42 protein-coding genes and 4 tRNA genes are annotated in these 43,879 nt (G+C 67.2%); 40 read left to right on the forward strand and 6 right to left on the reverse strand.

Features of this window, described 5'->3' with window-relative positions; all coding sequences use genetic code 11:
• The first annotated feature begins 158 nt into the window (after window positions 1-158).
• The 4 genes from AB0B57_RS33720 to AB0B57_RS33735 all read left to right on the forward strand — a co-directional run bounded on the left by AB0B57_RS33720 (window position 159) and on the right by AB0B57_RS33735 (window position 5,615).
• Window positions 159-1,667, forward strand: coding sequence for an NADH-quinone oxidoreductase subunit M (locus AB0B57_RS33720; protein WP_357079368.1), 1,509 nt, complete (start codon window positions 159-161; stop codon window positions 1,665-1,667).
• A gap of 55 nt (window positions 1,668-1,722) precedes the next feature.
• Window positions 1,723-3,225: a proton-conducting transporter membrane subunit gene (locus tag AB0B57_RS33725; RefSeq protein ID WP_357079371.1), complete on the forward strand. Its 1,503-nt coding sequence runs from the start codon at window positions 1,723-1,725 to the stop codon at window positions 3,223-3,225.
• A gap of 111 nt (window positions 3,226-3,336) precedes the next feature.
• Window positions 3,337-4,212, forward strand: coding sequence for a zinc metalloprotease HtpX (gene htpX, locus AB0B57_RS33730; protein ID WP_357079374.1), 876 nt, complete (start codon window positions 3,337-3,339; stop codon window positions 4,210-4,212).
• Between the two features lie 143 nt (window positions 4,213-4,355).
• On the forward strand, window positions 4,356-5,615 hold the full coding sequence (locus AB0B57_RS33735) for an MFS transporter (protein WP_357079377.1): 1,260 nt from the start codon (window positions 4,356-4,358) through the stop codon (window positions 5,613-5,615).
• 180 nt (window positions 5,616-5,795) lie between these two features.
• Here the strand turns inward: AB0B57_RS33735 and AB0B57_RS33740 are convergent, their stop codons facing one another.
• Window positions 5,796-6,290, reverse strand: a complete 495-nt coding sequence (locus tag AB0B57_RS33740; protein ID WP_357079380.1) for a YajQ family cyclic di-GMP-binding protein — start codon at window positions 6,288-6,290, stop codon at window positions 5,796-5,798.
• Window positions 6,291-6,437: 147 nt separating this feature from the next.
• On the opposite strand from AB0B57_RS33740, the gene AB0B57_RS33745 reads away from it, so the two are divergent.
• The 3 genes from AB0B57_RS33745 to AB0B57_RS33755 all read left to right on the forward strand — a co-directional run bounded on the left by AB0B57_RS33745 (window position 6,438) and on the right by AB0B57_RS33755 (window position 8,990).
• A tRNA-Tyr gene (locus AB0B57_RS33745) sits at window positions 6,438-6,521 on the forward strand.
• A 620-nt stretch (window positions 6,522-7,141) separates the two neighbouring features.
• Window positions 7,142-8,323, forward strand: coding sequence for a DUF262 domain-containing protein (locus AB0B57_RS33750; protein ID WP_357079383.1), 1,182 nt, complete (start codon window positions 7,142-7,144; stop codon window positions 8,321-8,323).
• Window position 8,324: 1 nt separating this feature from the next.
• Window positions 8,325-8,990 carry a HEPN domain-containing protein gene (locus AB0B57_RS33755; RefSeq protein ID WP_357079386.1) on the forward strand — a complete coding sequence of 222 codons (666 nt, stop codon included), beginning with the start codon at window positions 8,325-8,327 and terminating at the stop codon, window positions 8,988-8,990.
• 142 nt (window positions 8,991-9,132) lie between these two features.
• On the opposite strand, the gene AB0B57_RS33760 is transcribed toward AB0B57_RS33755, so the two are convergent.
• Both AB0B57_RS33760 and AB0B57_RS33765 read right to left on the reverse strand, forming a co-directional pair.
• Window positions 9,133-9,996 carry a hypothetical protein gene (locus AB0B57_RS33760; RefSeq protein WP_357079389.1) on the reverse strand — a complete coding sequence of 288 codons (864 nt, stop codon included), beginning with the start codon at window positions 9,994-9,996 and terminating at the stop codon, window positions 9,133-9,135.
• A 92-nt stretch (window positions 9,997-10,088) separates the two neighbouring features.
• Window positions 10,089-10,505: a GntR family transcriptional regulator gene (locus AB0B57_RS33765; RefSeq protein WP_357079392.1), complete on the reverse strand. Its 417-nt coding sequence runs from the start codon at window positions 10,503-10,505 to the stop codon at window positions 10,089-10,091.
• Window positions 10,506-11,048: 543 nt separating this feature from the next.
• On the opposite strand from AB0B57_RS33765, the gene AB0B57_RS33770 reads away from it, so the two are divergent.
• The 4 genes from AB0B57_RS33770 (at window position 11,049) to AB0B57_RS33785 (ending at window position 13,465) form a co-directional block, all read left to right on the forward strand.
• Complete coding sequence (locus AB0B57_RS33770) at window positions 11,049-11,393, forward strand: hypothetical protein (RefSeq protein ID WP_357079395.1); 345 nt, start codon at window positions 11,049-11,051, stop codon at window positions 11,391-11,393.
• 91 nt (window positions 11,394-11,484) lie between these two features.
• Window positions 11,485-11,730 carry a precorrin-4 C11-methyltransferase gene (locus AB0B57_RS33775; protein WP_357079397.1) on the forward strand — a complete coding sequence of 82 codons (246 nt, stop codon included), beginning with the start codon at window positions 11,485-11,487 and terminating at the stop codon, window positions 11,728-11,730.
• 149 nt (window positions 11,731-11,879) lie between these two features.
• Window positions 11,880-12,701: a GntR family transcriptional regulator gene (locus tag AB0B57_RS33780; RefSeq protein ID WP_357079399.1), complete on the forward strand. Its 822-nt coding sequence runs from the start codon at window positions 11,880-11,882 to the stop codon at window positions 12,699-12,701.
• Window positions 12,689-13,465 (forward strand): glycosyltransferase, encoded by a 777-nt coding sequence (locus AB0B57_RS33785; RefSeq protein WP_357079402.1) that lies wholly within the window; start codon window positions 12,689-12,691, stop codon window positions 13,463-13,465. The genes AB0B57_RS33780 and AB0B57_RS33785 overlap by 13 nt, the downstream gene beginning before the upstream one ends.
• On the opposite strand, the gene AB0B57_RS33790 is transcribed toward AB0B57_RS33785, so the two are convergent.
• Complete coding sequence (locus tag AB0B57_RS33790; protein WP_357079405.1) at window positions 13,455-13,898, reverse strand: hypothetical protein; 444 nt, start codon at window positions 13,896-13,898, stop codon at window positions 13,455-13,457. The genes AB0B57_RS33785 and AB0B57_RS33790 overlap by 11 nt on opposite strands.
• A gap of 113 nt (window positions 13,899-14,011) precedes the next feature.
• On the reverse strand, window positions 14,012-15,085 hold the full coding sequence (locus AB0B57_RS33795) for a hypothetical protein (RefSeq protein ID WP_357079408.1): 1,074 nt from the start codon (window positions 15,083-15,085) through the stop codon (window positions 14,012-14,014).
• Window positions 15,086-15,487: 402 nt separating this feature from the next.
• Between AB0B57_RS33795 and AB0B57_RS33800 the strand changes: the two genes are divergently transcribed.
• From AB0B57_RS33800 to AB0B57_RS33855, 12 genes are all read left to right on the forward strand, one after another.
• Window positions 15,488-15,883, forward strand: coding sequence for a transcriptional regulator (locus AB0B57_RS33800; RefSeq protein WP_091402451.1), 396 nt, complete (start codon window positions 15,488-15,490; stop codon window positions 15,881-15,883).
• A 175-nt stretch (window positions 15,884-16,058) separates the two neighbouring features.
• The gene (locus AB0B57_RS33805) at window positions 16,059-17,654 is read left to right on the forward strand and encodes an FtsK/SpoIIIE domain-containing protein (protein WP_357079412.1); all 1,596 of its coding nucleotides are present in this window, start codon (window positions 16,059-16,061) and stop codon (window positions 17,652-17,654) included.
• Window positions 17,651-17,917, forward strand: coding sequence for a hypothetical protein (locus tag AB0B57_RS33810; protein WP_357079415.1), 267 nt, complete (start codon window positions 17,651-17,653; stop codon window positions 17,915-17,917). The genes AB0B57_RS33805 and AB0B57_RS33810 overlap by 4 nt, the downstream gene beginning before the upstream one ends.
• A gap of 3 nt (window positions 17,918-17,920) precedes the next feature.
• Window positions 17,921-18,109 carry a hypothetical protein gene (locus tag AB0B57_RS33815; protein WP_357079419.1) on the forward strand — a complete coding sequence of 63 codons (189 nt, stop codon included), beginning with the start codon at window positions 17,921-17,923 and terminating at the stop codon, window positions 18,107-18,109.
• Complete coding sequence (locus tag AB0B57_RS33820; protein WP_357079422.1) at window positions 18,106-18,648, forward strand: DUF2637 domain-containing protein; 543 nt, start codon at window positions 18,106-18,108, stop codon at window positions 18,646-18,648. The genes AB0B57_RS33815 and AB0B57_RS33820 overlap by 4 nt, the downstream gene beginning before the upstream one ends.
• Window positions 18,645-20,399 carry a replication initiator gene (locus AB0B57_RS33825; protein ID WP_357079425.1) on the forward strand — a complete coding sequence of 585 codons (1,755 nt, stop codon included), beginning with the start codon at window positions 18,645-18,647 and terminating at the stop codon, window positions 20,397-20,399. Before AB0B57_RS33820 ends, AB0B57_RS33825 begins: the two co-directional genes overlap by 4 nt.
• Window positions 20,396-20,581, forward strand: a complete 186-nt coding sequence (locus AB0B57_RS33830; RefSeq protein WP_030329852.1) for a helix-turn-helix domain-containing protein — start codon at window positions 20,396-20,398, stop codon at window positions 20,579-20,581. The genes AB0B57_RS33825 and AB0B57_RS33830 overlap by 4 nt, the downstream gene beginning before the upstream one ends.
• On the forward strand, window positions 20,578-22,014 hold the full coding sequence (locus AB0B57_RS33835; RefSeq protein ID WP_357079429.1) for a tyrosine-type recombinase/integrase: 1,437 nt from the start codon (window positions 20,578-20,580) through the stop codon (window positions 22,012-22,014). The genes AB0B57_RS33830 and AB0B57_RS33835 overlap by 4 nt, the downstream gene beginning before the upstream one ends.
• 129 nt (window positions 22,015-22,143) lie before the next feature.
• A complete protein-coding gene (locus tag AB0B57_RS33840; protein WP_357079432.1) occupies window positions 22,144-23,661 on the forward strand; it encodes a PIN-like domain-containing protein in 1,518 nt (505 codons plus the stop codon).
• A 1,032-nt stretch (window positions 23,662-24,693) separates the two neighbouring features.
• Window positions 24,694-25,143, forward strand: a complete 450-nt coding sequence (locus AB0B57_RS33845) for a hypothetical protein (protein ID WP_357079435.1) — start codon at window positions 24,694-24,696, stop codon at window positions 25,141-25,143.
• Between the two features lie 65 nt (window positions 25,144-25,208).
• Window positions 25,209-25,505: a hypothetical protein gene (locus AB0B57_RS33850; protein ID WP_357079438.1), complete on the forward strand. Its 297-nt coding sequence runs from the start codon at window positions 25,209-25,211 to the stop codon at window positions 25,503-25,505.
• Window positions 25,506-25,661: 156 nt separating this feature from the next.
• Window positions 25,662-27,095 carry a pentapeptide repeat-containing protein gene (locus tag AB0B57_RS33855; protein ID WP_357079441.1) on the forward strand — a complete coding sequence of 478 codons (1,434 nt, stop codon included), beginning with the start codon at window positions 25,662-25,664 and terminating at the stop codon, window positions 27,093-27,095.
• Here the strand turns inward: AB0B57_RS33855 and AB0B57_RS33860 are convergent.
• Window positions 27,079-27,639 (reverse strand): hypothetical protein, encoded by a 561-nt coding sequence (locus AB0B57_RS33860; protein ID WP_357079444.1) that lies wholly within the window; start codon window positions 27,637-27,639, stop codon window positions 27,079-27,081. The two genes, AB0B57_RS33855 and AB0B57_RS33860, sit on opposite strands and share 17 nt — an antisense overlap.
• A 261-nt stretch (window positions 27,640-27,900) precedes the next feature.
• On the opposite strand from AB0B57_RS33860, the gene AB0B57_RS33865 reads away from it, so the two are divergent.
• From AB0B57_RS33865 to AB0B57_RS33945, 17 genes are all read left to right on the forward strand, one after another.
• Window positions 27,901-29,091, forward strand: a complete 1,191-nt coding sequence (locus AB0B57_RS33865; protein ID WP_357079448.1) for an epoxide hydrolase — start codon at window positions 27,901-27,903, stop codon at window positions 29,089-29,091.
• Between the two features lie 639 nt (window positions 29,092-29,730).
• Window positions 29,731-32,256: a bifunctional diguanylate cyclase/phosphodiesterase gene (locus tag AB0B57_RS33870; RefSeq protein WP_357079451.1), complete on the forward strand. Its 2,526-nt coding sequence runs from the start codon at window positions 29,731-29,733 to the stop codon at window positions 32,254-32,256.
• 93 nt (window positions 32,257-32,349) lie between these two features.
• Window positions 32,350-32,422, forward strand: a tRNA-Thr gene (locus tag AB0B57_RS33875).
• 24 nt (window positions 32,423-32,446) lie between these two features.
• A tRNA-Met gene (locus AB0B57_RS33880) sits at window positions 32,447-32,519 on the forward strand.
• Window positions 32,520-32,653: 134 nt separating this feature from the next.
• Window positions 32,654-32,821 carry a 50S ribosomal protein L33 gene (gene rpmG, locus AB0B57_RS33885; protein WP_007073056.1) on the forward strand — a complete coding sequence of 56 codons (168 nt, stop codon included), beginning with the start codon at window positions 32,654-32,656 and terminating at the stop codon, window positions 32,819-32,821.
• Window positions 32,822-32,946: 125 nt separating this feature from the next.
• Window positions 32,947-33,393: a MaoC family dehydratase N-terminal domain-containing protein gene (locus AB0B57_RS33890; protein WP_357079454.1), complete on the forward strand. Its 447-nt coding sequence runs from the start codon at window positions 32,947-32,949 to the stop codon at window positions 33,391-33,393.
• Between the two features lies 1 nt (window position 33,394).
• Complete coding sequence (locus AB0B57_RS33895) at window positions 33,395-33,787, forward strand: MaoC family dehydratase (RefSeq protein WP_357079457.1); 393 nt, start codon at window positions 33,395-33,397, stop codon at window positions 33,785-33,787.
• Between the two features lie 129 nt (window positions 33,788-33,916).
• A tRNA-Trp gene (locus AB0B57_RS33900) sits at window positions 33,917-33,989 on the forward strand.
• Between the two features lie 214 nt (window positions 33,990-34,203).
• Window positions 34,204-34,596 (forward strand): preprotein translocase subunit SecE, encoded by a 393-nt coding sequence (gene secE / locus AB0B57_RS33905; RefSeq protein WP_357079460.1) that lies wholly within the window; start codon window positions 34,204-34,206, stop codon window positions 34,594-34,596.
• A gap of 39 nt (window positions 34,597-34,635) precedes the next feature.
• Entirely contained in the window at window positions 34,636-35,358 is a 723-nt protein-coding gene (gene nusG, locus AB0B57_RS33910; RefSeq protein WP_184178745.1) for a transcription termination/antitermination protein NusG, read from the forward strand.
• 187 nt (window positions 35,359-35,545) lie between these two features.
• Window positions 35,546-35,977 (forward strand): 50S ribosomal protein L11, encoded by a 432-nt coding sequence (gene rplK / locus AB0B57_RS33915; RefSeq protein WP_357079466.1) that lies wholly within the window; start codon window positions 35,546-35,548, stop codon window positions 35,975-35,977.
• Window positions 35,978-36,055: 78 nt separating this feature from the next.
• Complete coding sequence (gene rplA / locus AB0B57_RS33920) at window positions 36,056-36,772, forward strand: 50S ribosomal protein L1 (protein ID WP_357079469.1); 717 nt, start codon at window positions 36,056-36,058, stop codon at window positions 36,770-36,772.
• An 82-nt stretch (window positions 36,773-36,854) separates the two neighbouring features.
• Window positions 36,855-37,763 (forward strand): ATP-binding cassette domain-containing protein, encoded by a 909-nt coding sequence (locus AB0B57_RS33925; RefSeq protein WP_357079472.1) that lies wholly within the window; start codon window positions 36,855-36,857, stop codon window positions 37,761-37,763.
• Entirely contained in the window at window positions 37,760-38,449 is a 690-nt protein-coding gene (locus AB0B57_RS33930) for a hypothetical protein (RefSeq protein ID WP_357079475.1), read from the forward strand. Before AB0B57_RS33925 ends, AB0B57_RS33930 begins: the two co-directional genes overlap by 4 nt.
• A 341-nt stretch (window positions 38,450-38,790) precedes the next feature.
• Entirely contained in the window at window positions 38,791-39,336 is a 546-nt protein-coding gene (gene rplJ / locus AB0B57_RS33935; RefSeq protein ID WP_357079478.1) for a 50S ribosomal protein L10, read from the forward strand.
• Window positions 39,337-39,390: 54 nt separating this feature from the next.
• Complete coding sequence (gene rplL / locus AB0B57_RS33940; protein WP_357079481.1) at window positions 39,391-39,777, forward strand: 50S ribosomal protein L7/L12; 387 nt, start codon at window positions 39,391-39,393, stop codon at window positions 39,775-39,777.
• A 570-nt stretch (window positions 39,778-40,347) separates the two neighbouring features.
• Window positions 40,348-43,779 carry a DNA-directed RNA polymerase subunit beta gene (locus AB0B57_RS33945; RefSeq protein ID WP_357079484.1) on the forward strand — a complete coding sequence of 1,144 codons (3,432 nt, stop codon included), beginning with the start codon at window positions 40,348-40,350 and terminating at the stop codon, window positions 43,777-43,779.
• Window positions 43,780-43,879: the final 100 nt, after the last annotated feature.

Raw genomic sequence — 43,879 nt, forward strand, 5'->3', positions numbered from 1 at the left:
CGGGTTTGCGAGCCCCGCAGTCGCGATCGAAGGTGGCTCTGTGAGCGCGAGGAGTGAGCCGGGTTTGCGAGCCCCGCAGTCGCGATCGAAGGTGGCTCTGTGAGCGCGAGGAGTGAGCCGGGTTTGCGAGCCCCGCAGTCGCGATCGAAGGTGGCCCGGTGAGCGTTGGGCAGGTGTTGCTGGTTGCCGTGCTGGCGGTGCCGGCGCTGGGTGCGGTCGCGGTGGCGGCGACACCGCGGGACCGGGCGGCCCGGCTGGTCGGCACCGTGGCGGCGGCACTGACCCTGCTGGCCGCGGTGCCGTTGGTGTTCGATCGGCGGGGCTGGTTCGCCTGGTCGGCGGACGCCCCGGCGGTGCGTCCGTGGCACCAGCTGGACCTGCCCTGGGTGCCCGGTCTGGAGTTGCGCTTCCATCTCGGCGTCGATGGCATCTCCTGGCCGCTCGTGGTGTTGACCGCGCTGCTCACGTTGCTCTGTTGCGGGTACACGATGTGGCGGGTGCCCGACGGCGGCAGCGGCCGGGCGTTGGTGGCGCTGCTGTTGGTGGTCGAGGTGGGCATCCTGGGCACCTTCCTCGCCCTGGACCTGGTGCTGTTCTTCCTCTTCTTCGAGGTCGTCCTGCTGCCGATGTACGCGATCATCGCCGGCTGGGGCGGTGCGGACCGGCGTCGGGCGGCCCGCAAGTTCGCGCTCTACACCCTGTTCGGCTCGGTGTTGCTGCTGGTCGGCGTGTATGTGGTGGTCGCGGCCACCGGCACCGCCGACGTGGTGGCGTTGACCGGCGGCGCGGGGATGTCCCGGGGCACCCAGTTGACCGCGTTCACCCTGCTCGCGTTGGCCTTCGCGGTGAAGAGCCCGCTGTGGCCGTTGCACTCCTGGCTGCCCGACGCGCACACCCAGGCCCCCACGGTGGGCAGTGTGGTGCTGGCCGGGGTGCTGCTGAAGATGGGCACGTACGGGCTGATCCGGGTGGCGGTGGGGGTGGCACCGGACGGCGCCCGGTGGGCGGCGCCGGTGCTCGGCGTGCTGGCCGTCGCCGCGATCCTGGTCGGTGCGCTCGTCTGTCTGGCGCAGGGCGACGTGAAGAGGCTGATCGCGTACTCCAGCGTGGGGCACATGGGCTTCGTGCTGCTGGGCGTCGCCACGCTGACCACCGTGGGCATCCAGGCGGCGTTGATCGGCAACATCGCGCACGGGGTGATCACCGCTCTGCTGTTCTTCCTGGCCGGTGCGGTGAAGGACCGTACCGGCACCGGCACCCTCGCCGAGTTGTCCGGCCTGCGGGAGACCGCGCCCCGGTTGGCGGGTCTGCTGGCGTTCGCGGCGGTCGCGTCGCTCGGTCTGCCCGGGCTGGCCGGCTTCTGGGGTGAGGCGTTCGCGGTGATCGCCGCCGTGCAGGTGGGCGGCCCGCTCTGGACCACCCTCGGGGTGCTGGCGGCGGTCGGCGGCGCGCTCACCGCCGCGTACTTCCTGCGCCTGCTGCGCCAGGTCACCCACCATCGGCCGAGTGCCGCCGTCAGTCGGGTCGGCCCTGGCCTGGCCGGTGCGGAGCTGACCGCGTGGGTGCCGCTGGTGCTGCTCGCGTTGGCCATCGGGCTGGCACCGGCGCTGGTCCTCGGCGTCGCCGAGGCCCCCGTCGACGCCCTGATCGGGGTGGTTTCCCGGTGAGCGCGAGGAGTGCAGCGAAGCGGAGCCCCGCAGTCGCGAACGAAGGCGGGCTCAGATGAACGTCGTGCAGAGCGTGGACAGCGTCGCGCTGCTGCCGGCCTACCTGGCCGCCGGCACCGCCGTACTCGTGCTCATCACCGATCTGCTGGTGGCCCGGCCTCGGGCCACCATCGCGGTGGCCGCGCTGGGCGCGTTCGGCACCGCCGTCGGTGCCGTCCTGGTCGGCGCGGCCGGGGAGCGGCGGACGTTCTGTGTCGGCGCCGACTGCTCCTGGATCTTCGGCGGCCGGGCCGCGCTCGTCGGCGCGGTGGTGGCGCTGCTCACCCTGGGTGTGCTCGGGCTGTCCGGGCCGGCGCTGCGGGCGGGGCGGTCGCCGGTGGGGGAGTACTGCTTCCTGTTGGCCTGCTCGATGACCGGTGGCGTGGTGCTCGGCGCGGCCGGCGACCTGATCACGCTGATCGTCGCCCTGGAGACGCTGACCCTGCCGCTGTACGTGCTCGTCGGCCTGCGTCGTGGCAGCCTCGCCAGCGCCGAGGCGGCACTCACCTTCTTCGTGGTCAGCGTGGTCGCGACCACCGTCACGCTGCTCGGCGCGGCGCTGCTGTACGCGGCGACCGGCGGGTTGCACCTGGATCGGCTCGGCGCACTGCTCGCCGAACGGTCGGAGTTGCGGGACCTGCCGCTGACCACCGCCGCGGTCGCGCTGCTGCTTGTCGGGTTGGCCTTCAAGGTGGCGGCGGTGCCGTTCCACGCCTGGGCGCCGGCCACCTACGACGGGGCGCCGCTGCCGGTGGCCGCGTACCTGTCCACGGCGTCGAAACTGGGTGGCCTGATCGCGCTGCTCGCCGTGGTGCAGCGGGCGCTGCCGGCCGAGCAGACCGGCCCGGTGCTCGCCCTGCTCGCGGTGCTCACCATGACCGTCGGCAACCTGGTCGCGCTGCGCCAGCGGCGGACCGTCCGGCTGCTGGCCTGGTCGTCCGTCGCGCAGGCCGGCTACATCCTCGCCCCGCTGGGCGCGTTGGCGCTGGCCGCCGGCCGCACCGACGAGGCACGCGCCGCCGCGTACGCCGCCGCCGTGGCGTACGCCGTCTTCTTCGTGGTGTTGGAGTTGGCCGCGTTCGCCGGGGTGACCGCGCTACGCCCGGCCGGTGCGGACGGCGGCACGCTCGACGACCTGCGCGGGGCGGCCCGCCGGCACCCGTGGCGGGCCGCCGCGCTCGGTCTCGCATTGGTGGGTCTGGCCGGTCTGCCGCCAGGGCTGGCCGGCCTGTTCGCCAAGGTGACGGTGGTGCGGGCGTTGCTGGACGGCGGGGCGGCCTGGCTGGCGCTGGTGGTGGCGCTGAACGCGGTGATCGGGCTGGCGTACTACCTGCGGGTGACCGCCGCGCTCTGGGCACCGGTGACGACGACGCCGGGCCCGGCCGCGGCGTCAGCCGGTGACGGTGCGGCTGCCGTACCCCTGGTGGGTGTGGTGGCCGTGGTGCTGGCGGTGGCGACGGTGGCCGCCGTGGTCCTGGGCCTCGCCCCGCAGTTGGTGCTCGACCTGGCCGGGCGCTGACCTGCGAATCCAGTCTCAGTGAACTCTCAGCGTTGAGACGGATGGTTGGCGGGTACCGGGTTGTTGCACCGGTCAGCGGATCCCGGCGATCCGTGCACCGAAGGAGAGATCGTGCACCACAACCGTCTGAAGACCGCCGCACTGCTCGGCCTGCTCTCCGCGCTGATTCTCGCGGTGGGCTACGGGTTCGGTGGCAGTGGCGGCCTAGTCATCGCCGTCCTCATCTCACTTGTCATGAACGGCGTCACCTACTTCTACTCCGACAAGCTCGCACTGCGCTCGATGGGTGCGCAACCGGTCACCGAGGCACAGTTCCCCGAGTTGTACCGGATGGTGCGGGAGTTGGCGACCGACGCCCGGCAGCCGATGCCGCGGCTCTACGTGAGCCCGACCGCGCAGCCCAACGCGTTCGCCACGGGCCGTAACCCGCAGCACGCGGCGGTCTGCGTCACCCAGGGCATCACCGAGATCCTCGACTACCGCGAGCTGCGCGGGGTGATCGGGCACGAGCTGTCGCACGTCTACAACCGGGACATCCTGATCTCCAGCGTGGCGGCCGGTCTGGCCAGCATCATCACCCTGCTGGCGAACCTCGCGTTCTTCATCCCGCTGGGCGGCGGGGACGACGAGGACCGACCGAACCCGGCAGTGCTGCTGCTCACCCTGATCCTGGGCCCGATCGCGGCCACGGTGATCCAGTTGGCGATCAGCCGGAGCCGCGAGTTCCAGGCGGACGCCTCGGGGGCCGAGTTGAGCCGTGACCCGCTGGCCCTGGCGAGCGCGCTCCGCAAGATCGACGCGGTGGCCAGCCGTCGGCCGTTGCCGGCTCAGGGCCAGCTCACCAGCACCGCCCACCTCATGATCGCCAACCCCTTCCGGGGCGGCGGCATGGCCGCGCTCTTCTCCACCCACCCGAAGATGGAGGACCGCGTCGCCCGGCTGGAGCAGATGGCCCGCAACTCGGGGCCGGTGCAGTTCCAACGCTGATCCACTGATCCACTGATCCACTGACCCGCTGATTCACCGCTCCGCCCGTACCCGCGCGGTACGGGCGGAGCTTTGTATACCGACTGGACGGTGGCGTTAGGGTCGTAACGGCTCACGCTCATTACACCCTCGGGAGGTTCACGGTGACCGCGCTGCGTCAGTACCTGGGTGTCTGGCGGATCCCCGGCGCGCCCATGCTGCTGATCACCGGCATCATCGGGCGGCTCGGCATCGGCATGACCCCGCTGGCGCTGCTCCTGGTGGTCGAGCAGGTGACCGGGCGCTACGCGCTGGCAGCCATCGCCGGCGGCATCTACGCCGTCGCCGGCGCCGCCCTCAGCCCGGTGGCCGGGCGGATCGCCGACCGGGTCGGCCCGAGCCCCGTCCTGCTGGTCACCGCCGTGGCTCACCCGCTGGCGCTCATCGGCCTGCTGCTGGCCAGCCGCTCGGGCGACGACGCGCTCCCCGTCATCTACCTCACCGCGGGCGTGGCCGGCGCCACGTACCCGCCGCTCACCGCCGCCATCCGTGGCGCCTGGAACGAACTGACCGACCCCGCCTCCGGCCGGTACGCACTGCGCAACACCGCGCTCGCCGCCGAGACCTCGCTGTTCGAAATCGTCTTCGTGCTCGGCCCACTGCTCGTCGCCGGGTTCGTGCTGGTCGCCGACGCGGCAGCCGCGCTGATCGGCGCGGCGGTGGTCACCCTGGTCGGCACCACCGCAGTCGCCCTCGGCCGGGTGATGCGCGGCTGGCGTCCACACCCGCGCGAACACCACGCCCGAGGTCTCGGCCCACTGCGGGTCGCCGGTTTCCCGGCCCTGCTGATCTGCGTGGCCGGCCTGGGCATCGCCTTCGGCGCCGCCGGGGTGACCGTCCCGGCGTTCGCGAGCGGCCACACCACCGACGACCCGGAAAGCCTCGCCGGCCTCCTCCTGGCAGTCTGGGGCATCGGCAGCGCCATCGGCGGGTTCTGGTTCGGCGTCCGCAAGCCGGCCACGAACATGACCCGACAGTTCGCCCTCCTGCTCGGCGCGCTCGCCGGCACCTTCGCCGTGTTCGCGGTGATGCCCACCCCGCTGGCGCTGGGCGTCGCCCTGATCTTCGGTGGAGCCACCATCGCGCCCGCGCTGACCCTGGAGAACACCCTGGTCGGCCGGATCGCCCCCACCGGCATGCTGAACGAGGCGTACACCTGGGTGGTCACCGTCGCGGTAGCGGCGAGCGCCGCCGGCGGCGCGGTGGCCGGCCTGATCGTGGACCACGCCGGCGGCGTCCGCTGGGCGTTCCTGTTCGCCGGGGCGGCGATCGCCGTAGGGGCCGGGGTCGCGGCCCTACCCGCCGGGCCCATCGCCCGCGCCGAAACCACAGCGGTACGCGCCGAAGACCTCGTCCCCGCCTGACCCGTCGGCCTGGCCTGCGGTTGGCCTGGCCTCCGGTCGGGCTTGCCAAGCGGGGTCGGGCCTGGTCCGGTTGCGCTTGATCCACTCGGGTTCCTTGAAGTCGGGCTGTCGCGGGCGCGAAGATGCCCCGATATCAAGGAACCCGAGTGGATCACACTCCGTGCGCGGCGGCCGGAGCCTCTACCGGTAGTTGTCGAACTGCAGGGCAACGCCGAAGTCCTCGCCCTTGAGCAGCGAGATGACCGCCTGAAGGTCGTCCCTCTTCTTGCCGGTGACCCGCAACTGCTCGCCCTGGATCTGCGCCTGCACGCCCTTGGGGCCCTCGTCACGGATCTTCTTGCTGATGGCCTTGGCCTTGTCGGGCTCGATGCCCTGGACAACCTTGCAGTCAATCTTGAAAATCTTGCCGGACGGGCGCGGCTCGCCAGCGTCCAGCGCCTTCAGCGAGATGTTCCGCTTGACGAGCTTCTCCTTGAACACGTCCAGTGCGGCGCGCACGCGCTCCTCGGTCTCCGCCTGAAGGCCGATCGCCTCCTCGCCGGACCAGGAGATCTCCGCTCCGGTGCCGCGGAAGTCGAACCGAGTCGCGAGCTCCTTAACCGCCTGCCGGAGGGCGTTGTCGACCTCTTGACGGTCAACCTTGCTCACGATGTCGAACGACGGGTTCGCTGCCATGTTTCTGCTCCTGCTGTCCGGCGGTCTGGGCCTGCCGTCGGCCGCCGACCAGCGGCACGACCCCCTGACCGTACCCGGTTGCGCCGGCACCGGGGGGAGCCGCTATCCTTGCTTCCGCCGCCGCGTTGCGACGCGGTGGGGTGCCCTGGCGGGTTGCCCGAGCGGCCAATGGGAGCGGACTGTAAATCCGTCGCGAAAGCTTCAGAGGTTCGAATCCTCTACCCGCCACCAGGTGCAGACACGGCCCCTGACCAGCAGAGATGCTGATCGGGGGCCGTTGTCGTTGATCTAGCCGAGTCTGGCTGAGTCCAGCCGTTGACGACTGGTTGTGGGCAGATGGTGGGCAGGTCGATCTTGCCCGCTGAGGCCTCTCCTGGGGCTGCGAACGCTCGTGCGCTGAGGCGTTGCCGGCTCGGTGCGAACCGCGCCTGGAGCGACCGGCTGAGGCTGCCATGGGGGCTTACCCGGCTTCAGAGGTAGCCCGGGGGCAAGCCAGTCCTGGGGTTGGACTGGCGCGGCAGTCGGAAGCCCTGGCCCTCGATCAGATCGACCTGTTCGCTTCCGTGCCGCCTGGCCGTGGTCGTCCTGTGTCTGGATCAGAGGAGTTCGGGGCGGCGGTCCGGCGGCAGTCGGTGGCTCTCCGCCCCGGCGCCGGAGGCGGCCGGGGCGGCTTGCCGCCGGCCCGGCTCACCGCCCGCGCCGCGCGGAGCGCGGCGCCTTGATCCAGAACAGAACAATCCAGCAACAGTCGCCGGTGGTATCAGGGTCGAGAGAAGCTTGTCCGCCTTAGCTCCGTGTATATTAACGATCCTTACTGGCACGTTCGGTTGATGTAATGGAGATTGCGAATCATGGCTTCCCCTGCGGAAGATGAGTGGGACGACCAGGTCGAAGAGAGCAAGTCGGTGACGCCTGAGGAGGTTGCACGGGCCGTTGTCACCGGCACTGATTGGACCACTGAGACGATTCTGAGTCAGTTGCGTCGAGGGAATATTCAGCTGAACCCGAGGTTTCAAAGACGCGACGCCTGGGATGCGACACGAAAAAGCAGATTTATCGAGTCCCTGCTTTTGAATCTTCCCATCCCGCAGCTTGTCCTAGCGGAGGATCGAACTCGTAGGGGCGCTTTCGTTGTCCTCGACGGAAAGCAGCGATTGCTGTCGATAAGGCAGTTCGCTGTTGGATCGTCTGTGGATAACGACGGCCAGGATTACGAACGGCTGAGACTCCGTGGGATTGAGACTCGGAGTGATCTAGCCGGGGCCAGCTTGGCTTCACTTGAACAAGACGAACAAAAGTTGGATGATCTGAATGCTTTCTTGAATCAGACTATTCGGACTGTCGTTGTAAGGAACTGGCCCAATGAAGCTTTCCTTCATGACGTGTTCTTGCGCCTCAACACAGGCAGTGTGAGCTTGTCACCGCAGGAGCTTCGCCAAGCGCTACATCCCGGGCCTTTTACGGACTTCGTGGACGATTACTCCGCCAATAGTATTCAGATCAGGAAGGCACTCAACCTCAAAAAGCCGGATTTCAGGATGAGAGATGTGGAAGTCGCCCTGCGCTTCTTCGCATTTAACCTCTTCTGGTCCGACTATAGAGGCGAACTCAAAGACTTTCTGGATGACACCACAGGCCGCTTGAACGCCGAGTGGGAGACCGGCGGCCGGGAGTCGCAAGTGACTGAATTGGCAGAGGCTTGCGATACGGCGATTGAAACGACCTTCTCTATCTTTGGCAAGAATGCCTTCCGGCGATGGACCGGGAAGTCATATATCTCAACTTTCAACCGAGCTGTGTTCGACGTCATGACATTCTACTTCAAATTGCCTAAGGTGAGAGAGCGGGTGATTGGAAGAGAAGCAGATGTTGAGGACGCCTTCAAGGCTCTATGCGGAGACCCCGCCTTCACAAATGCCATACAAACTACTACGAAGACCATTGCCGCAACTCAACTGCGCCTTCTCATGTGGGGTGAAGCTTTGAAGACGGTAGTGGGAAGTGAAGTGGTTCAGAGCGCCAAGCAGGAATAAAATGAACTCCCCTCGATATCGTGAATTGTCCCGGCGAATCACCGAATTGCGTGACCATTTTTTGCCTGCGCGCTTTGACCCTACTGGTTCCTACAGCGAAAGGGTTCATGACAGAGTGCGCGCATTCCGGTTGCTCGCGCATGCTGAGGTTGAGTCATTCTTGGAAGATAGGGCCGTGCAGGTGGCCAACTCTGCATTCACCTCCTGGAGCGGCGGCGCTGCGCCAAAGCCTTGTTTGTTAGCTCTGCTCGCCTTCGAGGAAGCTGGCAGGGAAGCTCCTACCTCGCTCATCAAGCGGCCGCAAAAAAGAGCCCCAGACTTGGCTGGACGTGTGTCTAGAGCAAAGAATCAATATGCGACATACGTGAAATCTCGAAATCATGGCGTAAAGGAAGAGAATATTCTGCGCATTCTCCTCCCGCTGGGTGTGCGAGAGTCGGATATTGACCACACCTGGCTTCTCTCCCTTGAGTCTTGGGGGTCGACGCGGGGTGAGCTCGCGCATCGGAGTAAGAAGGTGCAATCTCCGCTCGACCCTCTCACTGAGTGGAATACTGTTTGTGAGCTAGTCAGAGGAGCGAGGAATGGACGCGCGGTTAGTAGTTTCAGTCACACTGGAGTGATTAGCGCTTTTAGGGACGTTGACCTTTACCTAGGCAATCTGTAGCCCCAAACCCAGGGTGGCTATCGTTTAGCCAAGATTTCAGGGACGGGGTCGTCGTCCCACGGGATAATCCTGCTCTCGTATCCAGCAACTGGGCAGGCCGGCGCTCCTCCTGGTGAGGACGGCCTGAGCGAAATCCCTGCCCCTATGAAGGGTAGCCCCACTCCTCATACATGTATTGCTCTAGGACTCTTTGACGTTTCCGCTTGAGATCCTCGATGCTTACTTTTTTCTCGCTCAGATCCAGAGTCTGAAGGGGAAATATCCAATGATTTAAGACGGTGTTAAAGTCGTCTTTAGTGGCCGACGCCTCATCATACAGGTTTCCGTCAATCATAGACTGAAGAACCTGACTGTTCATCCGACGGATATCCCACCAGGGCGTTGAGTCGTTTATCGATACATTCTTCCAAGCTGCGGACACCATATCCAGGCCATCCCTAGAGGTTATACCCATCCGAGCTAAACTCGATACCAATTCGGGAAGCCTGCCGGATACCCAGCAAATCGGATCCTCGCTTGGGCCCCACCATAAAAGCTCGTCCTCTGTTTCCACTAGATCCACGTACAAGACACGCTCTCGTTCGGAGATCGGTTGATTGCGGAAGATCCAGTCCACATCGTTCGGTCCATCGAGATAGTGAGACTCCCTCAACGTATCCAAATACCTTCGAACCTCTCCTAGGCTGGCTGGACTGCCCTGGTACGCCGTCGCATACAGACAGCGCGCAAGGTGTGAATAGAACCAGGAAATTTGAGTGGACCAAGATTTACCGTCTTGTGGATCGGTGCGCACCAAATCCAGTAAGATTAGAACCTTCGCCGCCTCCTCCAAGAAAAATGCCTCAACTATACCTGCGCCGTGAGGTCGCTCGAGCCGCACCAAGTGCTTCGCATCCTCATGCAGCCGGGCTACCTGCCGAGTTAAGGCTTCGAGACCCTCGGCAATGAGATCAAACCGCCTCTTAACCGGAAGTTGCAGAATGGCTTTTAGTCGGCGTGGCTCCATAACGCTCCTAGAGGTGTAGGTCCAAGTTCAGCTAGGCCCAGCCGTCTATCGCATCTCGGACGAACAGCAGGGTGTGAAGCACCCACTTACTGTCAGGGGCGGAGTGGCCGGTAGATCTTGACGACTTTCTCGACGGTGCCGTTCGTCCAGGTAATGCCTAGTTGTTCGATCAAGGCCGTGCCCACCTCAACAGCAAAGAGGGCCGCGAGCTCTGGATCGGCAGACACTTGGCGCTGCTGCGTCTCCGGTCCCGGGCTGTTGACCGGTGCACTCGAGAGCAGGCAAGGACTTGCGTACGTGCCTCGGCCGTGCTCGGTAGCGACCAGGCCTGCGTCCCGCAGGACCGATATGGCCTGACGAATCGTCCCGCGTGCTGCCCGGAATTCGACGCTGAGGACGCTTTCGGCCGGCAGGAGGGCGCCCGGGGGGATCACGCCGCTCTCGATGCGCTCTCTCAACTCTTCGGCGATGGCGCGGTATCGGGGCTGTCCGTAGTGCGGGGTGGGCACCTGCTCACCGTACCTGGCACTTGTCTTACCAAGTGCCAACCAAGTGACCTGTTTCGACGTCTAGACAACTCGTCCACTTGTAGATACGTTTCCTGATGTGCGGCTGGGGTGACGGCTCGTGTCAGGGGTGGTCTCGCGCCGGCCCTGGCCGCACCTGATGCGCGGCGTCCTGTCGGACCGGTTGCGGTAGCCGCGCGTACAAGTTGGCTCGGCGATACCCGACCCCGTCCGGCGTCGGACGGTGCGCCGTGCCTTCATCCGGGCCGGTGGCCGGCCGCATTCCCTCGTGGCTGGCCACCGGCCCCCGTCTACCTGTGGAGGTGCGATGTCCGGCTCTCATCGTCGGTCCCGTTGGTTCTCGTCCTGGTGGTCTCGGCGGCACCCATCTGACCGGGGTGTTACCAGCAACGTTCAGCCGAGTCCTCGCGCGGCTTATACAACCTCCTCGCCGCGGTGGTCGACGGGCGCCACCTGTGAACTGCCTGCGCTCCGCTCCGTACCCCTGATGACGCGGGCTCAGCTCTTCCGAGGCAACGGCGGGCGGTGGCCGCGGTGAGTCGTACGAACAAGCCGGCCGCCGTCACGAGCCACCCGGACTGGTGTGCCCCGGATCGCTGCGGTTACCTGGTGCCGCCGGTGATGTCGCACATGGCCCGCCGCCATCGCAGCTCGATGCAAAGGGTTGGCGAGAGTCGGGCCGGTGGGCTCGTCGCCTCGTACCTCATCAGTGCTGAGGCTCTGGGGGATGCCATGGTCGGTGTGCACGTGACGTGCCGGGGCGGGAACGCCTGGGCTGAGTTGTCGTTGTCGCAGGCGGTCGATCTCGCCGAGCAACTGAGCGGCTTGGTGAAGCAGGTACTCGTGCAGCAGAGGGCCGGCGATGAGTGAGGGCGTTCCGATCCCGGGCGGTCGGTCGATGTCATCGGCTCCGCCAGTCGTGTGCCCGGCCTGGTGTCGGGGCTGCGGAGCGAACGACCCGATGCACCGCGGCTTCCTCGCCACGATCGGGCGAGAGCGGACCGGCTGGGTAACCGTCCAACTCCTCGCTGACCGCTTCGCCCGCCGCGACCTGGCCGTGAAGCTCGACGCGACCCGGCAGGGAGCGACGCAGACCGTACTCCTGTCGCCGACGCAGGTCGATCGGCTCATCGACGAGTTGACGCATGCACGCCTGGAGATGCTGGCTACCGCTGACGGGCATAAGCGGGCGGGAGGGAAACGGTGAACGCCAACAGACGTCGGGGCGTAGCCGTTCCTCGTACTCCTGGCCCTCGTCCTGGGCGGTCGCCGCGAGCAGCGGTAGCGGTGCCTCCGGTTCCGGAGCGGCCCGCTGGCGGGACCACCTGGCAGACGTTGGAACGTCTAGGGGGTACGGTGACCGGTGTGCAAGGCCGGGACTGGCGCCCTCGCTACCTGCAACTCGCCGAAGAGTTGCGGGCGAAGATCGTGAGCGGCGAACTGGCCCCCGGTACCCTGATGCCCAGCGAGACCGAGTTGGCCGACACCTCGGGCCTGTCGCGCACAAGCGTCCGCAACGCCATCCGGCAGCTCCGCGAATGGGGCCTGGTCCGCGCCGAGCAGGGGCGCGGCACCTACGTGCGGGCACCCCGCCAACGGGTACGTCGTCGCAACACCGAGCGGTACCAGTGGGAGAAGGATCGCGTCCTGCTCGACGAGGGCGAGCGGCTGAAGACCGGCGCCACCGAGCACGACACGGGTCTGACCGTCGATGACCTGAAATTCCATGCCGAGTATTCGCGGGTGGAGGCGGATGCGGAGATGGCGGCGGCCTTGCAGGTCGAGCCGGGCACTCCGCTGCTGCGGCGGGTCTACTGGACGTCGTCGCGGCACGAGAACGCGCCGCTAACCGTGTCGTACTCCTACCTGCCTTATGAGCTGGTGGCCGCGAACCCGGACCTGCTCGACGCGGGTAACGAGCCGTGGCCGGGCGGGACGCAGCACCAGCTCTACACGCTCGGCGTCGAGTTGGACCGGATTGACGACGAGATCCGCGCTCGCCCGCCGTCGCCGGATGAGGCCGAGTTGCTGGACATCGACCCGGGCGTCTCGGTGCTCACTGTGCGGAAGACCTCGACCGACACCACGGGTCGCGTCGTTGAGGTCGCTGACGTGGTGATGCCGGGCGACCGCACCGAGCTTGTCTACTCCCACAAACTCCAGCGGTGGAAAACTTGACGCAGCTCGTCTCGGTCATCACCCCGGTCCACGCGCCCAGCATCGAGCACCTGCCTGGCGCCTACGAGTCGTTGGCCAAGCAGGAAATGCCTGACGGCTGGGACTGGGAATGGCTCGTCCAGGAGGACGGGCAGACCGGCGCCCTGGCCGACGCGCTGCCCGATGATCCCCGGATCAGTCTGGGCACCGGCCGTCCCGGTGGGCCCGGTGTTGCCCGTACCCTCGCGCTCGCCCGAGTCTCCGGGCAGCTCATCAAGGTGCTGGACGCCGACGACCAGTTGACCCCCGGCGCGCTCGGCCGGGACATCGCTGCGTTCGACGCGCACCCGCAGATCGGCTGGACCACCTCGCGGGTACTCGACCTGCTGCCCGACGGTTCGACCGCCGGATGGGACAAGGATCCAGCCGGCGGGGTTGTCGACCGCGGTTCGGTTCTGTCGTTCTGGAAGGCGAACGACTACCGGGCATCGGTGCACCCGGCAACCCTGTGCCTGCGGCGAGATCTCGTCTTCGCCCTGGGCGGCTGGATGGCGTTGCCGGCCTCCGAGGACACCGGGCTCCTGCTCGCCGCCAACGCGGTCAGCGCGGGCTACTTCACCCGGGAGTACGGCTTGCTCTACCGCAAGTGGCCCGGCCAGGTCACCAGCCAGGCCGCCCACCGGGAACCAGCCGAGTACCGGGCACGGATGGGGATCATCGAGGCCCGAGCCAACGCCCTGGCCTCGATGATCCCGAACGGCTTCGACGGCAGCGCTACGGCGTAGCCTCGTGCCCCGGCATCCCATGGGTACGCCGCCGCTCCTTCATCTCCGCCTCGAAGATGTGCCGCCGACCGCCGGCCAGCTTCTCCCGCGCATCCCGCTCGATATCCTGGAACGCGGCGTAGTAGCCGTCGTCGAACTCCTCCACGATCTGGAACGTCCACCGGCCTGGTAGCACGTTGCGACCCAGCAGCTCGTGCTCGACCCGGTCGGCCGTCTCGTCGTGCCCGGCCTTGCGGAGCAGCTTCACCACCCGGTCAAGAGTGAGGTCCGCCCCACCAACAAGTTGGTGCGCCGAGTACAGGTGACCACGCACCCGATGAATCGTCTCCAGCGCTTTGCTCAACTCGCCTAAGGCCTCCACTGTTGTATCGCGCACCCCATTTGGCCGGCGGCGAAGGCTAGGGTTGGACGGAGAATTGTTGGCCTGCTGCATAGGCGGTCGGTACCCGTAAGACACCGGAAGTAATCCTGAGCGGATGGGATTCTCTGCTTGCTGACATGCCCGCAGGAGCTAGCTTCAAGGAGTTTTCATGCGAGTAATGCCGGCTAGCTACCATCAAGGCCGCCGGTCTGGACCTCTAGATCAATAGGGGATCTCGGGTCAACTCTTTGATAATGGCGCTGGTCGGCCAGGTTAGTCATATTCCAATGCTGGAACTCTTGTACAATTAGGGATGAGTGGCTAATTACGGCCAACTGGGCGTGGCCTACCGCTTGTTCAAAATGATGCAACATGGTGAGTTGAAACCCGGCGTGGTGCCTGTCTAGCAATTCATCAAGAACCAAGAACGTGGGCTCAACCATTGCGTGGTGCTGGGCATGGACGCCAGCTACTTCCATGAGCACGAGGTCATTGATGGCAGACATGTAGCCCGACTCTTCGGCAGTGGTTCGATAGGTGCGGCCGTTGTAGTCAACTACATATCGGACCGAATCTTTGTCAACCTGGACTTCCTTGACCATGTGGCTCATCTCGGGTGTCGCTCTGAGGATGCCTTTCATTGCGGTTGTGTTCACGTCAAGGAAGCGAGCGAGCGAGGCTACGCTGCCAATGGAAGTTCTGTGCCAACCCGAGAGAATTACCATTTTATAAGGTCGAGCAACGTATGGAACCGGACGGCCATCAAGGATGTGAGAGACCTCGCCGCCTCGACCCTTCGTTGCGACTTTGTGGGTCTGTGGGTCGAACCACCGGACGGCAATGTCAACGTCTCTCCTTTGCGAGATTTCGGCTACGTAGTGGGGGTTTGCAACACTGCCGATTAGCCTTGCGAGCATAGTTTTGCCACTGTTGTTTGGGCCTGCGATGATATTTCGCATCCCCAGTTTGAAGTTGCGCCCGGAAAGAGTTGCCGGGGCTGAGTTTATGGCGATCGACTCCACAAGCCCGTATTTGTCTAATGCGAATCCGTGCATTTCGAACGACTTGCGCGCCTCGTGTAGCCGCTTCCATGCGCGCAGTTCAGCTACAGAGAAGGAATTTCCGCCATCCGAGTCGATCGCCTTGCCGTGATCGTAACAGCACCAGATGCCGTTCTCTGCCGACCTGCGCTCATTAGTCGATAGGCCGCCTGTGCCGCGGGGTCCGCCCGGCGCGGCGGCATAAATATGTGCTGCCATTCCGATGTCTATGGAATCCGTCGTGCCTGGCCCAGGCCCCACGGTTGGTCTTCCGCAATTCAGTACAGAGCATTGAAACCCTGCTCGCTGGGCAATTAGTCGCCTTGTGGCGGCTAAAAAATCTGCGCGCTGTTCCACTTGAGCGCCATCTCCTCGCTGGCCAAGAATTAGTAGGGTTTCACGCTATCGGAAAGCATCAAACCGGACGAGCCTCTCGCTGCGATGATCTGCGACTCGTCATTAGCGATGTATCTCTTTATTCTAAAAACTGGCAAATGGTGCTTCCGGTGCAATTCGGCACGGCGACCAGGGTGCATCGCGACCAGTTGTTGACTTGTCTGCCAAGTGCCGTCTACCTTGGACGCAGCTTGGCAGACAAGTTAACAAGTTGGAGGTTGAGCGATGGCTCTGCGCGGCGGTACGAGGTTCGCGGTGCGGTGTGAGGACGTGTTCCCGGCGGGGTGCGCGTTGGTGCCCGAGTCCCTGGGCGAGGTCGAGGACTACGACGAGAAGACCGGCCGGCGTAGCCCGGCGAAGGACAAGCTGACCGGCCAGCGGGTGTGGCAGGTCCGGGTGATGGACCTGGATCCGGAGCTGGGAAAGCGGTCGCGGGAGACGACGGTGAAGATCTCGGCGGACTACCAGCCGGTGCCGCCGACGGGTGGCCTGTTCGAGGCGGTCGAGTTCGACGGCATGACCGTCACGCCGTACGTGGGCAACAACGGTCGGATGGCGTATTCGCTGCGGGCGACCGGGATGCGGGCCCCGGCGGGCGTGGCCACGAAGGCGGCGCAGTAGCCGCATCTGGTGGGGGCGGGGCTGTCAGGTCTTGGCGGACGGCAGCCCCGCCCTCTGTCTCTTTCCCCTGCTCTGTCGAGAGAGGTAGTGACATGTCCAAGCGTATGCCCGCCGTCCTACGGCGGCCCACAGTGGCGGGTGCGCGATGATGCGCCGGCCTCGTGGCGAGGTCGTGATGACCACCGCCGGGGACCTGATGGTGATCCGGCCGCGCCGGCTGGAGCTGCCGGTCTGGCTGATCGCGGTCGGCCTGGTGCTGCGGTGGCTGTGGCGGGGCCTGTGGTGGTGCCTTCGCCACCCGGTCGCCGTCGCCCTGGTCGTGGCCGGGGTGAGCCTCTACCGCGAGTTCGGCCGATCCGGCGTGATCGTGCCCGTGGTCCTGGCCGCCGCTGTGTCGGCGCTGTGGCGGTGGCGGCACGAGTCGTCCTGGTGGACCTGGTGCGCCGGCCCGATCCTCGGCCGGTTCCGTCAACTCTTCGTCTACCGACGGGCCTGGCGCGAGGCAATGACCCTCTGCGGCCTGGCCAAGGTGTACGACCATCGCACGGTCCTGCCGGAGCTGCTGCGGGTCCGCTCGGATCAGGCGCTCGACGTGCTGACCATCCGCATGGTCCGCGGCCAGACACCGGAAGAGTTCCAAAAGGCAACGGCGAACCTGGCGTACGCCTTCGGCCGGCGGCACGCCCGGGTCTACTCCGAGCGTCCCGATGATCCGCCGATCCGGTCCGGCTATTGGGCGCTGGTCCTGGGCGCGGTGGACCGGCTGCGGTTCCGGGACCGGCCGTCGGTGGTCTACCTGGTGGTGGTCCGCACGGATGCGCTACGCACCCTGGTCGACCCGTTCGACGTCCCATCGGTGCCCGACTTCACCGCACTACCCCTGGCGCGACGGGAAGACCTGCGGCACTGGTGCCTGCACCTGCTCGCCACCCACGTCCTCATCGGTGGTGCCACCCGCTCCGGTAAGGGCTCGGTGCTGTGGTCGCTGGTCCGTGTTCTGGCCGGCGGGATCTCCTCCGGGCTGGTCCGGCTCTGGGTGATCGATCCCAAGGGCGGTATGGAGTTCGCGATGGGTCGGCCGTTGTTTGCCCGGTTCGCCTGCAAGTCGTTCGAGGCCATGGCCGATCTGCTCGACGAGGCCGTGACGGTGATGCGGGAGCGGCAGACCCGCCTTGCCGGCGCGGTGCGGGTTCACACTCCGACCCTGGATGACCCGCTGGTCGTGGTCGTCATCGACGAGATGGCGGCACTGACCGCGTACCTCCAGGACGTTGACCTTCGTAGGCGCATCGCCGGTTCGCTGGGGTTGCTGCTGTCGCAGGGTGCCGGTGTCGGCGTCCTGGTGGTGGCCGCGTTGCAGGACCCGCGCAAGGAGGTGCTGCCGTTCCGGGACCTGTTCCCGACCCGGATCGCGCTCGGCCTGACCGAGGCCGCTCAGGTCGACCTGGTGTTGGGCGACGGTGCCCGCAACCGGGGTGCCCTCGCCGACCAGATGCCGCGCTGGGCCAAGGGCGTCGGCTACGTGATCCTCGACGGCACCCCCGAGCCCGCCCGCGTCCGCTTCTCCTACATCTCCGACGACCACATCCGGGATCTGGCCGCCGAGTACCCGGCGCCGGCTGACGCGGCGGACATCCTCGCCCAGGTCGGCCGGGAAACCGCCACCGAACCGACCCGCCCGCCCCTGCCTCGGCAGCGTCGCGGACCACTGCTGCCCGACTCGCTGCTGAACATCCTCGACCGGGACACCGACGGGGGTGAGCCGCGGTGACCGCCCCGCCTGACGGCCGAACCTTCTACCGGCTCCGCGCCCCCGGCACCGACAGCGCCAGCAGCACGGCCGTGTCCGTCCGCGTCGACCCCGCCCGGCCCGATGCGTACCCGGTCTATCTCGCCGTCGGTGGCGGCCGGCGCCGCATGTACCTGACCCCCGACGAGGCGTGGGCGCTGTGGCGCTGCCTCTCCGAAGCGGTGGCATCCCTCGGCGAGCCACCCGAGCACATCCGTACCCGCGTCGCCCCGGCCCGGAGGTAACCGATGTCCCTCAAGAGCTTCTTCCTCGGCACCCACCGCCTCAAGCCACTGCACATCGAACTCAACGGCTCCCCGGACCGACTCGCCGCCGCCCTGCACGGCCTGGCGCACATGGTCAACCGCCGCCGCGACCTCAACGGCCAACAGATCAGCATCACCCTGACCATCCGCGACAACGGCAGCGGCCGATGATCCGCGAACGCGCCGAGTCGGGCGTCCGGGTGCTGATCCTGCTCGCCATCGGGATCATGGCTGGTGCCGCCGCCTTTACCCACGTCCATGACCTGACCGTTGCCCACGGCCAGCCCGACTGGATCGGCTGGGCCAACGCCGTAGCCGTCGAGCTGATGGCGATCTACCTCGGCTTGGAGATCCGCGCTCGCCGCCGCGATGGTCGACCCGTCGGCCTGGTCGGCGTCCTCCTAATCGCGTTCGCGCTGCTCTCCCTCGCCGCTCAGGTCGCCGAAGCCGAACCCTCCATCTGGGGCTGGATCGTCGCGGCCGTACCGTCGCTGGCCTTCCTCGCCCTGGTCAAGGTCGTCCTGTCCAGCGCAGCCACCACCCCGCCGGCACCTGAACCCAATCAGCCGCAGGGCGATTGGTACGACGAGCCGCAACCTGTCGAACCCTCGCCGCCGGCTCCGGTGATGCCGCCGGCATCAGCCGCGGTGCTGCCTCCGGTCGGCGTCGTCCAGTCCAACCGGCCCCAGGTCGTCGGGATCATCCGATGACGGCTCCAACCCTGCCCGGTCTCGAACCCGCCCCGACCCCGGTTGCTCCTCGGCCGGGATCGCGGGCGGCCCGCATGGCACTGCCCCGTTCGATCGACGTCCTCAAGGACATCGCCATCGAGTACGGCGTCTGCGTTCGCCCCCTGGCCATGCGGCGGACCGATCTCGACACCGGCCTGACCGAAGTCATCGACCTGCCCTGCGGCGCGACCCGGGAGGACAAGTGCCCGCCGTGCGCCAAGAAGAATCGCCGGCTACGGCAAGCCCAGATCCGCGAGGGCTGGCACCGCGACGACGAGCCGCTACCCGGCCCGGAACCCGCGACCGAGGCGCAGAAGTCTCTGATCCTGTTCCGCGCCCACCTGGAGTTCTCCCGCGACGAGGCCGTACGCGCCGCGCAATGGGACCAGGTGACCGACCTCGACGAGGCAATCCGCGAGGTGGAGGAAGCCATTGCCGCTGAGGGCCTGCGCGGGCGCGTCGGGCCACCCCACGCCAGCGACGACGAGGACCAGGACGACGAGCCCGGCCCACGGCGCAAGCGCTCCACCAAACGGCGCCAGGATGCCCCCGAACTGCCCCGGCGCAAGGTAGAGCGGCGCACCGTCGGCAAGACCTACACCGCCCCGGACGGCTCCACCTACCAACCGTCGATGTGGCTCACCCTCACCCTCGACTCATACGGCCCGGTCCGCCCCGACGGCACCCCCGTCAACCCGGCCCGGTACGACTACCGCCGCGCAGCCTGGGACGCCGTGCACTTCCCCCGCCTGCTCGACCGGTTCTGGCAGAACCTTCGGCGGTGCGAGGGCTGGAACGTCCAGTACGCCGGCTGCGTCGAGCCGCAACGCCGCCTCGCCCCGCACGCCCACTTCGCCATCCGGGGCACCATCCCTCGGGACGTGCTCCGCACCGTGGCGGCTGCCACCTATCACCAGGTGTGGTGGCCCTCGGTCGACGTCCAGCGCTACACCCTCGACCGGCTCCCCATCTGGGACGAGCAGGCAGCGGCATGGGTCGACCCGGACACCCGCGCGCCGCTGACCACCTGGACGGAAGCACTCGACACCATCGACGACGACCCGGACGCCGAGCCTGTGCACGTCGTCCGCTTCGGCGCCCAGGTCGACGCCCGCGGCGTCATGCCCGGCACCGAGGACGCCGAACGGACCATCCGGTACGTCACGAAATACATCACCAAGCACACCGGCGACTGCCACAAGGCCACCACCGACCGGCAACGCAAGCACCTCGACCGGCTCTGGCAACAACTCCAGCTCACCCCCTGCACCGACCGCTGCGCCAACTGGCTGCTCTACGGCGTCCAGCCCCGCAAGGCACACGCCAAGCTCAAGCCCGGCCGCTGCAAGGGCAAGGTCCACCAGCGCGACACCCTCGGCATCGGCGGCCGGCGCATCCTCATCTCCCGCGACTGGTCCGGCAAGACCCTCGCCGACCACAAGCACGACGCGCGGGCCTGGGTCCGGGCACTGCTCGGCGTGACCACCGACGGCACGCAGCTCGTCGACGACCAGGGCGACACCGCCGAACGGGTCCGGCACGCCTGGGAGTTGGCCCGACCCGATGACCCGGACGTCGGCCCGATGACCCACCGGCTCATGCGGTCGATCAGCGAACGTGCCCGCTGGCGCTCCGAACTGCTCGCCGCCAAGGACCGGGCCGCGCACGGGTCCGCAGATCTTTCGGCAACTCAGCACAACGCACAGCACAACGGGGAGGAAACGCAGTGAACGAGGAGTTGTTGACCGTGCCGGAAGTGCTCGCCGAACTGCGCGTACCGCGCTCGACCTGGTTCTACTGGCGGCAGACCGGCAAGGGACCACGGGTGATCAAGCTCCCGAACGGGCAGCTTCGGGTCCGCCGGTCGGCGCTCGGTCGGTGGCTCGGCGACCTGGAGCAGGACGCCGCATGAAGAGCTACGAGGTCCAGATCTGGGAGATCGCCAAGCGCGCCGACCGAAAGGCTCGGCCGTGGCGGGTCCGCTGGGCGGTGAGCGGCCAACGCTTCGAGGACATGTTCCGTACGAAGGCGTTGGCGCACTCGTTCCGCGCCGAACTGGTCCAGGCGGCCAACGCGGGGGAGCCCTTCGACCCGGCCACCGGCCGCCCGGTCTCCGAGGCCAGAACCAAGAACCCCACCACCTGGTACGCGCACAGCCGGGCCTACGTCGAGATGAAGTGGCCCCGGGCGGCGGCCAAGACCCGGCGCTCGATCGTCGAAGCGCTGACGTCCATCACGGTCACCCTGACCCGGCCGACAAAGCGGGGCCGACCGACTGACGCCCTCCTCCGTGAGGCGCTGTACCTCTACGGCCTCAACCCCCGCCGCTGGTCCGACGAGATCCCCACCGAGCACGCGGCGGCCCTCGTCTGGCTGGAAACCGCGTCCCTCCCGATAGTCGAACTCGACTCACCGGCGATGGTCCGCCGCGTCCTCGACAGCCTCTGCGTGCGCCTCGACGGCAAGCCCGCGGCGGCCTCCACCGTCCAGCGGAAGCGGGCCACCTTCTACAACGTGCTCGGGTACGCCGTCGAGCTGGAGCTGATCGACTCCAACCCAGTCGACCGAGTCCAATGGACCGCCCCTGAAGTCGCACAGTCCATCGACCGCCGGGTGGTGGCGAACCCAGCCCAGGTCGCCACGCTGCTGGAGGCGGTGAAATCTCTCGGCAAACGCGCCGACAAGGTCACCGCGTTCTTCGGCTGCCTCTACTACGCGGGGATGCGCCCCTCGGAAGCCGCGGACCTACGGCGGGAGGACTGCGACCTTTCCGGCCGGTGCGCCAACTGCGGGACCGACTTCGACGACCTGGCGGCCGTCAAGCCCTCCCGGTCCTGCGACCACGAAAAGATCGAATACCGCTGGGGCCGCCTGGTGCTCGCCGGCACCTCACCGCGCGCCGGGTCGCACTGGACCGATGATGGCGGCTCTCACGAGCGGCGTGGACTCAAGCACCGGGGGAGGGCTGAGACTCGTACGGTCCCGATCCCGCCCCGGCTCGTCGAGCTGCTGTGCGCGCATGTCGAGAATCACGGGGTTGGCCCGGACGGTCGCTTCTTCCGGGGCCTGCACGGTGGGCCGCTGTCCGAGTCGGTCTACGACCGGTGGTGGAAGCTCGCCCGCGAGAAGGCGCTGACCGAATCGCAGGTCGCCTCGCCGCTCGTCCGCCGGCCCTACGACCTGCGGCACGCAGCGGCCTCGCTCTGGCTGAATGCCGGCGTCCCGCCGACCGAGGTCGCCCGGCGCCTGGGCCACGGCGTCGCCGTTCTGCTCCGGGTCTACGCCAACTGCATCGATGGCGGCGACGACACCATGAACGACAAGATCGCCGAAGCGCTTGACTAAGCGGTTTTGCCATCTGCATAACGATGGTATATCCGCAATGTTCGGACTTATCCGCTAGCGTTGTGCAGCCGGACTGTCGTAGGCTTGCTTGTCCTTCCTGTCGCGTTTGACGGATGTGGGTGAATATCGGTGTCTGGTCTCAGTGATGGGTTCGAGCATTACCTCGTTCCGGACGCCGAAGCGATCAAAGTGGCCATCACCGAAGGCTTGGTCGTTCTCGACAGCAACGTTCTGCTTGAGCTGTACCGTTTCGCTGGCCCGGCTAGGACCGAACTCTTCGAGGTGCTGGAGCAGATAGGTGAGCGGCTTTGGGTACCGTATCAAGTTCGCCTAGAGTTCCATCGGAACCGACTCAGCGTAATGTCAAGTCAGGAAGAGAGCTATCAGGACGTTCTGAAGACCATTGACGAAGTGCGGCAATCCCAATCGGTTGTTGTCTCGAAGATTCGGGAACTTGCAAAGCGTGTCCTCCTTCCCAAGGAGGAGCGTGATGAGCTATTGCAACTTGTTTCTCGCGGCCTCGATGATGCAGAGCGAGTGATGACTGAGCTAAGGTCGGCTCACGGTTCGTCCGGCGGATTCGCAGAGGATGTAATCCTCCAGAGGTTGCAACGCCTTTTTTCCGGGCGAGTCGGAGAGCCGTTAGAATCTGGCGAGTTGGACGCTGCCCGCGAGGAGGCACTACGGCGTGTTGAGGCGCAGGAGCCCCCCGGTTATAGGGATGGAAGTAAAGAAGACCCTACAGGCGACTATCTCGTTTGGTATCAAACGCTACGAGAGGCAGCCATGCGAAAGCTGCCTTTGCTCTTCGTCACGAGAGACGCTAAGGAGGATTGGTTCCTCCGTCTGAAGGGGCAGACAATCTGCGGCCATCCGAGCCTGATCGCCGAGGCGAGGGAGGTTGCAGGCGTGCCTGCGATCATTATGCAGACCCAATCGTTGTTGTATCACGCCCGCTCCTTTCTGGAAACGGTTGTCAGTGAAGAGACGATCCGCCAGGCGGAACACTCTGCCGTGCAGGCCTCTCAGGATTCTGCCCGCTCAATCTTTGTTCAAGCTGCGATGTTAGAAACAATGATTGAGGTCGCGTCACGCCAAGTTGAAGATTTGCGCTCGGAGAGTGAACGTTTGCAGAGAGCGGTAGACATCTTTGTGTACGAACTGGATGTCCAGCAGGAAGATGGGCCGGCTAAGGCCTTGCACCAACGGCGCCTCGACGAGCTGCGTCAGCAGTCCGAGGAGGTTGCGGTTGAGCTATCCGACATGCAGGCCGCAGTGGACGTGTTGCGTTCCGAAGATCACTCGACGATGCGGGACTCTGTTCGACTGAGTTGGCGTGGTCGACCCTCTCGAACTCGTATGCTGTCCCTGGCGAAGTCCGCCAAGCGCCAAGTTGAGATGCTGCAAGACTGGTCGGTGGGGCTAAGCAGCGCTGTCGCCCGCGGAGTTATCGAGGCAAGTGGCGGTGGTGCCGTCTCGGTTGGTTCGTGGGTGGTTCACAGCGAATACGGCAAAGCGAGGGTGGCGGACGTTCGCCCGGCGGACGAGGAAGGCAGTGAAGAGCAGGCGGAATTGCTATTCGCCGACGGGACGACGAGGTGGGTAGTTTCGAGCGATCTACGCGCCGACGGATATCCAGGGGAATGAGAGAAGATCCCGTGCTGGCTGTTCGTTGCTCGCATCACCTGGCGGCACTGCTGCGACCCTCAGTGTGGGTGCTGCGTGGGCACATGGTGGGCACATTGCCGGCAGCCGCAAGCCTTAAAGAAGAAGCGGCACTTCAGGGGCTGTGGCGAGTCAAGATCGCGGACGCCCTGTAAATCCGTCGCGAAAGCTTCAGAGGTTCGAATCCTCTACCCGCCACCAGGCAACGAAAAGGCCCTTGACCTGCGGAAACGCGAGTCAGGGGCCTTCGTCGTTTCCTGTCATTCTTGGCCGCGGTTGCTCCTGATCGACTGACCGATCGGTACGGATCGGGCACGCGAGGGGACTGACGTTACAACCGAGTCTGGTCAGTTGGTGCTCATGATCGCCCGGCACCTTGGACTCGACTGGTGTACCTAAGCGTGGAACGAAAAGCGGATCGCTGAGGTGCGCTCGGCTCGGCTGGGCAGGCTGGCGCTTCAAGATCGCCATCTTCGAGTCTGGCGCGGACGACGAGAGCCGGGTCGTCGTGATCGTTGCCGTGCGGGGAGGCGCCAGATCCCGAGGACGATTGCCGAGTGACGGTGTCTGCGCCGAGGGGTTTGTCGCCTCGGGAAGCCGACGGATCACGCCCAGGTGGGGCGGGGTCGGTGGGGCAGACCGCCGGCTGTTGAGCGCCGGCGGTTGGGTGGGCGTGCCGCGCCCGGTCCACCCGTTGCTCTGCACCCGCCCGCGCACCACGCACGCTCCGTAACTGGCGCGTGGGCGGGTGCAGAGCAAAGGGGCCGTGCCTGTGGTGCGGCCCGTCCGCGTGCTCTCGCCGCGCGGCGCGGCGAGGTGGGGGACACGGCGACGTGGGGTCAGCCCTCGCGGGTGGTGCTGGCCCCGGAAGTTGATCGCCTTATGGATGCCGCCGCAGAACGGCTTGAGCGCCGACGTGCCGCACGGGTCATAGCACCGTCAACTGGGGCGGAGCCCCGAAGGGCGAACCGCCCGCTAGGATCCTCGCCTCAATATGAGAGTGCGGGAGCGTACGTGATCAAGCTTTTCATGGCCAAGAAGCCCGCGTGCCGCTGTCGGCCCCAGTGGCCGGCTCTGGTCACGGAGATGAATGGTCATGTCATGCCGTGCCAACCATCCGAGCACGGCAGTCCGATGACCAGGCTATTCGAGCTGTCAGCCCGGTGCGCCGAGTGCTCCGCGACCTACCCCGGCAACTTCATCATCGAGCCAGGCACGCCACCCCCGTTCGAGTGGGCGCATGAGCCCCAGAACACCGTGTGCTCCTGTGAGCCGCGGTGGCCGAAGCTGATGGTCAAGCTGCGTGGCCAGTGGTACCTCGGCTACCCAGGTACGGACGGCCAACTGGTGGTTGACGGCGCAGCCGAGGGGGCCTTCTGCGATAGCTGCGGGGCGCACTTCCTGGGAGACATGGTGGTCGACCTTGATGACACGTCGCACCTGGAAGATCCCGACGCGACGTAGCAGGTCCGGCCGGCCCAGTCGATGCCGGCCGGAGCCGGGCTGGCGCCGCCTGGTTCTTGAGGCAAATGCGGGAGCTTCCGGGCCTGCACGGCGGGCGGCTCTCCGAGTCGGCCTACGACCGGTGGTGGAAGCTCGCCCGGGAGAAGTCGCAGACCGAATCACAGGTCGCCTCGCCGCTCGTTCGGCGGCCCTACGGCTTGCGGCACGCGGCGGCCTCGCTCCGGCTCAATGCCGGCGTACCTCCGACCGAAGTCGCCCGGCGCCTGGGCCACGGCGTCGCCGTCCTGCTCCGGGTCTACGCCGGCTGCGGCGACGGCGGCGACGACACGATGAACGACAAGATTGGCGACGCGCTCGGGTGACGTGCTGCCGATCTGGTGCTGTTCACGGACGTCCTGCTGAGCGCTGATGTTGATGAGGTGCGCTAGAAGGAGGGGGTGGATTTGCCCGCGTCGCAGGACTCAACCCCCTCCGAGGTCCGTGTCACGGTTGGTTCGACTCCAGCCGCGGAAACTCGCGTGCCGGAGCTGCGGCTCTGGGGGATCCGTCGGTCGATCACGTCGGCTGTTGTGGCCGCACTGCTCCTGGTAGGGGTCCTGATCGCGGCGGCACTCTGGTACGCGGAGTGGCCCGGCCTTGAGCGGGGTGCCACCGTCACAGCGGCCACGTTGTTCGACCTGTTGAAGCTCGTCTTCGCCGTGGTGGCGGGCATCGGCGGTGTCGCCGCCCTGGTGGTCGCCTACCGTCGGCAGCGGGTGGCGGAGCACACCAACGCGCTGGCGGAATTCGCTCACCAACTGGCGCACGCCGCTGATCTTCGCGCCGAAGTCACCAAGGCCCTCGCTGAGGCGGCCGACGAACGAGCGAAAACTGAGACTGACCGCAACGGCGTCCGGCTGTTCAACGAACGCTTCGCCAAAGCATCCGAGCAGCTCGGCTCGGAGAAAGCAGCCGTACGGCTAGCCGGCGTCTATGCCATGGCCGGCCTTGCTGACGATTGGCGACATGGGCGGCAGACGTGCATTGATGTTCTCTGCGCCTACGTCCGTATGCCGTACACGCCGCCGGACGTCGCGGGCGAGACGCCGACTCAGGATGAGGACCACGCGGCGCTCGGGGCTGCGGACAGGGCCCGGGCCGCCCGCGAGGAGCGGGAGGTACGTCATACCGTTATCCGCCTCGTCGGCAGGCACCTACGTATTGCCGAGGACGACGCGGCCTCCTGGTGCGGCTACGACTTCGACTTCACCGGTGCTGTCTTTGACGGCGGGGACCTTTCGGGAGCGAGGTTCAGCGGTGGGGACGTCTCCTTCGAGGGAGCAACTTTCAACGGTGGAGACGTGTCCTTCGGTGGGGCGGCGTTCAGCGGCGGGACTGTCTCCTTCGGCAGGGCGACGTTCAGTGGTGGGCACGTGTCCTTTGGGGATGCGACGTTCACTGGTGGGCGGGTGTTCTTCGACGGAGTGACGTTCGGTGGCGGAGACGTGACCTTCGGTGGGGCGACGTTCAGTGGCGGGGAGGTGTTTTTCGATGATGCGACGTTCAGCGGTGGGGAGGTGTTTTTCGGCGGGGTGACGTTCACTGGTGGGCGGGTGTTCTTCGACAGGACGACGTTCAGTGGCGCAAGGGTTCTCTACCTGGCGAAGTTCGATGGCGGGTGGGTGTCGTTCGAGAACGCGGCCTTCAGGGAGGGGGAGGTGTTCTTCGCCGGAGCGACATTCAGTGGTGGGGATGTGTCCTTTGACGGGGCGACGTTCCTTGGCGGGAAGGTGTCCTTCGACCGGGCGACGTTCAGCGGGGCGAGGGTGTTCTTCAACTACGTGATCTTCAATGGTGGCCACGTGTCTTTTCGCACGGCGAGGTTCCACGTCCCGCCCACATTCGAAGACGGGCTCCTCGGGCACCCTCCGGACGGTCTGATCCTGCCGCGAGAGTTCAGTGACCGTCCTTGACCTTGAGGAGCAGCCCGCCGTCTCGGAGAACCCGTTCGGGACTGTGCAACGCCCATGCCTTCGCTGCCGGCCCGACCCGATACCGGCGCATCGGCTTTCCGTCCGCCGTCGTGACGTGTGGCGACGTCACCTTCTGCAACGCCTTCCGCGCCACCTCGGCCAACGTGGCGAAATCACGACGCACGCAATCGGCCTGGTCATCCGGGAACCAGGTGAAGGACAGGCGTCCCGGCTCCAGCCTCTCGGGCTGGCCATCGACTGGCCGCCACCGGCCTCCGGTCGCTGCCAGCACCACGTCGTCCCTGGTCCAGGCACGGGTGTGCAGGTACTGGATGAGGGGTCCTACCGTCCCGCCGTCGCGGCCGAGGAGACGCAGGAACGCTTGCACACCATCGTGGTTCATCGCCACCTGCAACGAGTCGTGCAGCACGATGCCTTCGGTCCGATCGTGCGTCTCCCACGTCGCAAGACCCGCGATCGGCTGCGCAACGGCTTCGCTGAATGCGGTGACGTCGGCGGGCAGCAGGAAAGTCACCACGTTCATGGAACGCGATCCTGGCTCGAACACCCGGACATGATCGCAGAGGTGAGCACCTGCGAACCGGCCCGTTCCAGGAGAGCAAGACCGCGCAGACCGCAGGTTGAGGCGTCAGTAGCCGTGAATGGCGTGTCACCCTTCCAGGGCTGTTCAGCACGGTCTGAATTCTCGTTTCGACCCCTCGCCGTCGGACCGTTGTGAGACTGGGTGCGTGCCAGTCTCGCCGGCGCCCCGGCACCGGTCGTCCCGACCCGGTAGGTGGAGAACATGTCCAACGACAACGAGATTCGTCCCTTCCAGCTCGACACGCCCGAAGAAGCGATCGACGACCTGCGTCGCCGGATCGCGGCCACCCGCTGGCCGACCCGGGAATTGGCCAGCGATCGGTCCCAGGGTGTGCAGCTGGCGACGGTCCAGGCGTTGGCCCGCTACTGGGCGACGGATTACGACTGGCGCGCCTGCGAAACGAAGCTGAACGCCCTGCCGCAGTACACCACCTACCTCGACGGCGTCGAGATCCACTTCATCCACGTACGGTCGCGGCACGAGGACGCCCTGCCGCTGATCATGACGCATGGCTGGCCAGGCTCGGTGGTGGAGTTGCTCGGGGTCATCGGCCCGCTCACCGACCCGACCGCGCACGGCGGACGGGCGGAGGACGCCTTCCATCTTGTCCTGCCGTCACTACCCGGCTACGGCTTCTCGGGCGAACCGGCAGAGCTCGGCTGGGAGAACGGCCGGATCGCACGAGCGTGGGTGGAGCTGATGCATCGCCTCGGCTACCCGCGCTACGTCGCCCAGGGAGGCGACGTAGGTGCCGCCGTCACGGACGCCATGGGCCGCCAGGCACCCCCGGGGCTGCTCGGCATCCACCTCAACCTGCTGGCCGGTGCGATCGGTATCAAGGACCAGCTACCGGCGGACTCTGCGCAGGAACGCGCCGCGCGCGACGCGCTCGACCTGTTCACGATGGATGGCTTCGGCTACTTCCTGGAGCAGTCCACCCGGCCACAGACGATCGGCTACTCCCTGCTGGACTCACCTGTCGGGCTGGCGGCCTGGATGTTCGACCACGACACCGACAGTTACTACAAGATCTCCCGGGCGCTCGTCGACGGCGAGCCCGTGGGCGGGCTGACCCGGGACTCGATCGTCGACAACGTCACGTTGTACTGGTTGACCGGCACCGGCGCCTCGTCCGCGCGGTGGTACTGGGAGTTCCAACGGTTCCTGGCCGCGGCCGCCGCAGCCGGCCAGACTCCTCCGCCGGTCTCGGTTCCGGTCGGCTTCACGACGTTCCCCGGCGAGATCTGGGCTGCCCCGCGCAGTTGGGTCGAGACGGTCTACCCCGGCCTCGCGTACTTCAACGAGGCCGACCGCGGCGGCCACTTCGCCGCGTGGGAGGAGCCGGAGTTGTTCTCCGCGGAGGTGCGGGCGGTGTTCCGGCCGCTGCGGTAATCCTGGGTCGGCACCGGGTCGACGGTGTGGCGGTGATCCTCCGGCCGGACTTCGGGCTCTCGCGAGACCGGCGCGGACCAGCGCCACGCCCACCCCTGGCGGTCGGTCACCAGATAGATGACAGTGACCTGTTGCCGTGAGGTAGCGGCGAGTAGTGTGCGTACCCGGGACGGAGGGGCGGAGTTCAAATCAACTGTTACGTCTAGTAGGCGTGCTTTCCCCTGCTAGGTCGTTTCTTGGGCATGCCACCGTGGGTTGATCAGCAGATGGTCTGGCCGGACGTTGTGCCTGCCCGGCCGAGCGGGTTGGCTCGCAGGTCGGTTGGCCTGATCGCGGGCGGGGAACTTTCCTGGCGGACGTCGCTGTGGCACCATCGTGGAATCTCCATCCCCGCACCGCCCCCTGCCGACAGGAGTTCCAAATGTCTGGTCGAAAGTTTGGCCGGCTGCGCACGGCGTCGATTGTCCTCGCCGCGCTGGCCGTTGGTGTCCTAGGCGCTCAGCTCGGCAGTGATTTCCAGTCCACCAAGATCGAGTGGGGTGCCCCCGCCGGCCACAGCGTTTCGGTTTCGAGTGGAGCGTCAAGCGTCGCTCGGTGACCCCGGTGCGGCGGCGACGTGTCCGATGACAGGGCGGTGCGGTGTCACCTAAGGCTGTCCGACGTCGTACGACCGAGCACGCCTGGCTGATCACGGCGCCCCTCGCCGGGATCGCCCTGGTGGGAACGCTGGTTCTCGCGTTAACGGTGCCGATCCGTTTCGAGGATTGGCCGACAGCTGTTGCGTTGCTGGTGGTGATGGCTGCTGCCGGGATACCAACGCTCAGCTTCGTCGTCCGCCGTCAAGCGGTGGTGGTGACCCTCCTTGAGATTCCACTCGTACTCGCCCTGTTTTGGCTGTCGCCGCTGCTCATGGTCGTCGTCGCCACGGCAGCCGAGCTCTTCACCCAGATTCACCGCGGTTACGCGCCGCCGAAGTTCTGGTTCAACGTCGCCCGGGCGGCAGCCGGATTCTCCGTCGCCGGGCTGGTGTTGGCGGCCATGCCTCCGCACGAGGGGGTGGGCCCGGCCACGTGGAGCGCGGTCTTCGCCGCTGTCGCCGCCAACGCGCTGATCAGCCTGGTGGCCGTGGTTGGCGTGATCACTCTCCTGCAGGGCTGGCAGGGCACTCGGGAGACGACGAGCACGGCCATCCAGGTTCTGCTGACCACAGCACTGAACGTCGCGGTCGGGATGATCATCCTCATCGCCCTGGCGACGACGCTCTGGTCGATCCTTCTTCTGCTGGCCCTGGCGGTGGCCGGCGTCCTGCTCTACCGCTCCTACTCGCAGTTCATTCGGCAGCACCGCACCCTGGGCGACATGTACGAGCTGACCCGGGCGATGAGCGAGGCGGGTCAGGACGGCAACCTGACGGACGCGCTGCTCGGCCGGCTCCGTTCCCTCATGCAGGCGGAATACGCCACGCTGTGGCTTCCCGCCCAGGGTCGGCACCCGGAGGTCCTGCTGACCGCACGCCTGGACGACCGGGGCCTGCTCGACGTCGCCCCGACCCCGGCGGTGATCCGGGAGAAGACCCGTGAGTCGGGTCGGACGGTCGCGCTCGGTCGGGCCTTCGGCGGTGACCCGACGCTGCGGTCCGCGCTCGCTGACTCCAAGGTCAAGGACGTCATCGCGGTGCCCCTGCGTTCGGGGCAGGCGGTGATCGGCACGTTGGAGGTGGCCAACCGGCTCAGCGACGTGGGCCACTTTGCCCCGGCGGACCTCCCCATCTTCGAGACCGTGGCGGCGCACGCCGCCGTCGCCCTGGAAAATTCGCGGTTGGTCGACCGGCTTCGGCACGACGCCTACCACGACGCGCTGACCCGGTTGCCCAACCGTCGACGGATCACCGGCGCGCTCGCCGAGTCCTTCACGATCGCGGCCCCCGGCGAGGTGGTGGCACTGCTGCTCTTCGACGTCGACGGGTTGCGTCAGGTCAACGAGTCCCTCGGTCACGCGGCCGGGGACAAGGTCCTCGCCGAGGTCGCCAGCCGGCTGCGGGCCAGCGCGCCGTCGTCGGCCCTGGTGGGCCGTGCCGGCGGGGACGAGTTCCTGGTGACGCTGCGGTTGGAGAGCGCGGAGGCGGCGCTCGAGTTGGCCGCCCAACTACGCGACCAGATCCGTGACGAGATGGTCTTCGACGCGCTCACCCTCGACGTGAACACTGCCGTCGGGGTTGCCGTGCACCCCGACCACGGCAGTGACGCGGCGACCCTGCTGCTCAGGGTCGACCTCGCCGCCACGGCGGCCAAGTCGGTGCCGGGCAGCGTGCAGCTGTTCAATCCCGCCCTGGAGTCCCGGTCGTTGCGCCGGCTGGGTCTGGCTGGCGATCTGCGCCACGCCCTGGACCAGGGCGAGTTGGAGGTCTACTTCCAGCCCAAGGTGACTCTGCGGGACCGGCGCCTGGTCGGTGTCGAGTGCCTGGCCCGGTGGGAGGATCCGACGCACGGCACTGTCGCTCCCGAGGACTTCGTGGCGGTGGCCGAGCACACCGGCCAGCTGAGCCGGCTCACCGAGGTGGTGCTCCGCGAGGGGCTCCGTCGCAGCCGGGACTGGGCGCTGGCCGATCAGCCGTTGCCCATCGCGGTCAACATCTCGGCCCGCACGCTCACCGACCAGCACTTTCCGGATCGGGTCCAGGAGTTGTTGACCGAGTACGGGGTGCCGGCGCAGCGACTGACCCTGGAGATCACCGAGGCGGGGGTGCTGGACGGCACCGACCGGCCCATTCCGACTCTGCGCCGGCTGCGTGACCTGGGTGTCCGGCTGTCGGTGGACGACTTCGGCACGGGCGACTCGTCGCTGGCGCATCTGCGTCGGCTGCCGGTGCACGAGGTGAAGGTCGACCGTTCCTTCGTGCAGGGCATGGCGACCGACCCGGGGGACCTGGCCATCGTCAACGCCGTGGTGACCCTGTCCCAGCAGTTCGGCCTGGCGGTGGTGGCCGAGGGCGTGGAGAGTGAGCTGACCCTGGAGCTTCTCCAGGACATCGGCTGTGAGATCGGGCAGGGCTTCCTGTTCAGCCGGCCGCTGCCGTACGAGCGGCTGGCCGCGTGGTTCGGTGCCCAGGTCGAGCCGGAATCGATCTCCAACGGAGAGCTGCCGCGCCTTCGCGTCGTGCCCTGAGCAGGGCGTAGACGATCACCGGGGATCCGATTTCACCTGTCGAGCCGGGCCGTGTACTCTTACTTCTGCGCGCCCCACGGGGAGATCGCGCAGGCCCCCTTAGCTCAGTCGGCAGAGCGTCTCCATGGTAAGGAGAAGGTCTACGGTTCGATTCCGTAAGGGGGCTCGAGGGTTCAGCTGGACCCATCGCAGCGGTGTAGCTCAGATGGTAGAGCAAGCGGCTCATAATCGCTGTGTCGCCGGTTCAAGTCCGGCCACCGCTACTCTCGTCTTCCGGGCTCGTTGCCGGTGGTCGTAGGAAAATGGGCGCTTCTGGCGCCCACTTTGCATGTCCGCGCTGTCAGCGTCTAGGCTGGCGCGTCGTAGTTGTTTCCGTTAGCGAGGAAGGCACTCCGCCGTGGCGAAGGCTACCGATGTCCGGCCGAAGATCACTTTGGCGTGTGTGGAGTGCAAGGAGCGCAACTACATCACGCGCAAGAACCGGCGCAACGACCCCGACCGCATCGAGCTGAAGAAGTTCTGCCCGCGCGACGGTCGGCACACGGTCCACCGCGAGACCCGCTGACCCGTGGCCGGCTTCGGGCCGGCCGCTGTCCCAGCTTTCCAATCGCCGATCTGACCGGTTTGGTGCGGCTCCGCCGCAGCCTGCCGACCAGGTCGGCGATTGTGCGTTCCGTGTAGGTTCGCGGCATGTCCCTGGACCCTTCCTTCGTCGGCCGGACCTATCCGCCGACCGCCCCCTACCAGGTGGGCCGAGAAAAGATCCGCGAGTTCGCCACCGCCATCGGCGCCACCGACCCGGCCCACCACGACCCGCAGGCCGCGCAGGCGCTCGGCCACCCGGACGTGGTGGCTCCGCCGACCTTCCCCGTGGTCGTCACGATGGCCGCGAGCCGCCAGATCATCGAGGACCCGGCCCTGGGTATGGACTACAGCCGCGTGGTGCACGGTGACCAGCGGTTCGCGTACACCCGGCCGGTGGTCGCCGGCGACGAGCTGGTCTGCGTCAACACCATCGAGGACGTCAGCAACCGGGGTGGGCACGGCTTCCTGACCACGCGCACCGACGTGCACACCGTCGCCGGGGAACCGGTGGTCGCCGTCTGGTCGAAGATCGTCGTACGCGGGGAGGCCTGAGATGGAGTTGTCCGCCAAGACGTTCCAGGTGACCCGCGCGGACCTGGTCCGCTACGCCGGCGCGTCGGGTGACTTCAACCCGATCCACTGGAGCGACAGGTTCGCCACCGGCGTGGGTCTGCCCGGGGTGATCGCCCACGGCATGTTCACCATGGCGCTGGTCGGCCGGGCGGTCACCGAGTGGGCCGGGTCGCCGGACGCGGTGGTCGAGTACGGCGTGCGGTTCACCCGGCCGGTGGTCGTCCCGGACGACGACCAGGGGGCCGAGATCGAGGTCACCGCGCGGGTCCGTGAGGTGACCGAGGACGGGCTCACCCGACTCGACGTGACGGCGACCTGCGGGGGCGAGAAGGTGCTCTCGCAGGCCCGCGCGACCATCCGGACGACGCGCTGAGGCAGGCCCGCCACGCGAGGCGGAGAGACCGGTTGGGAAAGTAGGGCGGCTACCCGTACACTGGTCCGCCGTGGGGCAAGTGACCCCTGCTCGGTCGTCTGTGACCGCGTGGGGCGAGTGTTGCCGCACAGGGGTGTAGCTCAATTGGCAGAGCAGCGGTCTCCAAAACCGCAGGCTGCAGGTTCAAGTCCTGTCACCCCTGCGCCTCAGGCCTGACCGTTCCCGTGGGTCGCGCCGCCAGCTTGGCGGCGTCCGGCCCGTGGTGGTGGCATCGGCGGGGTGGTTCCGAGGCAATCGGGGCCCTCCGGATGATCCACCGGCCGCGGCCCGTCGCGGGACGGTTGGGCCCGGCCGGCGTGACCAGCGCCGCGTACGCCACTCGGCGTGCGACCCGAGATTCCGCGACGGAGGGCGAAGTGGCCGACAACAAGCGGCACGGCGAGGACGCCGGCGACGATCGTCTGGACGACGAGGTCGTCGACGAGGTTGCCGACGACGACGCCTCCAGCGCGGACGAGCTGGTCTCCCGGGGGGGCACCGCCACGCGGTCCCGCGCCCGGGCGGAGTCGGCGGACAGCCGGCCCACCACCCGGTCGGAGACCGGTCGGGTGGGCGTGTTCGGCCGCATCGCCCGGTTTTTCCGCGAGGTCGTAGCCGAACTGCGTAAGGTCATCTGGCCGACGCGTAAGGAGTTGCTGACCTACACCGCCGTGGTGGTGACGTTCGTCGCGGTGATGCTGACGATCGTTGGCCTGCTCGACCTCGGCTTCGCCAAGGTCGTGCTGTTTGTCTTCGGCAACTCGGACTGACCGGCTGCCTCCAGCCGATAGTGACGGAAGTGAGCGAGCGTGCCTGAGTACGACGAGACCGCCGGACCCGTGGACGAGCAGTCCACGGTCGCGACGGCGGCTGGTGACGAGTCGGTTGAGGCCGCCAGCGAGCCGGAGTTCCCAACGACTGAGCCCGCGCCGGACGAGGAGTACGACCCGGTCGCCGAGCTGAGGCAGAAGCTGCGCTACGCGCCGGGTGACTGGTATGTGGTGCACTCGTACGCTGGCTACGAGAACAAGGTCAAGACCAACCTCGAGACCCGGATCACGAGCCTCGACATGGAGGACTTCATCTACCAGGTCGAGGTGCCGACCCGGGAAGAGGTCGAGGTCAAGAACGGTAAGCGTTCGCAGATCCAGGCCAAGGTCTTCCCGGGCTACATCCTGGTTCGGATGGAGCTGACCGCCGAGTCCTACTCGTGTGTGCGTAACACCCCGGGCGTGACCGGCTTCGTCGGCGCGACCGACCGGGCCGACCGGCCCGCCCCGCTCTCCCTCGACGAGGTGCTGAAGTGGCTGGCACCGGCCGTCGAGACCGAGCAGAAGAAGTCGAAGCCGGAGATCAAGGTCCTCGACTTCGAGGTGGGCGACTCGGTCACCGTCACCGACGGCGCCTTCGCGTCGCTGCCGGCCACGATCAGCGAGATCAACGCGGACCAGCAGAAGCTCAAGGTGCTGGTGTCGATCTTCGGTCGCGAGACCCCGGTGGAGCTCAACTTCAACCAGGTCGCCAAGATCTGACTGGTCGTCGGCGGCGGGCCCGGCCCGCCGCCGACGTCGGCGTATGCCCTCCCGCTCGACCTCGGCGGACGAGTGGGCTGCGGCCTGCGCTACTCTTGAATGTCGCCGCTGTCGCACCGCGCTGACCGTGCGCGCTCCGAGGGCGGCGACAGCCGCATTTTCCCAGCTCCAAGCCCCAGGAAGTGACATGCCTCCGAAGAAGAAGCTCGTCAAGACGTTCACGCTTCAGCTGCCGGCGGGCCAGGCCACGCCGGCGCCGCCGGTCGGCCCCGCGCTCGGCCAGCACGGCGTCAACATCATGGAGTTCTGCAAGTCCTACAACTCGCAGACCGAGTCCCAGCGGGGCGACATCGTCCCCGCCGAGATCAGCGTGTACGAGGACCGGTCGTTCACCTTCGTGCTGAAGACCCCGCCCGCCGCCCGCCTGCTGATCAAGGCCGCCGGTGTGCAGAAGGGTTCGGGCGTTCCGCAGAGCGAGAAGGTCGGCTCGGTCAGCCGCGCCCAGCTGCGTGAGATCGCCGAGAAGAAGATGGCCGACCTCAACGCCAACGACATCGCCCAGGCCGAGAAGATCATCGCCGGCACCGCCCGGTCGATGGGCATCACCGTCAACGACTGACGTCGGCCCAGGCCGTCGACCCGACCGTGGGAGGGCCCGCGCCGAGCGGCCCGCCAGAGACCACAGGAGTAATCAGCAATGCAGCGCAGCAAGAGCTACCGCAAGGCCGCCGATGTCATCGACCGGTCCAAGCTCTACACCCCCGCCGAGGCCGTGAAGCTGGCCAAGGAGACCACCAACGTCAAGTTCGACGCCACGGTCGAGGTCGCGATGCGCCTCGGCGTCGACCCCCGCAAGGCGGACCAGATGGTCCGCGGCACGGTCAACCTGCCGCACGGCACCGGTAAGACCGCCCGCGTGATCGTGTTCGCCAGCGGCGCGAAGGCCGAAGAGGCCGTTGCCGCGGGTGCCGACGAGGTGGGCACCGACGAGCTGGTCGCCCGGATCCAGGGTGGTTGGCTGGACTTCGACGCGGCGATCGCCACGCCGGACCAGATGGCCAAGATCGGCCGGATCGCGCGGATCCTGGGCCCGCGCGGTCTCATGCCGAACCCGAAGACCGGTACGGTGACCATGGACGTCACCAAGGCGGTGCAGGACATCAAGGGCGGCAAGATCACCTTCCGGGTGGACAAGCACTCCAACCTGCACCTGATCATCGGCAAGGCCTCCTTCACGGAGAGCCAGCTCGTGGAGAACTACGCTGCGGTGCTCGACGAGGTGCTGCGTGCCAAGCCGTCCGCGGCCAAGGGCAAGTACCTCCGCAAGGTCATCGTGACCTCCACGATGGGCCCGGGTGTTCCGGTCGACCCGAACCTGGTGAAGAACCTCACCGGAGACGCCGCCGAGGCCTGAGCCGACACGTTCGCTCCACCGGGGCGCCGCCACGACCGTGGCGGCGCCCCGCTGCGTCCGCGATGTGGCACCCTCTATCCCTATGCGGCTGGAGAACGTCTGGTTGCGGTACCACCGGCGTGGGCCGTGGGTGTTGCGCGGCGTCGACGTGCGGATCGGTCCGGGCGAGGTGGCGGTCGTTCTGGGTCGTAACGGGGTGGGCAAGTCGACACTGCTCCAGGTGGCCGCGGGGGTGCTGCGGCCGGGCCGGGGCCGGGTCTCTGACCGTCCGGCACGGGTGGGCTGGGTGCCGGAGCGTTTCCCCGCCGACCAGCCGTTCACCGTGACCCGCTATCTGACCGGCATGGCCCGCGTGGCGGGGCTGGGCGCGGCGGCGGCCGACGAGGCGGTGGCCTCCTGGACCGACCGGCTCGGGTTGTCCGCCTTCCGCTCGGTCCGGTTGCCGGAGCTGTCCAAGGGCACCGCCCAGAAGGTGGGCCTCGCCCAGGCGATGCTGTGCCCGCCGGGCCTGCTGGTGCTCGACGAGCCGTGGGAGGGGCTGGACGCCGCCACCCGCGAGCTGGTTCCCGAGCTGATCTCCGAGGTGCTCGCCGCCGATGGTGCCGTGTTGGTCAGCGACCACCGTGGCGAGACGGTCCGGCTGCCGGCCGCGCGCCGCTGGTCGGTGGCCGACGGGTCGCTGACCGAGGAGACGTCGTCGGCGGCCGAGACGTTCGCGGTGGTCGAGGTCGCGGTGCCGACCGCGCGGGTCGCCGGCACCGTCGCCCGCCTGCGGGCCGAGGGCCACCACATTCTTCGGGTACGCGCCGACGACTCCACCACCGCACCGCGGGCCCGACCCGCCGAGCCGCCGGGGGTGGCCGGCGCTGCCCGACCCGCCGAGCCGCCGCCGACGGTGGCCGGGCAGCCGACAGCCGAGCAGCCGACAGCCGAGCAGCCGGACGCCACCACCGATGCGGTGGTCGAGCGGGCAGCGGGGGAGACCCGGTGATCGCACTGGTGCGGATGCGGCTGGCCGGCCTCCTGCGGACCGGGCGGGCGTTGGCGCCGCTGCTCGCCGGCCTCGTCGTGCTCGGCACGCTCTACGGCGGCAGCCGAGCCCAGCCAGCGGAGGCGTACGGCGTCTCGGCCGTGGTGCTCTTCCCGGTGCTCGCCTGGCAGACCAAGATCCTGTTGGACGTCGAGCCGGACGTGCAGCGTCGCCTGGCCCAGGTGACCGTCGGGGTGGCCCGCGAGCGGCTTGCCGGGCTCCTCGCCGCCGGGGTGGCGGCGCTGGCGACGGTGGCCGTCGCGCTGCTCTTTCCGTGGCTGGTCGGCGGGGTCACCGGCCCGGTCGAGCCGGGGGACCGGTCGATCCCGGTCGGGGTCGCGCTGGGGCTGTGGGCGCACCTGCTCGCCGTAGCCGCCGCTGTCGCCCTCGGTGCGTTGGCCAGCCGCGCGTCGGTGGGCGGTGCCGCGTACGGCGTCGCGGTGCTCACCCTCGGCGCTGTCGGCGCGGTGGTGCTCGGCCTGAGCGATTCGGTGGCGCCCTGGCTGGCACCGCCGATCATGGCCGCCGCCCGCGCCACCGCCGGCGACGCGGCCGCGCTCACCCTGCTGGGGCTGACCGCGTGGGCGCTGGCCTGGAGCACCGCGGTCGTCGGCGGCTACCTGTGGCGGCGGCGGGCCCAGGGCTGAGCGGTGCCGGCGTGGGTGACGTGGCTCACCGGGTGCGATTTGGTGCTGGTGGCCGGGGCGCGTAGTCTTCAACGAGTCATCCGTGCTCTCATGGATGAGGAACCACCCAAAGACCGCTGGTCACCGTGCTTCGGCACGGTCGAAGGTCCCGCGACGACGGGCGACCCGCGTAGGGCGGCAAGCGTAACTCGGCAGTGCACATGGTCCGCCGACTGTGTCGATCTGCCGGCCCTCGCCCCGTGCGCCCTGCGCCGGGGCTTTTTCGTTGTCGTGCTGCCTCCGCTCCCGTTCCGGCTTCGGCCGTGACGGGGACCAGCCTCGAGTAACGAGAGAGGAGGGACATGGCGGACAAGCCAATCCGGGCCGACAAGGCCACGGCCGTCGCTGAGCTGACTGAGAACTTCCGCAGCGCAGGCGCCACCGTGCTGACCGAGTACCGCGGTCTGACGGTTTCCCAGCTCACCCAGCTTCGGCGCACGCTCGGCGCCGAGACCAGCTACACGGTCGCGAAGAACACGCTGGCGAAGCGCGCAGCGACGGACGCGGGCATCACCGGCCTCGACGAGCTGTTCACCGGTCCTACCGCGCTGACTTTCGTTTCGGGCGACGTCGTCGAGGCGGCGAAGGGGCTTCGCGACTTCGCGAAGGCCAACCCGAAGCTCGTCATCAAGGGCGGTGTCTTCGAGGGCAAGGCCATTTCCGCGGCCGAGGTCACGAAGCTCGCCGACCTGGAGTCCCGCGAGGTGCTGCTGGCCAAGCTGGCCGGCGCGATGAAGGGCAACCTGAGCAAGGCCGCGGCCCTGTTCCAGGCCCCGCTGTCGAAGACCGCCCGTCTGGCGGCTGCCCTGCAGGACAAGCGCGAGAAGGAGGGCGCCGAGGCGGCCTGAGGCCCCACGGCGCACCAGTTCTTTACTTAACAGAATCAGGAAAGGACGCCAGATATGGCGAAGCTCAGCACCGACGAGCTGCTCGACGCGTTCAAGGAGATGACGCTGATCGAGCTCTCTGAGTTCGTGAAGCAGTTCGAGACGACCTTCGAGGTCACCGCTGCCGCTCCGGTCGCGATCGCCCAGGGCGGTGGCGGCGGTGCCGCTACTGCCGAGGCCGAGCCGGAGCAGGACGAGTTCGACGTCATCCTCGAGGCTGACGGCGGCAAGAAGATCCAGGTCATCAAGGTCGTGCGCGAGCTGACCGGCCTGGGCCTCAAGGAGGCCAAGGACGCGGTCGAGGCCGCGCCGAAGGCCATCCTGGAGAAGGTCAACAAGGAGACCGCCGACAAGGCGAAGGCCAAGCTCGAGGGTGAGGGCGCCAAGGTCACCCTCAAGTGACCTGACGTTCTACAAGCGCGTACCTGGCTCGTGAGCCGGGACACTATCGCGTCGCGGCGGGCGGTGATCCGACACGGATCACCGCCCGCCGTGTCTGTGGGCCCAGCCCCGACCCGCTCTGAGCTGGCCTCGGACGGCTGTGCCTGGCGATCCGATCGAGCGTGGCGGGTCGCCCTCCAGTGGGAAAGAACTGCCGACCCGGATACCGGCCCTTGACGCGGCCCCGGGCTGCCAGGCACGCTGACACCAGCAAGACACCGCGCTTGCGACGGCCACGACGTGGGTATGACAGCGGCGGCACCATCGGCCGCGTCGACCTGAGCGGCCCAGTGGGGACGTTGCGTTCTGAGCGGCCCGGCAGACCCCGGTTTACGGGGGCCGAGGCACGTTCCGCAAACGACCTGCGGGGTGGGCTGGACAGCGGTTAGCCTCTCGGCTACACTGCTAGTTTGCGCTGCCTTCCGACTTGACCCCTGCTCGGAAATGTCCGTTTGCGGATATTTCTGGTGGGGTCATTGGAGTGCACGCGTACCAGCCGTTCTGCAGCACCGGTCCTCGGAAGGACGCATCTTGGCAGCTTCCCGCCCTGCGAAGACCAGTCGTACGTCGAGCGCATTCGCTCCCCGCCGAGTTTCATTCGGCAGGATCACCGAACACCTCGAGGTCCCCAACCTCCTTGCCATTCAAAACGAGTCCTTCGACTGGCTCGTCGGCAACGAGGCTTGGCAGGGCCGGTCGGCGGACGACCCGCACGCACGCTCGGGTCTCGCGGAGATCCTTGAAGAGATCAGTCCCATTGAGGACTTCTCCGGCACCATGTCACTCTCCTTCTCTGCGCCGCGCTTCGACGAGGTCAAGGCCTCGATCGAGGAGTGCAAGGAGAAGGACCTGACCTACTGCGCTCCGCTCTTCGTGACCGCGGAGTTCACCAACAACACCACTGGCGAGATCAAGAGCCAGACGGTGTTCATGGGTGACTTCCCGATGATGACGCCCAAGGGCACCTTCGTCATCAACGGCACCGAGCGCGTCGTGGTCAGCCAGCTCGTCCGGTCTCCGGGCGTGTACTTCGACAAGCAGCCGGACAAGACCTCCGACCGCGACCTCTCCAGCGTCAAGGTCATCCCGAGTCGGGGTGCCTGGCTGGAGTTCGACATCGACAAGCGCGACACGGTCGGCGTACGCATCGACCGCAAGCGTCGGCAGGCCGTCACGGTCCTGCTCAAGGCCATCGGCTGGTCGGCCGAGCGGATCCGTGAGCGGTTCGGCTGGTCCGAGCTGCTGATGACCACGCTCGAGAAGGACCACATCGCCGGCCAGGACGAGGCCCTGCTAGACATCTACCGCAAGCTGCGCCCTGGCGAGCCGCCGACGCGCGAGAACGCCCAGACCCTGCTCGACAACCTCTTCTTCAACCCGAAGAGGTACGACGTCGCCAAGGTCGGGCGCTACAAGTTCAACAAGAAGCTCGAAGTCGCCGTGCCGATCACCACCGGCACGCTGACCGAGGACGACATCGTCGCCACCGTGGAATACCTGTGCCGGCTGCACGCCGGTGAGGACGGCTACGAGGCCGACGACATCGACCACTTCGGCAACCGGCGCCTGCGTACCGTGGGTGAGCTGATCCAGAACCAGGTCCGGGTCGGCCTGTCCCGGATGGAGCGGGTCGTCCGCGAGCGGATGACCACGCAGGACGTCGAGGCGATCACCCCGCAGACCCTGATCAACATCCGCCCGGTGGTGGCGGCGATCAAGGAGTTCTTCGGGACGTCGCAGCTGTCCCAGTTCATGGACCAGACCAACCCGCTGGCGGGTCTCACCCACCGGCGCCGGCTGAGCGCGCTCGGCCCGGGTGGTCTGTCCCGGGAGCGGGCCGGCTTCGAGGTCCGCGACGTGCACCCGTCCCACTACGGCCGGATGTGCCCGATCGAGACGCCGGAAGGCCCGAACATCGGCCTGATCGGCGCGCTGTCCACCTTCGCCCGGGTCAACCCGTTCGGCTTCATCGAGACGCCGTACCGGAAGGTCGTCGAGGGTCGGGTCACCGACCAGATCGACTACCTGACCGCGGACGAGGAGGACCGGTTCGTCAAGGCGCAGGCCAACGCGCGCCTGAAGGCGGACGGCACGTTCGCCGAGGAGCGGGTGCTCTGCCGTCGTAAGGGCGGCGAGACCGAGGACGTCCTCCCCGGTGCCGTCGACTACATGGACGTCTCGCCCCGGCAGATGACCTCGGTCGCGACCGCCATGATCCCGTTCCTCGAGCACGACGACGCCAACCGGGCACTGATGGGCGCGAACATGCAGCGCCAGGCGGTGCCGCTGGTCAAGGCCGAGGCGCCGCTGGTGGGCACGGGCATGGAATACCGGGCCGCGGTCGACGCTGGCGACGTGGTGGTCGCCGAGGTCGGCGGTGTGATCGAGGATCTCTGCGCCGACTACGTCACCATCCACCAGGATGACGGCCACCGCCGGACGTACCTGCTGCACAAGTTCCGCCGCTCCAACGCCGGCTCCTGCGTCAACCAGAAGCCGGTGGTCTTCGAGGGCGACCGCGTCGAGGCCGGTCAGGTCATCGCCGACGGGCCGTGCACCGACGAGGGCGAGATGGCGCTCGGACGCAACCTGCTGGTGGCGTTCATGTGCTGGGAGGGTCACAACTACGAGGACGCGATCATCCTGTCGCAGCGCCTCGTGCAGCAGGACGTGCTCACCTCGATCCACATCGAGGAGCACGAGGTCGACGCTCGGGACACCAAGCTCGGCCCGGAGGAGATCACCCGCGACATCCCGAACGTCAGCGAGGAAATGCTCGCCGACCTCGACGAGCGCGGCATCATCCGGATCGGTGCCGAGGTCGTCCCCGGCGACATCCTGGTCGGCAAGGTCACGCCCAAGGGCGAGACCGAGCTGACCCCGGAGGAGCGCCTGCTCCGCGCGATCTTCGGTGAGAAGGCGCGTGAGGTTCGGGACACCTCGCTGAAGGTGCCGCACGGCGAGACCGGCACGGTCATCGGTGTGCGCACGTTCTCCCGCGAGGACGGCGACGAGCTGCCGCCGGGTGTCAACGAGTTGGTCCGGGTCTACGTCGCCCAGAAGCGCAAGATCCAGGACGGCGACAAGCTCGCCGGCCGGCACGGCAACAAGGGTGTCATCTCGAAGATCCTGCCGATCGAGGACATGCCGTTCCTGGAGGACGGCACCCCGGTCGACATCGTGCTCAACCCGCTCGGTGTGCCGAGCCGGATGAACATCGGCCAGGTCCTGGAGACCCACCTCGGTTGGGTCGCCAAGACCGGTTGGAAGGTCGAGGGCGACGACGCCGACTGGAAGCGCCAGCTCCGCTCGATCGACGCGCACGAGTCCGAGGGGGACACCAACGTGGCCACCCCGGTCTTCGACGGTGCCCGCGAGGAGGAGATCTCCGGTCTGCTCGAGTCGACCCTGCCCAACCGGGACGGCAAGCAGCTGATCGGCCGCACCGGTAAGGCGCAGCTGTTCGACGGGCGTTCCGGCGAGCCGCTGCCCGACCCGATCGCGGTCGGCTACGTCTACATCCTGAAGCTCAACCACCTGGTCGACGACAAGATCCACGCTCGTTCGACCGGTCCGTACTCGATGATCACGCAGCAGCCGCTGGGTGGTAAGGCGCAGTTCGGTGGTCAGCGTTTCGGTGAGATGGAGTGCTGGGCGATGCAGGCGTACGGCGCCGCGTACGCCCTGCAGGAGCTGCTCACGATCAAGTCCGACGACGTGCTCGGCCGGGTGAAGGTCTACGAGGCCATCGTCAAGGGCGAGAACATCCCGGAGCCGGGCATCCCGGAGTCGTTCAAGGTGCTGCTCAAGGAGCTGCAGTCGCTGTGCCTCAACGTTGAGGTGCTCTCCAGCGACGGTGTGGCCCTGGAAATGCGCGAGACCGACGACGAGGTGTTCCGGGCCGCTGAGGAGCTGGGCATCGACCTGTCCCGGCGCGAGCCGAGCTCGGTCGAAGAGGTCTGAGGTGAGCGGTCGGGGGGGGGGGGGGCGGGCCCCCCCCCCCCCCCCCCCAAAAAACCGAAAAAAAAACAAAAAGAGAGAAATGAGAGGAGACGAACAAAAA

The sequence above is a fragment of the Micromonospora sp. NPDC049101 genome (assembly GCF_040648675.1).
In the GTDB taxonomy this organism is placed as follows: Bacteria; Actinomycetota; Actinomycetes; order Mycobacteriales; family Micromonosporaceae; genus Micromonospora.

Bases quoted from the DNA above. Each gene is read 5' to 3' on its own strand.
- AB0B57_RS33895 (WP_357079457.1), top strand. From the start codon at position 33,395: ATGGAGTTGTCCGCCAAGACGTTCCAGGTGACCCGCGCGGACCTGGTC.
- AB0B57_RS33815 (WP_357079419.1), top strand. From the start codon at position 17,921: ATGTCCCTCAAGAGCTTCTTCCTCGGCACCCACCGCCTCAAGCCACTG.
- rplJ (WP_357079478.1), top strand. From the start codon at position 38,791: ATGGCGGACAAGCCAATCCGGGCCGACAAGGCCACGGCCGTCGCTGAG.
- AB0B57_RS33790 (WP_357079405.1), bottom strand. From the start codon at position 13,898: ATGCAGCAGGCCAACAATTCTCCGTCCAACCCTAGCCTTCGCCGCCGG.
- AB0B57_RS33800 (WP_091402451.1), top strand. From the start codon at position 15,488: ATGGCTCTGCGCGGCGGTACGAGGTTCGCGGTGCGGTGTGAGGACGTG.
- AB0B57_RS33925 (WP_357079472.1), top strand. From the start codon at position 36,855: ATGCGGCTGGAGAACGTCTGGTTGCGGTACCACCGGCGTGGGCCGTGG.
- AB0B57_RS33805 (WP_357079412.1), top strand. From the start codon at position 16,059: ATGACCACCGCCGGGGACCTGATGGTGATCCGGCCGCGCCGGCTGGAG.
- rplL (WP_357079481.1), top strand. From the start codon at position 39,391: ATGGCGAAGCTCAGCACCGACGAGCTGCTCGACGCGTTCAAGGAGATG.
- AB0B57_RS33750 (WP_357079383.1), top strand. From the start codon at position 7,142: ATGGCTTCCCCTGCGGAAGATGAGTGGGACGACCAGGTCGAAGAGAGC.
- rplK (WP_357079466.1), top strand. From the start codon at position 35,546: ATGCCTCCGAAGAAGAAGCTCGTCAAGACGTTCACGCTTCAGCTGCCG.
- AB0B57_RS33755 (WP_357079386.1), top strand. From the start codon at position 8,325: ATGAACTCCCCTCGATATCGTGAATTGTCCCGGCGAATCACCGAATTG.
- AB0B57_RS33775 (WP_357079397.1), top strand. From the start codon at position 11,485: ATGCACCGCGGCTTCCTCGCCACGATCGGGCGAGAGCGGACCGGCTGG.
- AB0B57_RS33725 (WP_357079371.1), top strand. From the start codon at position 1,723: ATGAACGTCGTGCAGAGCGTGGACAGCGTCGCGCTGCTGCCGGCCTAC.
- AB0B57_RS33860 (WP_357079444.1), bottom strand. From the start codon at position 27,639: ATGAACGTGGTGACTTTCCTGCTGCCCGCCGACGTCACCGCATTCAGC.
- AB0B57_RS33795 (WP_357079408.1), bottom strand. From the start codon at position 15,085: ATGGCAGCACATATTTATGCCGCCGCGCCGGGCGGACCCCGCGGCACA.
- AB0B57_RS33890 (WP_357079454.1), top strand. From the start codon at position 32,947: ATGTCCCTGGACCCTTCCTTCGTCGGCCGGACCTATCCGCCGACCGCC.
- AB0B57_RS33825 (WP_357079425.1), top strand. From the start codon at position 18,645: ATGACGGCTCCAACCCTGCCCGGTCTCGAACCCGCCCCGACCCCGGTT.
- AB0B57_RS33850 (WP_357079438.1), top strand. From the start codon at position 25,209: ATGCGGGAGCTTCCGGGCCTGCACGGCGGGCGGCTCTCCGAGTCGGCC.
- rplA (WP_357079469.1), top strand. From the start codon at position 36,056: ATGCAGCGCAGCAAGAGCTACCGCAAGGCCGCCGATGTCATCGACCGG.
- AB0B57_RS33865 (WP_357079448.1), top strand. From the start codon at position 27,901: ATGTCCAACGACAACGAGATTCGTCCCTTCCAGCTCGACACGCCCGAA.
- AB0B57_RS33760 (WP_357079389.1), bottom strand. From the start codon at position 9,996: ATGGAGCCACGCCGACTAAAAGCCATTCTGCAACTTCCGGTTAAGAGG.
- AB0B57_RS33820 (WP_357079422.1), top strand. From the start codon at position 18,106: ATGATCCGCGAACGCGCCGAGTCGGGCGTCCGGGTGCTGATCCTGCTC.
- AB0B57_RS33835 (WP_357079429.1), top strand. From the start codon at position 20,578: ATGAAGAGCTACGAGGTCCAGATCTGGGAGATCGCCAAGCGCGCCGAC.
- AB0B57_RS33740 (WP_357079380.1), bottom strand. From the start codon at position 6,290: ATGGCAGCGAACCCGTCGTTCGACATCGTGAGCAAGGTTGACCGTCAA.